Origin of the sequence: Bradyrhizobium sp. CB3481 (assembly GCF_029714305.1) — a bacterium.
GTDB lineage: Bacteria > Pseudomonadota > Alphaproteobacteria > Rhizobiales > Xanthobacteraceae > Bradyrhizobium.
Window position 1 is genome coordinate 341,815 of sequence record NZ_CP121647.1, and the last position, 53,991, is coordinate 395,805.

Annotated in this window: 60 protein-coding genes (2 of these 60 cut by a window edge); 21 read left to right on the top strand and 39 right to left on the bottom strand. The window is 63.9% G+C overall.

Annotated features, from left to right (window positions below):
- The 3 genes in view from sdhA to sdhC are tightly spaced (at most 14 nt apart) and all read right to left on the bottom strand, a layout consistent with a single transcriptional unit that may run on beyond the window.
- On the bottom strand, positions 1-741 hold the start of the coding sequence (sdhA, locus tag QA643_RS01615) for a succinate dehydrogenase flavoprotein subunit (RefSeq protein WP_283031470.1). The gene continues 1,092 nt to the left of window position 1, outside the view; only the first 741 of its 1,833 coding nucleotides appear in the window; the start codon lies at positions 739-741; the stop codon falls past the left edge of the window.
- A 3-nt stretch (positions 742-744) separates the two neighbouring features.
- Positions 745-1,119, bottom strand: a complete 375-nt coding sequence (gene sdhD, locus QA643_RS01620) for a succinate dehydrogenase, hydrophobic membrane anchor protein (protein ID WP_283035082.1) — start codon at positions 1,117-1,119, stop codon at positions 745-747.
- Positions 1,120-1,133: 14 nt separating this feature from the next.
- Complete coding sequence (gene sdhC / locus QA643_RS01625; RefSeq protein WP_283031471.1) at positions 1,134-1,532, bottom strand: succinate dehydrogenase, cytochrome b556 subunit; 399 nt, start codon at positions 1,530-1,532, stop codon at positions 1,134-1,136.
- Between the two features lie 627 nt (positions 1,533-2,159).
- On the opposite strand from sdhC, the gene QA643_RS01630 reads away from it, so the two are divergent.
- On the top strand, positions 2,160-3,020 hold the full coding sequence (locus QA643_RS01630) for a sulfite exporter TauE/SafE family protein (RefSeq protein WP_283031472.1): 861 nt from the start codon (positions 2,160-2,162) through the stop codon (positions 3,018-3,020).
- Between the two features lie 118 nt (positions 3,021-3,138).
- On the opposite strand, the gene QA643_RS01635 is transcribed toward QA643_RS01630, so the two are convergent.
- Entirely contained in the window at positions 3,139-4,665 is a 1,527-nt protein-coding gene (locus QA643_RS01635) for a malonyl-CoA synthase (protein WP_283031473.1), read from the bottom strand.
- A gap of 90 nt (positions 4,666-4,755) precedes the next feature.
- On the opposite strand from QA643_RS01635, the gene QA643_RS01640 reads away from it, so the two are divergent.
- The 4 genes from QA643_RS01640 (at position 4,756) to QA643_RS01655 (ending at position 8,025) form a co-directional block, all read left to right on the top strand.
- Complete coding sequence (locus QA643_RS01640) at positions 4,756-5,517, top strand: SDR family oxidoreductase (RefSeq protein ID WP_283031474.1); 762 nt, start codon at positions 4,756-4,758, stop codon at positions 5,515-5,517.
- 337 nt (positions 5,518-5,854) lie between these two features.
- Entirely contained in the window at positions 5,855-6,409 is a 555-nt protein-coding gene (locus QA643_RS01645) for a fasciclin domain-containing protein (RefSeq protein WP_283031475.1), read from the top strand.
- Positions 6,410-6,592: 183 nt separating this feature from the next.
- Positions 6,593-7,222, top strand: a complete 630-nt coding sequence (locus tag QA643_RS01650) for a cytochrome b/b6 domain-containing protein (RefSeq protein WP_283031476.1) — start codon at positions 6,593-6,595, stop codon at positions 7,220-7,222.
- Between the two features lie 17 nt (positions 7,223-7,239).
- Positions 7,240-8,025: a molybdopterin-dependent oxidoreductase gene (locus QA643_RS01655; protein ID WP_283031477.1), complete on the top strand. Its 786-nt coding sequence runs from the start codon at positions 7,240-7,242 to the stop codon at positions 8,023-8,025.
- A 76-nt stretch (positions 8,026-8,101) separates the two neighbouring features.
- Here QA643_RS01655 and QA643_RS01660 read toward each other — a convergent pair whose 3' ends face one another.
- Positions 8,102-9,310 (bottom strand): ABC transporter substrate-binding protein, encoded by a 1,209-nt coding sequence (locus tag QA643_RS01660; RefSeq protein ID WP_283031478.1) that lies wholly within the window; start codon positions 9,308-9,310, stop codon positions 8,102-8,104.
- Positions 9,311-9,517: 207 nt separating this feature from the next.
- On the opposite strand from QA643_RS01660, the gene QA643_RS01665 reads away from it, so the two are divergent.
- A complete protein-coding gene (locus QA643_RS01665; protein WP_283031479.1) occupies positions 9,518-9,928 on the top strand; it encodes a hypothetical protein in 411 nt (136 codons plus the stop codon).
- Positions 9,929-9,936: 8 nt separating this feature from the next.
- Here the strand turns inward: QA643_RS01665 and QA643_RS01670 are convergent, their stop codons facing one another.
- Positions 9,937-11,595, bottom strand: a complete 1,659-nt coding sequence (locus QA643_RS01670; RefSeq protein WP_283031480.1) for a tetratricopeptide repeat protein — start codon at positions 11,593-11,595, stop codon at positions 9,937-9,939.
- A 295-nt stretch (positions 11,596-11,890) separates the two neighbouring features.
- Here QA643_RS01670 and QA643_RS01675 point away from each other — a divergent pair, with 295 nt between their 5' ends.
- Entirely contained in the window at positions 11,891-12,250 is a 360-nt protein-coding gene (locus QA643_RS01675; protein ID WP_283031481.1) for a hypothetical protein, read from the top strand.
- Positions 12,251-12,343: 93 nt separating this feature from the next.
- Here the strand turns inward: QA643_RS01675 and QA643_RS01680 are convergent, their stop codons facing one another.
- Both QA643_RS01680 and QA643_RS01685 read right to left on the bottom strand, forming a co-directional pair.
- Positions 12,344-13,531 (bottom strand): YbfB/YjiJ family MFS transporter, encoded by a 1,188-nt coding sequence (locus QA643_RS01680; RefSeq protein WP_283031482.1) that lies wholly within the window; start codon positions 13,529-13,531, stop codon positions 12,344-12,346.
- An 87-nt stretch (positions 13,532-13,618) separates the two neighbouring features.
- Complete coding sequence (locus QA643_RS01685) at positions 13,619-14,482, bottom strand: DMT family transporter (RefSeq protein WP_283031483.1); 864 nt, start codon at positions 14,480-14,482, stop codon at positions 13,619-13,621.
- A 224-nt stretch (positions 14,483-14,706) separates the two neighbouring features.
- Between QA643_RS01685 and leuB the strand changes: the two genes are divergently transcribed.
- Positions 14,707-15,819: a 3-isopropylmalate dehydrogenase gene (leuB, locus tag QA643_RS01690; protein ID WP_283031484.1), complete on the top strand. Its 1,113-nt coding sequence runs from the start codon at positions 14,707-14,709 to the stop codon at positions 15,817-15,819.
- 63 nt (positions 15,820-15,882) lie between these two features.
- Positions 15,883-16,524 (top strand): DapH/DapD/GlmU-related protein, encoded by a 642-nt coding sequence (locus tag QA643_RS01695; RefSeq protein WP_283031485.1) that lies wholly within the window; start codon positions 15,883-15,885, stop codon positions 16,522-16,524.
- A 170-nt stretch (positions 16,525-16,694) separates the two neighbouring features.
- Here the strand turns inward: QA643_RS01695 and QA643_RS01700 are convergent, their stop codons facing one another.
- On the bottom strand, positions 16,695-17,078 hold the full coding sequence (locus QA643_RS01700) for a hypothetical protein (RefSeq protein WP_283031486.1): 384 nt from the start codon (positions 17,076-17,078) through the stop codon (positions 16,695-16,697).
- A gap of 221 nt (positions 17,079-17,299) precedes the next feature.
- Positions 17,300-18,043 carry a hypothetical protein gene (locus tag QA643_RS01705; protein WP_349253252.1) on the bottom strand — a complete coding sequence of 248 codons (744 nt, stop codon included), beginning with the start codon at positions 18,041-18,043 and terminating at the stop codon, positions 17,300-17,302.
- A 238-nt stretch (positions 18,044-18,281) separates the two neighbouring features.
- Here QA643_RS01705 and QA643_RS01710 point away from each other — a divergent pair, with 238 nt between their 5' ends.
- Positions 18,282-19,316, top strand: a complete 1,035-nt coding sequence (locus QA643_RS01710; protein WP_283031488.1) for an aspartate-semialdehyde dehydrogenase — start codon at positions 18,282-18,284, stop codon at positions 19,314-19,316.
- A 214-nt stretch (positions 19,317-19,530) separates the two neighbouring features.
- Here QA643_RS01710 and QA643_RS01715 read toward each other — a convergent pair whose 3' ends face one another.
- Complete coding sequence (locus tag QA643_RS01715) at positions 19,531-20,178, bottom strand: carbonic anhydrase (protein WP_283031489.1); 648 nt, start codon at positions 20,176-20,178, stop codon at positions 19,531-19,533.
- A 119-nt stretch (positions 20,179-20,297) separates the two neighbouring features.
- Between QA643_RS01715 and QA643_RS01720 the strand changes: the two genes are divergently transcribed.
- Positions 20,298-21,173: a CoA ester lyase gene (locus QA643_RS01720; protein WP_283031490.1), complete on the top strand. Its 876-nt coding sequence runs from the start codon at positions 20,298-20,300 to the stop codon at positions 21,171-21,173.
- Here QA643_RS01720 and QA643_RS01725 read toward each other — a convergent pair.
- The 5 genes from QA643_RS01725 to QA643_RS01745 all read right to left on the bottom strand — a co-directional run bounded on the left by QA643_RS01725 (position 21,170) and on the right by QA643_RS01745 (position 24,090).
- Positions 21,170-21,523: a cytochrome c gene (locus tag QA643_RS01725; RefSeq protein WP_283031491.1), complete on the bottom strand. Its 354-nt coding sequence runs from the start codon at positions 21,521-21,523 to the stop codon at positions 21,170-21,172. The genes QA643_RS01720 and QA643_RS01725 overlap by 4 nt on opposite strands.
- A gap of 24 nt (positions 21,524-21,547) precedes the next feature.
- Entirely contained in the window at positions 21,548-21,961 is a 414-nt protein-coding gene (locus QA643_RS01730) for a hypothetical protein (protein WP_283031492.1), read from the bottom strand.
- A 126-nt stretch (positions 21,962-22,087) separates the two neighbouring features.
- Positions 22,088-22,876, bottom strand: a complete 789-nt coding sequence (locus tag QA643_RS01735; protein ID WP_283031493.1) for a hypothetical protein — start codon at positions 22,874-22,876, stop codon at positions 22,088-22,090.
- 71 nt (positions 22,877-22,947) lie between these two features.
- Positions 22,948-23,553, bottom strand: a complete 606-nt coding sequence (gene leuD, locus QA643_RS01740; protein ID WP_283031494.1) for a 3-isopropylmalate dehydratase small subunit — start codon at positions 23,551-23,553, stop codon at positions 22,948-22,950.
- A 138-nt stretch (positions 23,554-23,691) separates the two neighbouring features.
- Positions 23,692-24,090: a metallopeptidase family protein gene (locus QA643_RS01745; protein WP_283031495.1), complete on the bottom strand. Its 399-nt coding sequence runs from the start codon at positions 24,088-24,090 to the stop codon at positions 23,692-23,694.
- A gap of 110 nt (positions 24,091-24,200) precedes the next feature.
- Between QA643_RS01745 and QA643_RS01750 the strand changes: the two genes are divergently transcribed.
- A complete protein-coding gene (locus tag QA643_RS01750) occupies positions 24,201-24,527 on the top strand; it encodes a hypothetical protein (protein ID WP_283031496.1) in 327 nt (108 codons plus the stop codon).
- A gap of 245 nt (positions 24,528-24,772) precedes the next feature.
- Here the strand turns inward: QA643_RS01750 and QA643_RS01755 are convergent, their stop codons facing one another.
- Positions 24,773-25,018 (bottom strand): hypothetical protein, encoded by a 246-nt coding sequence (locus tag QA643_RS01755; protein WP_283031497.1) that lies wholly within the window; start codon positions 25,016-25,018, stop codon positions 24,773-24,775.
- A gap of 94 nt (positions 25,019-25,112) precedes the next feature.
- Here QA643_RS01755 and QA643_RS01760 point away from each other — a divergent pair, with 94 nt between their 5' ends.
- A complete protein-coding gene (locus QA643_RS01760; protein WP_283031498.1) occupies positions 25,113-25,421 on the top strand; it encodes a hypothetical protein in 309 nt (102 codons plus the stop codon).
- Positions 25,422-25,672: 251 nt separating this feature from the next.
- On the opposite strand, the gene QA643_RS38665 is transcribed toward QA643_RS01760, so the two are convergent.
- The 9 genes from QA643_RS38665 to ffh all read right to left on the bottom strand — a co-directional run bounded on the left by QA643_RS38665 (position 25,673) and on the right by ffh (position 32,348).
- Positions 25,673-26,056 (bottom strand): hypothetical protein, encoded by a 384-nt coding sequence (locus tag QA643_RS38665; RefSeq protein ID WP_349253253.1) that lies wholly within the window; start codon positions 26,054-26,056, stop codon positions 25,673-25,675.
- Positions 26,057-26,297: 241 nt separating this feature from the next.
- Positions 26,298-26,504 carry a hypothetical protein gene (locus tag QA643_RS01770; protein ID WP_283031500.1) on the bottom strand — a complete coding sequence of 69 codons (207 nt, stop codon included), beginning with the start codon at positions 26,502-26,504 and terminating at the stop codon, positions 26,298-26,300.
- A gap of 102 nt (positions 26,505-26,606) precedes the next feature.
- Positions 26,607-28,013 carry a 3-isopropylmalate dehydratase large subunit gene (gene leuC / locus QA643_RS01775; RefSeq protein ID WP_283031501.1) on the bottom strand — a complete coding sequence of 469 codons (1,407 nt, stop codon included), beginning with the start codon at positions 28,011-28,013 and terminating at the stop codon, positions 26,607-26,609.
- Positions 28,014-28,089: 76 nt separating this feature from the next.
- Positions 28,090-28,212, bottom strand: coding sequence for a hypothetical protein (locus QA643_RS01780; protein ID WP_283031502.1), 123 nt, complete (start codon positions 28,210-28,212; stop codon positions 28,090-28,092).
- A 150-nt stretch (positions 28,213-28,362) separates the two neighbouring features.
- Complete coding sequence (gene rplS / locus QA643_RS01785; protein WP_283031503.1) at positions 28,363-28,743, bottom strand: 50S ribosomal protein L19; 381 nt, start codon at positions 28,741-28,743, stop codon at positions 28,363-28,365.
- A gap of 108 nt (positions 28,744-28,851) precedes the next feature.
- Positions 28,852-29,571, bottom strand: coding sequence for a tRNA (guanosine(37)-N1)-methyltransferase TrmD (trmD, locus tag QA643_RS01790; RefSeq protein ID WP_283031504.1), 720 nt, complete (start codon positions 29,569-29,571; stop codon positions 28,852-28,854).
- A gap of 9 nt (positions 29,572-29,580) precedes the next feature.
- The gene (gene rimM, locus QA643_RS01795; protein WP_283035083.1) at positions 29,581-30,108 is read right to left on the bottom strand and encodes a ribosome maturation factor RimM; all 528 of its coding nucleotides are present in this window, start codon (positions 30,106-30,108) and stop codon (positions 29,581-29,583) included.
- Positions 30,109-30,254: 146 nt separating this feature from the next.
- Positions 30,255-30,584 (bottom strand): 30S ribosomal protein S16, encoded by a 330-nt coding sequence (rpsP, locus tag QA643_RS01800; protein WP_283031505.1) that lies wholly within the window; start codon positions 30,582-30,584, stop codon positions 30,255-30,257.
- Between the two features lie 219 nt (positions 30,585-30,803).
- A complete protein-coding gene (gene ffh, locus QA643_RS01805) occupies positions 30,804-32,348 on the bottom strand; it encodes a signal recognition particle protein (RefSeq protein WP_283031506.1) in 1,545 nt (514 codons plus the stop codon).
- A 732-nt stretch (positions 32,349-33,080) separates the two neighbouring features.
- Between ffh and QA643_RS01810 the strand changes: the two genes are divergently transcribed.
- The gene (locus QA643_RS01810; RefSeq protein WP_283031507.1) at positions 33,081-34,145 is read left to right on the top strand and encodes an MBL fold metallo-hydrolase; all 1,065 of its coding nucleotides are present in this window, start codon (positions 33,081-33,083) and stop codon (positions 34,143-34,145) included.
- Between the two features lie 201 nt (positions 34,146-34,346).
- Here the strand turns inward: QA643_RS01810 and QA643_RS01815 are convergent, their stop codons facing one another.
- Entirely contained in the window at positions 34,347-35,048 is a 702-nt protein-coding gene (locus tag QA643_RS01815) for an SIMPL domain-containing protein (protein ID WP_283031508.1), read from the bottom strand.
- 5 nt (positions 35,049-35,053) lie between these two features.
- Positions 35,054-35,725: a GyrI-like domain-containing protein gene (locus QA643_RS01820; RefSeq protein ID WP_283035084.1), complete on the bottom strand. Its 672-nt coding sequence runs from the start codon at positions 35,723-35,725 to the stop codon at positions 35,054-35,056.
- 239 nt (positions 35,726-35,964) lie between these two features.
- Here QA643_RS01820 and dapF point away from each other — a divergent pair, with 239 nt between their 5' ends.
- Both dapF and mtaB read left to right on the top strand, forming a co-directional pair.
- Positions 35,965-36,849: a diaminopimelate epimerase gene (gene dapF / locus QA643_RS01825; RefSeq protein WP_283031509.1), complete on the top strand. Its 885-nt coding sequence runs from the start codon at positions 35,965-35,967 to the stop codon at positions 36,847-36,849.
- 6 nt (positions 36,850-36,855) lie between these two features.
- Entirely contained in the window at positions 36,856-38,121 is a 1,266-nt protein-coding gene (mtaB, locus tag QA643_RS01830; RefSeq protein ID WP_283031510.1) for a tRNA (N(6)-L-threonylcarbamoyladenosine(37)-C(2))-methylthiotransferase MtaB, read from the top strand.
- A gap of 148 nt (positions 38,122-38,269) precedes the next feature.
- Here the strand turns inward: mtaB and QA643_RS01835 are convergent, their stop codons facing one another.
- Positions 38,270-38,905, bottom strand: coding sequence for an RNA pseudouridine synthase (locus QA643_RS01835; RefSeq protein WP_283031511.1), 636 nt, complete (start codon positions 38,903-38,905; stop codon positions 38,270-38,272).
- Between the two features lie 166 nt (positions 38,906-39,071).
- On the opposite strand from QA643_RS01835, the gene ftsY reads away from it, so the two are divergent.
- On the top strand, positions 39,072-40,019 hold the full coding sequence (gene ftsY, locus QA643_RS01840; protein ID WP_283031512.1) for a signal recognition particle-docking protein FtsY: 948 nt from the start codon (positions 39,072-39,074) through the stop codon (positions 40,017-40,019).
- A gap of 143 nt (positions 40,020-40,162) precedes the next feature.
- On the top strand, positions 40,163-40,765 hold the full coding sequence (locus QA643_RS01845; protein WP_283031513.1) for a septation protein A: 603 nt from the start codon (positions 40,163-40,165) through the stop codon (positions 40,763-40,765).
- 155 nt (positions 40,766-40,920) lie between these two features.
- Here the strand turns inward: QA643_RS01845 and QA643_RS01850 are convergent, their stop codons facing one another.
- The 6 genes from QA643_RS01850 to ccmA form a co-directional block, all read right to left on the bottom strand.
- Positions 40,921-41,280, bottom strand: a complete 360-nt coding sequence (locus tag QA643_RS01850; protein WP_283031514.1) for a helix-hairpin-helix domain-containing protein — start codon at positions 41,278-41,280, stop codon at positions 40,921-40,923.
- Positions 41,281-41,493: 213 nt separating this feature from the next.
- A complete protein-coding gene (locus QA643_RS01855) occupies positions 41,494-42,087 on the bottom strand; it encodes a DsbE family thiol:disulfide interchange protein (protein WP_283031515.1) in 594 nt (197 codons plus the stop codon).
- Positions 42,087-42,263, bottom strand: a complete 177-nt coding sequence (gene ccmD / locus QA643_RS01860; RefSeq protein WP_283031516.1) for a heme exporter protein CcmD — start codon at positions 42,261-42,263, stop codon at positions 42,087-42,089. The genes QA643_RS01855 and ccmD overlap by 1 nt, the downstream gene beginning before the upstream one ends.
- Before the next feature lie 4 nt (positions 42,264-42,267).
- Positions 42,268-42,999 (bottom strand): heme ABC transporter permease, encoded by a 732-nt coding sequence (locus tag QA643_RS01865; RefSeq protein ID WP_283031517.1) that lies wholly within the window; start codon positions 42,997-42,999, stop codon positions 42,268-42,270.
- Between the two features lie 90 nt (positions 43,000-43,089).
- A complete protein-coding gene (ccmB, locus tag QA643_RS01870) occupies positions 43,090-43,758 on the bottom strand; it encodes a heme exporter protein CcmB (protein WP_283031518.1) in 669 nt (222 codons plus the stop codon).
- Positions 43,759-44,003: 245 nt separating this feature from the next.
- The gene (gene ccmA, locus QA643_RS01875) at positions 44,004-44,606 is read right to left on the bottom strand and encodes a heme ABC exporter ATP-binding protein CcmA (protein WP_283031519.1); all 603 of its coding nucleotides are present in this window, start codon (positions 44,604-44,606) and stop codon (positions 44,004-44,006) included.
- A 226-nt stretch (positions 44,607-44,832) separates the two neighbouring features.
- Here ccmA and acnA point away from each other — a divergent pair, with 226 nt between their 5' ends.
- From acnA to QA643_RS01890, 3 genes are all read left to right on the top strand, one after another.
- Positions 44,833-47,553 (top strand): aconitate hydratase AcnA, encoded by a 2,721-nt coding sequence (gene acnA / locus QA643_RS01880; protein WP_283031520.1) that lies wholly within the window; start codon positions 44,833-44,835, stop codon positions 47,551-47,553.
- 221 nt (positions 47,554-47,774) lie between these two features.
- Positions 47,775-48,536, top strand: coding sequence for a DUF1223 domain-containing protein (locus QA643_RS01885; protein ID WP_283031521.1), 762 nt, complete (start codon positions 47,775-47,777; stop codon positions 48,534-48,536).
- 473 nt (positions 48,537-49,009) lie between these two features.
- Positions 49,010-49,381 (top strand): DUF2794 domain-containing protein, encoded by a 372-nt coding sequence (locus QA643_RS01890; RefSeq protein WP_283031522.1) that lies wholly within the window; start codon positions 49,010-49,012, stop codon positions 49,379-49,381.
- A 106-nt stretch (positions 49,382-49,487) separates the two neighbouring features.
- Here the strand turns inward: QA643_RS01890 and QA643_RS01895 are convergent, their stop codons facing one another.
- The 4 genes from QA643_RS01895 to QA643_RS01910 form a co-directional block, all read right to left on the bottom strand.
- Entirely contained in the window at positions 49,488-50,018 is a 531-nt protein-coding gene (locus tag QA643_RS01895) for a GNAT family N-acetyltransferase (RefSeq protein WP_283031523.1), read from the bottom strand.
- Between the two features lie 145 nt (positions 50,019-50,163).
- Positions 50,164-50,955 carry a Bax inhibitor-1/YccA family protein gene (locus QA643_RS01900; RefSeq protein WP_283031524.1) on the bottom strand — a complete coding sequence of 264 codons (792 nt, stop codon included), beginning with the start codon at positions 50,953-50,955 and terminating at the stop codon, positions 50,164-50,166.
- Positions 50,956-51,197: 242 nt separating this feature from the next.
- Entirely contained in the window at positions 51,198-53,768 is a 2,571-nt protein-coding gene (locus tag QA643_RS01905) for an ABC transporter permease (protein WP_283031525.1), read from the bottom strand.
- Positions 53,765-53,991, bottom strand: partial view of an ABC transporter ATP-binding protein gene (locus QA643_RS01910; RefSeq protein WP_283031526.1) — the final stretch only. It continues 487 nt past the right edge of the window; the window shows 227 of its 714 coding nt (coding positions 488-714); its start codon lies off the right edge, out of view; its stop codon occupies positions 53,765-53,767. Before QA643_RS01910 ends, QA643_RS01905 begins: the two co-directional genes overlap by 4 nt.

Consider the following 53,991-nt stretch of genomic DNA (forward strand, 5'->3'; position numbering starts at 1 on the left):
GGCACGCAGCACCATGCCGCCGCCGTCGCCGGTGCAGGTATGCGCCGAGGTGCAGGAGGCGTAGGCGCGGCCGTAGCCGCCGGTGGCGAGGATCGTGGTCTGGGCGCGGAAGCGGTGCAGCGTGCCGTCGTCGAGCTTGAGCGCGACCACGCCACGGCAGGCGCCTTGGTCGTCCATGATCAGGTCGATGGCGAAGAATTCGATGTAGAATTCGGCCGCGTGGCGCAGCGCCTGGCCGTACATCGTGTGCAGCATGGCATGGCCGGTGCGGTCGGCGGCGGCGCAGGTGCGCTGCGCCTGGCCTTTGCCGTAGTCCATGGTCATGCCGCCAAACGGACGCTGATAGATCTTGCCGTCCTCGGTGCGCGAAAACGGCACGCCCCAATGCTCGAGTTCGTAAACGGCTTCCGGCGCGTTGCGCACCATGTATTCGATCGCGTCCTGGTCGCCGAGCCAATCCGACCCCTTGACGGTGTCGTACATGTGCCAGCGCCAGTCGTCCGGATGCATGTTGCCGAGCGAGGCCGAAATGCCGCCCTGCGCCGCCACCGTGTGCGAGCGGGTCGGAAACACTTTGGTGATGCAGGCGGTGCGCAGCCCGGCCTCGGAGCAGCCGACCACGGCGCGCAGGCCGGCACCGCCGGCGCCGACGACCACGACGTCGTAGGTGTGGTCTTCGATCGGATAGGCTTTTCCGTTGGCGCCCGGCCCAGTGGCCTTGCCGTTACCTTCGCCGGCCATGGGCTATACTCCCGATGACAATTTGAGGATCGCGTAGATCGATGACAGCGCCACCGCGATACAGAAGAAATTATTGGCCATGACGCTGACGAGCTTCAGCGTCTCGCTGTGCACATAGTCCTCGATCACGATCTGCATGCCGATCTTCATGTGCCAGGCGCTGGCAATGATGAAGAGCACCAGGATGATCGCGATCGGGATCGAGCCGAGGATTTGTGCGGCGCCGGCATGGTTGCGGCCGATCAGCATCAGCACGATCACGATCACCGGCACGATCAAGAGCGTCATCGCCACCGCCGTGAGGCGCTGGCGCCAGAAATCGCTGGTGCCGGAATGCGAGGAACCGAGGTTGCGGACACGGCCGAGCGGCGTGCGCATCGAGGACGGGCGGCTCATCGTCCGGCTCCCACCGTGTAGGCAATGATCCAGATCAGGACGGTCAGCGAAATGCCCGCGACCAGCGCGCCCCAGGTCAGGGCCTCGCGCTCATTGGCCTTGAAGCCGTAGCCGAGGTCCCAGAAGAAGTAGCGGATACCGCTGCACAGATGGTGCACCAGCGACCACGTGTAGCCGAACAGGATCAGCTTGCCGATGATGCTCCCGGTGAAGGCCTGGACGTTGGCGTAAGCCCCGGGGCCGGAAGCGGCGGCGATCAGCCACCAGGCCAGCAGCAATGTGCCGAAATAGAGCGCAATTCCCGTGGCGCGATGGATAATGGAAAGCGCCATCGTCAGGGTTACGCGGTAGGTCTGCAAATGGGGCGATAGCGGTCGTTCGATCCTGGCGGTCATTCGGCAGCTTCATGTTGTGTGGGACCGCGGCCGGCCCGGTGGGCAACGCGGTAGACGAATTCTATTTACGGAGTCGAAACAGTCCGTGCAACGTCCAAATGGCTTTGAATCGAACCATCGTTCACTGCTACGGGCCTATGAAATGAGATCGATTCAGCGGCTTGGTATACCAGGACAGGTTGTCACGGTCGAAGAATTGAACTCAAATTACAGTTCATGATTGACGTCCGCCGCGGCTGAATGGGCGGGTTCCGTTTCACCGCTCAACTGGATAATCATCGCAGATCACCACGGCAGAAACATCAGATGCGGTCGCGTGGGGCGGGCTCGTGTCCGACGGACCAAAGCCCACCAAGTCCGCGGCCTGATCCGCGCTCGGCCTGTAATGACTACAGGTTCATGATGCGGGCGCCTTCCTTCGCGGCTGCCCTGAACGCATCAGGGCCATTCATCCAGAGCCGACCGGATATGCGGATTCTGCGGCCCGCTTCGCTACCGTCGGCGAGGGGTGTCAGCAAGAAAAGTGGATACTCACGCATCCGAAGCGGCTAAGTCTCCCGCGGTCGCCATGGCGGCCTGCCAGCGGCCTCGCGGATGCGCGCCGCACTCTGCATGCGGAAGCAAGACATGATCGCCGGCCTCGATCTCAGGGAAGTCATCGAACTCGCGTTGCTGCTGATCGCGGTCGGAGCGCTGTCGGGCTTTCTGGCCGGTCTGTTCGGCATTGGCGGCGGCGCCATCCTGGTGCCGGTGTTCTACGAATGCTTCCGCCTCGTCGGCGTGCCGCTGGAAGTGCGGATGCCACTCTGCATCGGCACCTCGCTTGCGATCATCATTCCGACCTCGCTGTCGTCGTTTCGCGCCCATTACAAGAGGGGCGCCGTCGACATGGGAATTCTCAGGCTCTGGTGGCTCCCCATTCTGTTTGGCGTTCTCGCCGGCAGCGTCACCGCGCGCCACGCGCCGGAACGGCTGTTTAAGATCGTGTTCGTGATGGTGGCCTGGTCGGCCGCGGCGCGGCTGTTGCTGGCGCGGGAAGCCTGGAAGTTCGGCGACGATCTGCCGAAGGGTTTTCTGATGCGCGTCTACGGCTTCTTCGTTGGACTGCTATCGACCCTGATGGGCATCGGCGGTGGCCTGTTCGCGAACTTGTTGATGACGTTCTATGGTCGGCCGATCCATCAGGCCGTCGCCACCTCTTCGGCGCTGGCGGTGTTGATCTCGATTCCCGGCGCAATCGGCTATGTCTACGCCGGCTGGCCCGCCGCGGCGCGCTTTCCCGATGTCGCCGCGCTGCAGCTTCCGTTCTCGCTCGGCTATGTCTCGCTGATCGGCGCGTTGTTGGTGATGCCGACCACGCTGGTCACGGCGCCGCTCGGGGTGAAGGTCGCGCACGCGCTGTCGAAGCGCGCACTGGAGATGGCGTTCGGGGCGTATCTTTTCATCGTCGGCGGCAGGTTTGTGATCAGCCTGGTGTCAGGCGCGTAGCCGAGTCGCAACCTCGCTCTTGTCATTGCGAGCGAAGCGAAGCAATCCATCTCGCCGCTTGCAGAGGCATGGATTGCTTCGTCGCTTCGCTCCTCGCAATGACGGCGGCGGCAATGCGCTACTTCGAATAGATGTCCTTATACGTATCCCGCAATATATTCTTCTGCACCTTGCCCATGGCGTTGCGCGGCAGTTCGTCGACGACGAACACGCGCTTCGGCATCTTGAATTTTGCCAAGCGGCCATCGAGCGCCTTCAGTACGCCCGCTTCGGTGACCTCGGCGCCCTTGTTGCACACGAGCACTGCGGTGACGCCCTCGCCGAAATCGGCGTGCGGCACGCCGATCACGGCGGACTCGATCACACCAGGCATGGCGTCGATCTCGCTCTCGATTTCCTTGGGGTAGACGTTGAAGCCGCCGGAGATGACAAGATCCTTGCCGCGGCCAAGAATGTGGACATAGCCCTTGGCGTCGATCTTGCCGAGGTCGCCGGTGATGAAGAAGCCGTCGTCGCGGAATTCGGCCTTTGTCTTTTCTGGCATCCGCCAATAGCCCTTGAACACGTTGGGCCCCTTCACCTCGATCATACCGATCTCGTCGCGCGCCATCTCCTTACCGGTTTCGGGATCGGTGACGCGCACGGAGACGCCGGGCAGGGGATGGCCGACGGCGCCGGGGACGCGCTCGCCGTCATAGGGATTGGAGGTGTTCATGTTGGTTTCGGTCATGCCGTAGCGCTCCAGCACGGCATGGCCGGTGCGCGCCGACCATTCGCGGTGGGTATCGGCGAGCAGCGGCGCCGAGCCCGAAATGAACAGCCGCATATGGCTGGTCGATTCCTTCGACAGCGCCGGGCTCTGCAGCAGCCGTGTGTAGAAGGTCGGCACGCCCATCAACACGGTCGCACGCGCCATCAGTTTGATGATCAGCTCAGGGTCGAACTTTGGCAGGAAGATCATCGAGGCGCGGGCGAACAGTGTGACGTTGCTGGCCACGAACAGGCCGTGGGTGTGATAGATCGGCAGCGCGTGGATCAGCACGTCCTTGTCGGTGAAGCGCCAGTAGTCGACCAGGCTGTAGGAGTTCGACGCGAGATTGTCGTGCGTCAGCATCGCGCCCTTGGAACGGCCGGTGGTGCCCGAGGTGTAGAGGATGGCGGCGAGGTCATCATTGGCGCGGGCGACGGTCGCGAAAGCGCTATCTGCCTGGGCGGCGGCCTCGGTCAGCGATCCCTTGCCGTCAGCACCGAGCGTTTCCACCTTGGCCTTCACCTTGGCGGCGATCGCACCGATGCCTTCCGCCTTCGAGGGGTCGCAGACGACAAGCGCCGGCTCGGCATCGGAGATGAAGTAGTCGAGCTCGTTGAGCGTATAGGCGGTGTTGAGCGGCAGGTAGACGCCGCCGGCGCGCACCGTCGCGAGATACAGCACGAGCGCCGGCACCGATTTCTCGGTTTGCGCCGCGACGCGGTCCCCTCGCTTGACGCCGCGCGACACCAGCACATTCGCCATCCGGCCGGCGCGGGCGATCAGGTCGCCATAGCTGATGCGCGTGCCGTCGAGCATTTCGATCGCGAGCCGGTTCGGATCATCGAGCGTATCGAACAGGCGGGAAAACAGGTTGGCGTTGGCGGTCGTGTTCATGCAACATTCCCTTAAGGGGGCGCTGGCGAGCAGAATTTCGCCGGCTGGAATAGCAAGAACGCCCTTCAAAAAGCAACGGAGACAGTTTGCATGACAAATAGCGGGAAACGCGTGGCCTGGGTGACCGGCGGCGGCAGCGGCATTGGCGCGTCAGGGGCGGAATTTCTGGCGGCGGACGGCTGGACCGTGGTGGTTTCGGGGCGGCGCAAGGACGCCCTCGACCAGGTCGTGGCTGAAATCACCAAAAAGGGCGGCAAGGCCGAGGCCATCGCGCTCGACGTCAGCAACAAGGAAGACGTCAACAAGGCGGCCGAGCAGATTCTGGCCAAGCACGGCCGGATCGACCTTCTGGTCAACAGCGCCGGCATCAACGTGCCGAACAGAAGCTGGGCCGAAATGGAACTGGAGGGTTGGGACAAAGTCGTCGATATCAACCTCAACGGCGTGCTCTACTGCATGCGCGCGGTGCTGCCGGCGATGCGCAAGCAGCAGGACGGCTGCATCATCAATGTCGCGTCCTGGGCCGGCCGCCACGTCTCGAAGATGCCGGGCCCGGCCTACACAACGACCAAGCACGCGGTGCTGGCGCTGACCCATTCCTTCAACATGGACGAATGCGTCAACGGCCTGCGCGCCTGCTGCCTGTCGCCGGGCGAGGTCGCAACGCCGATCCTGAAGCTGCGCCCGGTGGTGCCGTCTGAGGAAGAGCAGGCAAAGATGCTGCAGCCGGAAGATTGCGGCCGTACCATCGCCTTCGTTGCCAGCCTGCCGCCGCGCGTATGCGTGAACGAAATCCTGATTAGCCCGACGCATAATCGCGGCTTCATCCAGACGCCGGCGAACAGGGATTAGGACGAACTCTCTCCACGGTCGTCCCCGCGAACGCGGGGACCCATAGCCACCGGCGTCAGTTTTTGCGAAAGGTATTAGCTACTCTGCCCTATCGATAAATCACGTGGTATGGGCCCCTGCGTTCGCAGGGGCGACGGGTGGAGGGCTGCGTCGTGCCACGATCCGCCCCCGCGAAAGTTTCAACCATCACGATAAATTATTCCCCGAAACCGGCCCGAAAACCTCCCGTAGCTCGGGCCAACGACGACGCAAACATCAGGGTCTACCGACCAGCGCCGTTGTTTTCATCCCGGCGGATCACCCGCCGGTACAATCGCAATCCTCGGGAGAAGATTCCATGTCCAAACGTATTGCACTTCTGTCGGCCGCAATGTTCAGCGCACTGGCTTTCACCGCCACCATCACCGCGCCCGCAAGCGCGGAAGAGAAGACCGTGATGGTCGGCGGCGCCGCGATGTTCCCTTCCAAGAACATCATCCAGAACGCCGTCAACTCCAAGGACCACACCACGCTGGTTGCCGCCGTCAAGGCTGCCGGCCTGGTCGAGACGCTGGAAGGCAAGGGTCCGTTCACGGTGTTCGCGCCGACCAACACCGCCTTCGGCAAGCTGCCGGCCGGCACGGTCGACACGCTGGTCAAGCCTGAGAACAAGGCGACCCTGACCAAGATCCTCACCTACCATGTCGTGCCCGGCAAGCTCGCGGCGGCCGACCTGAAGGACGGCATGAAGCTCAAGACCGCCGAGGGCGAGCAGCTTTCGGTCAAGCATCAGGACGGCAAGGTCTGGATCGTCGACGCCAAGGGTGGAACCTCGATGGTCACAATCTCGAACGTCAATCAGTCGAACGGCGTGATCCATGTGGTCGACACCGTGCTGATGCCGGCGTCCTGAGTTCCCGCGCGCCTCTGATCTGGTCCCAACAGGGCGTGTGGATTGGCGAGCCGGGGCAACAACCCGGCTCGCTTTTTTGTGAAATCCGATACATGCCGGGCATCGATTTGATAGCCTGACGGCAGTAACGGAATGCCGGTTCCCGGCGTATAACCAAGAGCGAATTAGAAGCGGGGAAGAGCCATGTCGGCCGTCACAGTCTCAGGCGAGCAAGCGACCTCAACCAAGGCCAAGGTCATTCAGCCGGCCTGGGTGCGGGCGCTGCACTGGGCCAATGCCTTCGCGATGGTCCTGATGATCATGTCGGGGTGGCAGATCTATAACGCCTCCCCGCTATTCAATTTCAGCTTTTCCCCGAGCATCACTCTGGGCGGCTGGCTCGCCGGCGCGCTGCTCTGGCATTTCGCCGCGATGTGGCTGTTGATGGTCAACGGCCTGATCTATCTCGTGCTGGGCTTTATCACTGGCCGCTTTCGCAGGAAGCTGCTGCCGATCACGCCGGAGGGTGTGATCTCGGACACCAAGGCGGCGCTGACCGGCAAGCTGTCGCATGCGGATCTCACCAAATATAACCAGGTGCAGAAGCTGCTCTATGCCGGAATCATCGTCATCGGCATCCTCATCGTGCTGTCGGGTCTGGCGATCTGGAAGCCGGTGCAGCTGCAATATCTGACCGCGTTGTTCGGCGGCTACGATGCCGCCCGTTATGTCCATTTCTTCTGCATGGCGGGTATCGTCGCCTTCATGGTGGTCCACGTCGCGCTCGCCCTTCTGGTGCCGAAGAGCCTGCGCGCGATGATCATCGGACGCTAATTCAAGGGAGTATGACCATGGGCCGCATGCGCAAGCTCTTCATTCCCGGCGTCGACAAGATGCTCCTGGTCCGGGACGCGGTGAAGACCATGCCGGACCTGACGCGCCGGCGCTTCATCTCCGGCGGCGCCAGCCTCGGCGCGCTGACGCTGCTGACGGGCTGCGACGTCACCGACAGCTTTTCCGCCGAGGAAATGCTGAAGCAGGTCTCGAAATTCAATGACGGCGTGCAGTCGTGGATCTTCAACCCCAATGCGATGGCGCCGACATTCCCGGAAAGCGCGATCACCAAGCCGTTCCCGTTCAACGGCTATTACGATCTCGACGAGGCGCCCGAGGTCGACGGCAAGAGCTGGAAGCTCGAGGTGCGCGGCCTCGTCGACAATAAGAAGTCCTGGACGCTGGACGAGCTTTATCAGTTACCGCAGGTCAAGCAGGTCACGCGTCACATCTGCGTCGAGGGCTGGAGCGCGATCGGAAGCTGGACCGGCACGCCATTGCGCGATTTCCTGAAGCTCATCGGCGCCGATACCCGCGCCAAATACGTCTGGTTCCAGTGCGCCGACAAGGATGGCTACAACTCGCCGCTCGACATGCAGTCGGCGCTGCATGCGCAGACCCAGATGACCTTCAAGTTCGGCGACGAGATTTTGCCGCGTGCCTATGGTTTCCCGATGAAAATCCGGGTGCCGACAAAACTCGGCTTCAAGAACCCGAAATACGTGATCTCGATGGAAGTCACCAACGAATACAAGGGCGGCTTCTGGGAAGACCAGGGATATAATTCGTTCAGCGGGAGTTAGGCGGCGTTCGGACAGGCGTGTTCGCGCTGAAGCCAGCGCGAACATGAACAGGTCGATATGGTTGCCACGACCGATCTCAGTGCTTCACCATCGGACAGGCGCTCTCGCTGAGCGGCCGTGCGGCTTGCTCCGCCGGCACCGTGGCAAGAAGCTTGAGATAATCGAACGGGTATTTGGATTCCGAGGGCTTCTTTACCTGCAGCAGATAATAGGGGCGCATCACGCGTCCATCCTCGCGCACCGTGCCCTTGGTGTAGAAGTCGTCGATCGGCAGTTCCTTCATCTTGGCGACGACCTTGGTCGCGTCGGTCGTGCCGGCTGCCGCCACCGCCTTGAGGTAATGCAACGTCGCCCCATAGGTCCCGGCATGGATCATGCTCGGCGGCTTTCCGCCGTTGCGGGCGAGTAAGCGCTTGGTCCAGGCGCGGGTCGCGTCGTCGAGGTCCCAGAAGAAGGTCTCGCTCGCGGTCAGGCCCTGCGCCGCTTCGAGGCCAAGGGCGTGGGTGTCGGGAAACTGCAGCAGGAGCGCTGCCACGCGCTGGTCGCCTTTGCGGCCGAGACCGAATTCCCCGGCCTGTTTGATCGCGTTGATGGTGTCGCCGCCGGCGTTCGAGAGCGCGACGATCTTCGCCTTCGAGGCCTGCGCCTGCAGCAGGAACGACGAGAAATCGGCGGTGTTGAGCGGATGTCGCACGGCTCCCACCACCTTGCCGCCGGCGGCCGTGACGAACGACGAGGTGTCCTTCTCGAGGGCATGCCCGAAGGCGTAATCGGCGGTGATGAAGAACCAGCTATCGCCACCTTGTTTCACCAGCGCTTGGCCGATCGTCGCCGCAAGGCCGTAGGTATCGAAGCTCCAATGCACGCCGTGCGGCGAGCAGGCTTTGCCGGTGAGGTCCGACGTGGCGGCGCCGGTGTTGATGTCGACGGCGTCGCGCGTGCGCGTCACCTCGCGCACGGCGAGTCCCACGGCTGAATTGGGAACGTCGAGGATGAGGCTGACGCCCTCGGTCTCGATCCACTGCCGCGCGATGTTGGCGCCGATGTCGGGCTTGTTCTGGTGGTCGGCAAAGATGACTTCGATCGGCCGGCCCAGCACCTTGCCGCCGAAATCCTCGACCGCCATGCGCGCGGCGTGGACCGAACCCATGCCGCTCAGATCCGCGTACAGTCCCGTCTGGTCGTTGAGAACGCCAAGCTTGACCGGCTGCTGCGCGACCGCGGAGGCGGTCAGACCCCCGCCCCACGTCAGGAGCGCGAGCGCGGCGAGAATGGTGCGACGCATGAAAAGCCTCCCCTTGCCGTAGCGACCGCTGAGCCGGTCGTCTTTGGCATGATGGTACAGGGCATCGCTGGAAAGCGGAGGGCCGGTTTTTGCTTCCGAGCTATGCATCAGCGCCGCATGAGCTGGACGATATTTAATGAAACCTCCGCGGAATGGCGGCGGTTGCCCCCGTGGGCGACGCCGGTTTCACGACCGCGGAGACATGTCATGAGCAGAGAACTTATCGCCCACAATAGGCCGGTGTTCGGCCAGCTTCATCCCAGAATCTGGGGCACGGCGGCCGGCCTGATCGCATGGTTCGCGCTAATGGCCTGGATCTTGTTCGATCGCTCGAGCGACGTCACCCTGTCGTTGATGTTCGTGACCGTGTTGTTCGCCGTCGCAATCGCTCTGCCGTGGACGCTATCCCTTGTGTGGAAGAAGTTTCAAATGCCCCATGAGGGGCATCCGACGCCAGCCTCGTTCCACGACTGGACCGACGGCGATCTTGCGGTTTGGGGTGCGCGGCTCCGCGCCAGGGATGCGGCCATCGACGTGTTATTGCCGCTGGCGGCGGTTTCGCTTGGCCTCACCGCGATCGGAATAGTCTTCGTCATCGTGCGGGCCTTTGCCGCGTAGTTCCGAGGCTACGCGGCCGCCATGTCCATCCGCCGGCAGAAGCAGGATGCCTTGATCGGAACCTCCGCGCGTGCCTGCGCCAGATCCAGCCGCTGCTTGATCATGCCGGCCTCGGCCTTTTCGCCACGGCGGACCAGGCATTCGTGCAGCCCGTGCAGCGACCACAGATTATCGGGATGCTGACAGGCGCGGCTGAGCTTGCCGTCGAGGCCGAGGTCGGAGCGGTAGACCGCCTCGGCTTCCTCGATCCGGCCCTGCTCGAGCAGCAGCGCGCCAAGCGCGTGGCGGGTCGGCTGCATCCATCCCCAGGGCTCGTCATAGGGCAGGCTGTCGCTGAGCTCGACCGACTTGCGCAGATGCGCGAACGCCGCGTCGTGATGGCCTTTGCGATACTCCAGTTCGCCATCCAGCATCGCTTCAGCAACGTCGAGTAGATTGACGATCCTGTTGTTGTGGACCCGGCGGCTCTCGGGCACTTGCATCTTCGCCGCCATGAACAGGACTTTCTCGATCTCGGCCTCGGCGACATTGCCGAGCGCCGAATGCGCCACTGCCTTGGCGTAGTGGATCATCGCGACGTTCGAGCAATAGAGCTCTCTGTCCTTTGGCAGCTCCTGCGCGATGATCTCGCGCCATTTGCCGAAGCGCACGAGGACGTGCTGCTTCATGGTCAGATAGCCTTCCAGAAAATCCGCCATCGGCGGCGACTGAATGCGCAGCACCGCCTCGGGGATCGTCGCGATCAGTTCTTCGGCCAATGCGATCGCGGGCGTGTACTGGCCGAGGAACATGGCGCCGTAGATTGCGAAGTGGAAATTGTGAATGACGTAGACGAGATAGACGCCTGGATCGTCCGAATAGGCGAGGAACCTGCGGTCCGTCGCCAGCGCCTTCTGGTTATAGACAAGCACGTCCCTGTAGTGCCCGCACAGCACGTCGAGATGCGTCGGCATGTGGATGAGGTGGCCGGAGTCCGGAACGATGTCGCGCAACCGGTCGCCGGCGCGCAGTGCGGCTTGCGGGAACGGCGACATCTCCATCAGGTGCACATAGAGATGCAGCAATCCCGGGTGATCCCACGCTGCGGGAATCCGCTCCAGCGCATATTCCAGCACCGCCCTGCATTCCTCGGTGCCCGCGCCCTCGGCCGGCTTGCCGAAGGGCAGGTCCCACATCAGCCAGGGCGTCTCGTTCATCAGCGATTCCGCAAATACCGCGCGGACCTCGAGATCATCGGGATACGCAGCGAAGATCTTGCGCATTTCGCCGCTGTAGGCCTTGTCCCAGGGCGACATGTCCTCGATCGCCAGGCGCTGCGGATAGCGCGCGGTGAGGGCCTGGATCATCGCCTGCTCGACCGGACTTGCCTTTCCGGCATGCGCCAGCGCTGCCTGCATGGCGTCATAGGATGCCGACAGCGCCGTCTGCCGCCCCAGCGGGTCGTAGCGGACCCATGGCAGATTGTAGTTGGGCCCCGAAGCGTAGCTGATGCCCCAATGCGCCATCGCGCAGTCGGGATCGTGGCTCAGCGCCTTCTGAAAGCACTTGATCGCTTCGGCGTGGTTGAACCCGAACAGCCAGTTGAGGCCGCGGTCGAACCAGATTTGCGCATCCTGTGACGACGTGGTGATTTTGCGGCTGTACGGCCCCAGATCGAAATAGGTCATGCCCCATCATCTCCCTGATCGTTTTGCGTTTCTGTGCCGCTTGCCTGCCGACAGAGTACCTTAACACAAGGTCGTGTCACGTGAGACCGCAAACTGCCGCAGGCGATTGTGATCGTGGCGCTTGAAATTCAGCGCGTAGGGCAGGCAAAGCGAAGCGTGTCTGCCATCAAGAACCGCACAAGACCATGGCCGCACGGCGCAAAGACGCGGGCATCGTCAACCCTGCGAAGCTGGACATAATCTGTAATGGTATTATTTTATTGTGCGACGTGAGGTTGGAATTCAGCGAACAATAATGAACAGAGAAAAGTGGCTGATCGTCTCACTCATCGGCATTTCGGTGATTTCCGCTTTGCTTGATGGCTTTTTCTATCTGAACAGCGCGTCCTCGATGCCAGCATCGTCCGTCGGTGCAGGCGCTTTGTCGGTATTTCTGCTCGTGCTTTGGATCGACGCCGATAGCAAAGTTCATCCGCAGGTCGCCCGATGTTTCGACTATGGTTTTCTCGTGCTGATGTTTTGGTTGCCGTTTCTCCCTTACTATCTGTGGCGTACAAGAGGTGCGGTAGGATTATTGATGTCTGCCGGTTTCCTTGGCTTGCTCTCGATGGGGTTTCTCGTTCAGTTGCTGATCTATATTTTGTATTATTTGTAGGCAGCGCCGTAGGGTGAGCTGAGCGAAGCGAGCCCACCGTTAATGGCGAGCAAGCTTGTGGTGGGCACGCTTCGCTTCGCCCACCCTACGATGCTACGCCTTCTTCACCTTCCGCTGAAACGCCGAGAGCATTGCGCCGAGCGCCAGCATTGCGGCCGACACGTTCAGCGCAAATGACAGGCTTCCGACCGCGTCGGTGATCGCGCCGATCACGATCGGTCCCAGCGTCTGGCCGATGCCGAAGGAGATCGTCATCGCGGCAATCGCCGTGGGCCAGGCCTGCGGCGGATAGTTGAAGCGGACAAAGGCGGTGGTGGAGCCGACCACCGCGAAGAACGCGACGCCGAACACCAGTGCCGATGTCGCCAGCAGCCACACCGACTGACCGAAGATTGGCAGCGCGGCGCCGACCGCATTGACGCCGAGGATGATCGTGGTGGCGAGGCCGCCGCGATCGAGCGCGAGCACGCGCCGCCACACCCAGGGTGTCACGAAGGCGCTTAGTCCGATCAGGCTCCAGAACGCGCTTTGCGCCGCCGCGCCGCCGCCGGCATCGCGGACATAGGCGATCATGAAGGTCATGTAGGCGATGTAGCCGGCGCCGAACAGGAAGTAGCCGGCGAGATAGATCACGACCGGCAGGATGACGAATTTCGCTGATGTCGTCGCTGTCGCCGTCGCGCCGTCATGCAGCGGCGCGAGCAGCACCGGAATCGTCATGACGGCGCCAAGCAGCGTCATCGCCCACCAGACGATCCACCACGAGCCCGGTCCGAATCCTTGCAGCACGAACGGCGCCACCAGTCCCGATGCAAGGATGCCGATGCCGGGCCCGGCATAGAACAGGCTGAGCAGAAAATTCGCCCGTTCCGGCCGCGACTGGGCGATCGTCGCCGCCAGCGTGCCGCCGCCGACAAAGCCCGCCGCGGCACCGACGCCGGCCAGCAGCCGGGCAAAGGTCAGGACGTAGAAATTACCCGACAGCGCGCAGAGCGCCAGCGATGCGACGCAGGCCAGCGTGCCCCATCGCACCGACGCCACCATGCCGAATTGCCGGATCATCCGCGAGGCGAAGAGCGCGCCGGCGAGATAGCCGGCCGCGTTGACGGTATTCATGAAGCCGGCCGCGGAATAGGACCAGTGCAGCGTGTCGCGCATATCGGGCAGCACCAGTGCATAGGCGAAGCGGCCGATGCCGAGACCGACGGTCGGCGCCAGCGACAGGATCAGAATCAGCCGTGCAGGATGGGCGTAGGTCTGGTGAATGTCTGGGGATCGCACGTAGGACTCCGGCAATCCGCTACTGTGGCAGCCGTCCGCGGGCTTGCACAGGTGCGGCTTGCGCAACGGTGTCTTGCCAATCCTGCATCAGCCGATCAGCACCAGCACGACGCCGAGCACGGTCAGCGCGGTGCCCGCCACGATGCGCGTGGTGATCGCGACGTGACGGAGCACGACGGCGCTCAGCGCCACCGTGACCAGCGGATAGACCGCGGCGAGCGGCGCCACCAGCGTGATCGGGCCATTGCGGACGGCGGCAAACAGCGTGAGTGCGCTGAGGCCATTGCTAATCCCGGTCATGGCGAACCAGAAAATGCCGACCCGCGGTGCGTCCACGACGAAGCTGCCTTTGCGGAAGCGCTGTACCGTCAACACCACGAGCGACGACATGATGTAACCGATCAGGCAGGCCCAGAGCGGGCTTGGCCAGACGGCGAGCCCAAGCTTGACCACCGGCGGTACCACGCCGCGGATCAGGGCGCTGCAGAGCGGCAGCAGCAGCGCCCAGCTTCGCCAGTGGCCGAGGTCGCGCGGGCGCGTCACCGAAATGATCGCCGCACCGGCTACCGCCACCACAAGGCCCAGCAGTTGCGGGAGATGCAGCGGCTCGTGCAGCAGGATCACCGCCATGGCCACTGCGAACAGCGGCGCGAGGTTGCCGAGCGTTGAAGTGATGACCGGGCCGAGCGCCCGGTTCGAGGCGAAGGTCAGCAATGTCAGCGAGGCCGGGAAGAACAGGCCAATGGCGATGAAAATCGGCAAGGCCTCCCACACCACCGGCTCGCCCTGCAGGATCAGCGGCGACAGCAGCAGGAACAGGATGGTGAAGGAGGGGACGCTGATCGCGGCTCCCGAGAGCGGCTCGACGGTCCGCAGGCCGAGTTGCGCCAGAACCACCCCGGCGCCGAGAAAACCCGCCGAAGCAAAGGCGTAGATAATGGCTGATGTCATGAGGCCGTCTTGGTGCCTTCTCGGGGGCTGCGGATTGCTCGTTCCCGGCCTTTTTGGCCTGTCTGCGATGCCTTGCCAATCCGTCTCGGGGGCTTTAGCACTCCGCCCGGATTTCACATTTTTCCGTCATGGCCGGGCTTGTCCCGGCCATCCACGTCTTGTTTGCGAGGAAGACGTGGATGCCCGGCACAAGGCCGGGCATGACGAGCAGGAGGTAAACGACCATGGCGACCCATAAACTGCTGCTTCTCCCCGGCGACGGTATCGGCCCCGAAGTGATGGGCGAGGTGCAGCGCCTGATCGACTGGCTGAACAAGCAGGGCATCGCGTCATTCGAGACTGAGCAGGGCCTGGTCGGCGGTTCCGCCTATGATGCGCACAAGGTCTCGATCTCTGAAGGCGACATGGCCAAGGCCCTGGCCGCGGACGCCATCATCTTCGGCGCGGTCGGCGGTCCGAAGTGGGACAGCGTTCCCTATGAGGTGCGCCCCGAGGCCGGTCTGCTCCGGCTGCGCAAGGACCTCGGCCTGTTCGCCAATTTGCGGCCCGCGGTGTGCTATCCGGCGCTGGCGGATGCTTCGAGCCTGAAGCGCGAGGCGGTCGAAGGCCTCGACATCATGATCGTGCGCGAGCTCACCGGCGGCGTCTATTTCGGCGAGCCGAAGACGATCACCGATCTCGGCAACGGCCAGAAGCGCGCCATCGATACCCAAGTCTACGACACCTATGAGATCGAGCGCATCGGCCGCGTCGCCTTTGACCTGGCGCGCAAGCGCCGCAACAAGGTGACCTCGATGGAAAAGCGCAACGTCATGAAGTCGGGCGTGCTCTGGAACGAGGTGATGACATCAGTCCATGCGCGCGAATACAAGGACGTGACGCTGGAGCACCAGCTCGCCGATTCCGGCGGCATGATGCTGGTAAAGGCGCCGAAGCAGTTCGACGTCATCGTGACAGACAATCTGTTCGGCGACATGCTGTCCGACATCGCCGCGATGCTGACCGGCTCGCTCGGCATGTTGCCCTCGGCCTCGCTCGGCGAAATCGACGCCAAGACCAAAAAGCGCCGCTCGCTGTTCGAGCCGGTGCACGGCTCGGCGCCCGATATCGCCGGCAAGGGCCTCGCCAATCCGATCGCGATGATCTCCTCGTTCGGCATGGCGCTGCGCTATTCCTTCGACATGGGCGGTCTCGCCGACAAGGTCGATGCCGCGATCGCGGCCGTGCTGGCCAGCGGCCTTCGCACCGCCGATATCAAGTCAGAGGGCACGACGGCGGCTTCGACCACGCAGATGGGCGAGGCGATTATCAAGGAGCTGCAGAAGCTGCACGCCTGAGGACGTCACCCGGATTGCGCTCCGCGTCATCCGGGCGTCACGCGAAGCTACTAGAGCCGTTTCATGGATGGATCTCATCTGCCGAAGATCGGGGAAACTGCCGTTCATGAAACGGTGCGGCTGCGCGAGGCTGAGATCGGCCGGCGCTGTGAGGTCTTGAGCAATACGCGCATCGAATATGCGTCGCTGGGCGACTACTCCTATCTCGGCGAGAATTGCGAGGTCGCCGACGCGGCGATCGGAAAATTCACGGCCATCGCCAATTCGGTGCGGATCGGCGCGCCGAACCATCCGATGGGCCGTCCGTCGCAGCATCGCTTCACCTATTGCCCGGAATATTATGAGGCGACGGCAACGCGGGATCGCGATTTCTTCGCGGAGCGCCGCAGCGACCGGGTAACGATCGGCAATGATTGCTGGATCGGTCATGCCGCCATCCTCCTGCCGGGCGTGACCGTCGGCGATGGCGCCGTCATTGCCGCCGGCGCGGTCGTCAGCCGCGACGTGCCGCCCTATACGGTTGTTGGCGGCGTGCCAGCCCGCCTGATCCGCAAGCGCTTTTCCGACGACATCGCTGAAAGCCTGCGCCGCATCGCCTGGTGGGATTGGCCGGACGAGATCATCTTTGAACGCCTAAGCGATTTTCGCTCCGAGGCGATCGAAGCGTTTTGCAGGCGTTACGATCCGGCGTTTGCGAGCCGGTAAAGGCCGACGTGGCAATTCACTCGCTGTCGTCCCGGCCTTGAGCCGGGACCCATAACCACCATCGTTCGTGGTGGACCAAAAACGTCGAATAGCTTTTCTAAATCGTGAGGCCGCGGCGTATGGGTCCCTGCTTTCGCAAGGACGACGGCGGCGGTGTTACTCGATCGCGCTCAGTACAGCGGGAAGCGCTGCGGATAGCCACCCATGTCGGACGGCGGGTTGAGCGGCTGGCGGTCGATCGGGCGGTTGAGGTTTTCGCGCGCGAACGTCGGATAACCATGCTCCGGCGGGAAGGCGTAGTCCTGAAACTTGCGGTCGCCGGGCAGCACTTCGGTGCCGGCATCGAGCCAGGAGCGCGTGGTGACGTAGACGCGGGTCCGCGGGCCCTGCTGATACACCCGGTTCGGCCCACTCGGCCCGTAATAAGGACGGCCGTCCCGGTCATAGCGCTGCGGCTTGGACTGGGCGCTGGCGGCGGTCGCGCCGACCGCAACGAGGGCGGCCGCGGCAAGCAGCGTCGCGAGCTTGCTCGCAGCGGGGAATTTTCGGGTCATTGCTTCCTCGTCATTAGCTACCCCTGAAGGGGCCTGGCGCATCGCCAAATCGGTCTGTCGCCATTGTAGTCACGGCCAGACCATCGTCGCTAGGTCAATTGCGCCACACCGCGGCGGAATAATGCGGGGCGAAGCCAAAAAGTTTCATGAAAACCAGTGTCTTGGCCGCTTGTTGCCACAATTATAGGGGGCGGCCGAAGCCGTCGCCGCCAAGGGTGGAGTTAGAGGGCGCCGCGCAGCCGCGGATTATCGGCGCCCATCACCCAGTCGGCCGACAGCAGCGGAGCGCCCGAGCTTCCGCAATCGCTGCGCCGAAGCTCGGCATGGGCGAACAGCTGCGCCAGTTTCGCATCATGGCCGGCCGAAAGCAGGATGAGCCGGTTCAGCATGCAGGTGATCGCAGACCGGCGGGCGGGCAGATCCTCGCCTTGGCACGACCAGCCGGACAGACGGAATTTCGGCTCGTCGACATGCCGGTAGAATCGCAGGCAGGCGTGGGCGGCCTCCGGGCCGCCGACCCGGCGAAACAGCGTCACTGCGCCGAACTTGCTGTCGATGATTCCAGCCGCCTCCAGCTCGCGTGTGCCGGCCGGGTCCATCCGCGCGGCAAGATAGCCGGCGGCCGAGCCGACCTGATCGATTTCGGTGCCGGGGCGATAGATTTCGAGCTCGGCGACTAGCGCGCCGCCGGCACCGCTCCAGTGAAAGATGTCTTTGCGGCCGCCCTCGGGGTGCCGGAAAATCTCGTAAGTCTCTGTCTTGCCTGGAAAAATAAAATGGCTGACGGCGAATGCCGGCGCGCTGCGCTCGGCCTGGCTCCAGGTTTTCGGCGAGGGCTCAGCGATAACGATATCGGGCAAATGGTTCCATAGCGCGATACCGCAGATGGCCATCAGCGCCAATACCATCAGGTAGGCGCAGAGCCGCGCCAGCGTGCCGCAGATCTCGTCTGCAAAGGCGGCCAACGCCGGGTGGATTCTCGCCCTATATGGGAAATTGGCCGTTCTGGCCGGAAACGAATGCATCAAACGCCCAAACGCAACCGTCACACGTTGTCTAGATTCTTGTTTTGACGCGTTTTCTTCACGCGAACCGGTATCCACTTCGCTCGAAAACGCTATAAGGACGTTTCTCGCATAGAAGCGCTGCCTTCTCCCTTTCGCCTGAGGCGGCGGGGCGGCATTTTTCCTCGGAGAGTGAACGATGGGTTACAAAGTCGCTGTCGTCGGTGCGACCGGCAATGTCGGGCGCGAAATGCTCAACATCCTCGACGAGCGCAAATTCCCCGCCGACGAGGTCGTGGTGCTGGCCTCGCGCCGCAGCGTCGGCGTCGAGGTCTCCTATGGCGACCGCACGCTGAAGGTCAAGGCGCTCGAGCATTACGACTTCTCCGACATCGACATCTGCCTGATGTCGGCCGGCGGATCGGTCTCGAAGGAATGGTCGCCGAAGATCGGTGCCGCCGGTGCCGTCGTGATCGACAATTCGTCGGCCTGGCGCATGGACCCGGATGTGCCGCTGATCGTGCCGGAAGTGAACGCGGACGCGGCGAAGGGTTTTGCCAAGAAGAACATCATCGCCAACCCGAACTGCTCGACCGCGCAGCTCGTCGTGGCGCTGAAGCCGCTGCACGACAAGGCCACCATCAAGCGCGTCGTGGTCTCGACCTACCAGTCGGTGTCGGGCGCCGGCAAGGATGCGATGGACGAACTGTTCTCGCAGACCAAGGCCGTCTACACCAATGACGAGCTGGTCAACAAGAAATTCCCCAAGCGCATCGCCTTCAACGTCATCCCCCACATCGACGTCTTCATGGAGGACGGCTACACCAAGGAAGAGTGGAAGATGATGGCGGAGACCAAGAAGATTCTTGATCCCAAGATCAAGCTCTCCGCCACCTGCGTGCGCGTGCCGGTGTTCGTCGGCCATTCGGAGGCCGTCAACATCGAGTTCGAGAACCCGATCACCGCCGATGAGGCGCGCAACATCCTGCGCAACGCGCCGGGCTGCCTCGTGATCGACAAGCAGGAGCCCGGCGGCTACGTCACGCCGTATGAAGCGGCCGGCGAGGACGCCACCTATATCAGCCGCATCCGCGAGGACGCGACGGTGGAGAACGGCCTCGTGCTGTGGTGCGTCTCCGACAACCTCCGCAAGGGTGCCGCGCTGAACGCGGTGCAGATCGCCGAATGCCTGATCAACCGCAAGCTGATCAGCGCGAAGAAGAAGGCGGCGTAAGCTTCCCTCACTTCTCTTGTCGTCCCGGACAAGCGCGCCAAAGGCGCGCGCCGATCCGGGATCCATAGCCACAGGACGTGGTTTGGCGAAGGTTCGTGGTTGTCGGCGCGCGCGACAACGCAAGCTTGGGATTATGGGTCCCGGATCTGCGCTCCGCTTCGCTGCGCTCGTCCGGGACGACGATCTCATTTGATGCCGCAGTCTACGAAATCCCTTACGCCACCTCGCGCGCGTTCTTGAATTCCTTGCTCGCCCGGTCGAGCACGAACAGCGAGCCTTCGGCCACACCAAAGTAGGCGCCGTGCAATTCCATCTCGCCGCGCTCGACGCGGCTGCGCACGAACGGGAACGTCATCAGGTTTTCCAGCGAGCGGAAGATCGCGGCCTTCTCGATCCTGACCGTAAAATCCTGCATCGTCTCGCGCTCGCGCTGCTCGACGACCTCGCCCGGCTTGATGAACAACGCCATCCAGCGGCCGATGAAATCGCCCGGCGACAGCGGGTCGATCTTGTCGATGAAGGCGCGGATGCCGCCGCATTGGGCGTGGCCGAGCACGACGATATGCCTGATGCGGAGCACGTTGACGGCATATTCCAGCGCCGCCGAGACGCCGTGGGCGCCGCCGTCAGGCTCGTAGACCGGCACCAGATTGGCGACGTTGCGCACCACGAAGAGTTCACCCGGGCCGGCGTCGAAAATCACTTCAGGCGAGACGCGGGAGTCGCAGCAGCCGATCACCATCACGGCGGGCGATTGGCCGCGCTCGGAAAGTTCCCGGTAGCGCGTCTGTTCAGTCGGCAGGCGCTGCGAGGCGAAGGCGCGGTAGCCGTCGAGCAGATGCTGCGGAAATGACGATGCCATGATCTCTCTGCCTGTGTTGGGCGCATGCCTAACCATAGACCGGTGACCGGAACAAGGCTTTCGGACCCCGGTTTGAAATGTTAGGGCGTGGGGCCCAAGCCCCTAGAGGAAGCCAGCCCATGATCCGTCCGCGCCGCAGCCTGTTGTTCATGCCGGGGTCTAACGCGCGGGCGCTGGAAAAGGCGCGCACGCTGCCGGCCGACGGCATCATTCTCGACCTCGAGGATTCGGTGGCGCCGGATGCCAAGGCGGCGGCGCGCGACCAGATTGCCAAGGCCGTCATGGCCGGCGGGTTCGGCAAGCGCGAGGTGCTGATCCGGGTCAACAGCCTCGATACGCCCTGGTGGGTCGAGGACGTCACCATGGCCGGCAAGGTCAAGCCCGATGGCATCCTGGTTCCCAAGATTTCTACCGTGGCTGACCTCAACGCCATCGCCAACCGCCTCAGCGACATCAACGCCGACATGTCGATCAGGGTCTGGGCCATGATCGAAACCGCCCGCGCCGTGCTCGATGCCGACAAGCTGGCCGCCGCGTCTCGCGATTCCGAGACACGCCTGGCGGGCTTCGTATTCGGTCCCAATGACATTTCGCGGGAGACGCGGATCCGCATGCAGCCGGGCCGCGCGGCGATGATCCCGATGATCACCCACTGCATCCTGGCGACGCGTGCGCACGGGCTGGAAATTCTCGACGGCCCCTACAGCGACATCAGCAATATCGACGGTTTTGCCACCGAATGCGCGCAGGGCCGCGATCTCGGCTTCGACGGCAAGACGCTGATCCATCCGAGCCATATCGAGGCCTGCAACGCGATCTTCACGCCGCCGGCCGAGGAGGTCGAGCAGGCGCGCAAGATCATCGCGGCGTTCGAGAAGCCGGAAAACGTCTCGCGTGGCGCGATCCAGCTCGACGGGCGGATGGTGGAGCGGCTGCATGCCGACATGGCGCGGCGGACGATTGCGATTGCGGATGCCATCGCGGCGATGGCCTAGTTCCGCCTCAGGCTCAGGATGTAGCTTGCGAGGTCGTCGGCCTGTTCAGGGGTGATGATCAGATTGGGCATCCTGTGGTGGCTGGTCTTGAAGAACACTTTCAGCGACAGCGCCGTTGTCGACGGCCGGTTGGCGAGGGCGACGAAATCTGGCGGCCCGCCGCGGGTGCCGGCGGTATCGGCCTCGATCGCATGACAATCCCTGCACCACGCCTCGGCAAGACGGTGTCCAGCCGCAATGCCTTCTGACGGCAGCGGGGCGCCGCTTGCATGATGCAGCCGGACGAACAGCAGCACCGCGAGTGCGCCGAGAAGTTCGATCAAGATCTGCAGCCAGGTGGAACGGGCCATCGTCGGCATCCCCCGGCGCGGGTCTTACTTCGCTGGCTGCTGGCTCAGGCCGTCGATGGTCGGCGCGTTGGCGCAGTATTCTTCATAGTGCGCAGCGGCGGTGCCGCCGGCGAGATCTTTGTCGCACTGCCGCTTGTTGATGCACATCGAGCAGACGCGCTCCATGTCGCGCAGCACCAGCGGCTCGGTGCGCGCCAGATCGTCCTGATCGATGCCAAGCGCGGTCAGCATCTTCGGCAGCTCATCGGCGGCATGCGGCCCTTGGCGGACCAGCGCCTCGAGATCGGCGGAAGACATCCGCAGGTCGCTTGCGATCTGGCCGAAATTGGCGGCGTCCATCTCGCGCATTTCCCGCAGCTCGCGCCGGTGCTTCAGCCATTCGGCGAAGATGTCGACCATGCGGCTGACGGTGGGATAGGGCGTTTCCTGAACGGTCATGGCACGGCTCCCTTGGGGTGCTTTGATGGTCCAAGGTGCGCGCCAATCGGCCGCCGGTCGTTGCGCTGGATCAAATTTGGGGGCGGTCCGCTCTTACCCTCCCCTCCAGGGGAGGGTAAGCCACGGCTATCCGCCAAACTTCTCCGTCGCCCAGGCATAGAGACTTCCCGCAATCGGCTTCTCGCCGCCGCGGCCTTTGGGCGAGATGTGCAGCCCGATAATTTCGGGATCGGCCAGCAACCCCGCAAACTCCGTCGGCTCAAAAAACAATTTCGGCTCGGCATGCACCGCGTAAAACGACCGCTTCGGCAGCGCGTGCTGCAATTCGTTCGAACGGCGCGCGAGTGCGGTGAGGGCGGCCGGGCCGTAGATGGCGATGCGGATGTCCGAGAGGCGGCTCGAGCGGCGGCGCATCTGGCGCAGCATGAAGGTGAGGCGATGGCGCAGCGCCAGCCAGTCCGGCACCAGATCCTCCTGCTCCATCAGATCGGCGAACGCGCGCACGATCGGATCGTCTGCGGGCAGGTACAGGACGGAGTTGCCGAGCTGGCGGCGGCGCTCCCAGGCGAAGTACGGTTTTGCCGGATCGATCTCGATCGGCTTCAGCAGGAGAACGTCGGCGTCGAGCCACAAGCCGGCGCGCTCGGCCATCAGCCGCATGCGGAAGAAGTCGCTGAACTGCAAAATCGTCCAGTCGCGCCAGCTGCCATCCGGCTCGGGCGGGCGCAGCCGCTCGGCAAAGGAATGCGGCAGGATCGCCTCGGCCTCGGCATTGCCGACGCCGTCGGGCAGGCCGGGTACGGGATCGAAACTATAGACGGTGACCTTGTGACCGGCGGCGACCTGCGACCTGAGGCAGGTGAGCCGCAGCCCGTCGAGCGGGCCGTGCCAGAAGGTGACGACGTCAGGCCGCATCCGCGCCATCTCCGCTTAACGAAAGAGCCCCGAGGTGATCGGGGCTCTGGTAACACGATCGGGCGGCACGATCAGGCCCAGGTGCGCTCTTTCTTCAGCTTCGCCTCGTAATTGTCGATCGACGACTTCTTTTCCATGGTCAGGCCGATGTCGTCGAGGCCGTTCATCAGGCAGTGCTTGCGGAACGGGTCGATCTCGAACTTCACCTTGCCGCCGTCGGGACCGCGGATCTCCTGGTTGGGCAGATCGATGGTCAGCGTCGCGTTGGCGCCGCGCTCGGCGTCGTCGAACAGCTTGTCGAGGTCTTCCTGCGCCACGCGGATCGGCAGAATGCCGTTCTTGAAGCAGTTGTTGTAGAAGATGTCGCCGAACGAGGTCGAGATCACGCAGCGGATGCCGAAATCGAGCAGCGCCCACGGCGCGTGCTCGCGGCTCGAGCCGCAGCCGAAATTGTCGCCGGCGACCAGCACCTTGGCGCTCCGATAGGCCGGCTGGTTGAGCACGAAGTCCGGGTTCTCGCTGCCGTCATCCTTGTAGCGCTGTTCGGAGAAAAGCCCCTTGCCAAGGCCGGTGCGCTTGATGGTCTTCAGGTACTGCTTCGGAATGATCATGTCGGTGTCGACATTGATGATCTTCAGGGGGGCAGCAACGCCTTCCAGTATGGTGAACTTATCCATCGATCGCTTCCCGGTTGAAAGGGGGGGACGGGCCGCTGATTTATCGCGAATATGGCCCCGGCAAAAGGCCGATTTACGCATAGGCCGCCTGTTCTGGCGCGTTTCGGACGAACCGGCGGTTCGCCGGGGGTAGGCGGCCTAGCCTGCCGCCGCCTCGATCGCCTCCATGTCGGCGTCCGAGAGGCCGAAATGGTGCCCGATCTCGTGGATCAGGACGTGGCGGACGATATGGCCGAGCGTTTCCTCGTGCTCGGCCCAGTAGTCCAGGATCGGGCGGCGGTAGAGCCAGATCATGTTGGGCAGGCGGGCGACATCGCCGTGGCTCTGCTGCGGCAGGCCGATGCCCTGAAACAGGCCGAGCAGGTCAAACTCGGTCTGTGCCTGCATCTCGTCCAGCACCTCGTCGGTCGGGAAATCGTCGACGCGGATGATCACGCCCTCGCACAGGGTTCGAAACGTCTTGGGCAGGCGCTCGAACACCTCATGGGCCATGGCTTCCATTTCGGCGAGCGAGGGGGCTTTTGCTTCGGTCCACATCAGGACGTATTTAGCGTGTGTTATGCCCGTGCGCATTATGGTTTTGCGAGTTGACCTCAGCGCGCCAATCGGAGACCGTGCGGGCGCTATCAGGCGTGGGTGGGCTTAAGATGAAACGGATTGTGATGGTTGCAATGTGGGCTGCTCTTGCCGGGCTCGTGCTGCCGGGTGCGGCCGCTCAGGCCCAGACGGCGGTGCCGGAACTTGCGCTCGCGCCGGCGACCAATTTGTCGGTCACCGATCTGTCCGCCCAGCGCCGTCGTCCGCTCCGGCGCGTTCCAATCTATCGGCAGCAGGAATGGGCGCCCGACGTCTACCCGCGCTACAACCCCGGTCCCAATGCCGTGCGCGACTGCACCGCGCATTACGTGCAGGAGTATCGGCCGAGCGGCACGGTGATCACCCCGCGCATGAATTGCTATTGGCGGCCGGGCTAGTTTCTTCCACTCATTGTTAGCTTGTTAGCGTGTCGTGCGCGATGGCCGTGAAGGCGGTTCGCGCGTCATTGCGCGTGCGTCGATCTCGGCGAAGGCCGCAGCCTGCATTCATCTTCGTGGCGCGTTCATTCAGGACGCATTCAAGTCGCGGACGCCAGATTGCATGCAGCGTCGCGACGAGCCGTTCGGCGCAGGCGTGACACACGAAGGAGAGATTCATGCAGCTCACAAAAGTTCTGGGACTGTCAGCGATAGGCGTCTTGCTTGCGCTCGCTGCGCCGGCCAATGCGCTCCCGCTCAGCGATCCCGGCGCCGCCGCGGCCATTCAGGAAGATGCAAAGCTGGCGACGACGGAAGTTCACTGGCGGCATCATCACCACCATCGGTGGCACCGCTGGCATCATCGCCACCATCACCACCATCATCATCACCGCCACTGGCATCGCTGGTGATGCGACAGTAAGGCGCAGCCATCGAACAGGCCCGTTCATCGCGGGCCTGTTTTGATTTTAAAGCCGCCGCCTTGAAACCGGCGAGATCGCTGTCCGTTATCTCTCACCTCAGGATCGGTAGTGGGAGTACATCATGAGGAGTTTGATTTCTGCAGCCCTTGTCGCAGGCGCGCTCGCGATCGGCGCGCAGGGAGCGATCGGCAGCGCGGCCGCGGCGCCGCAGGCCAAGCCGCAAACCGCCGGCACGTCCGGCGCCACAGATTTCAGCGCGCACCGCTATCACCGGCGTCACTATCGCCATTACGGCTATTATCGTCCGTATCATCGCTCCTATTACTACGGGCCCGGTTACTACGCCCGGCCGGTCTACTATCGTCCTTATCCGTATTACGAGCCGGCGCCGTTCACCTTCGGCATCGGCTTCGGTCCGTTCTGGTGGTGAGACACCAGATAAGTCTTTCAACGCGTTCATCGCTGACGTCAGTCGTATTCATGGCGCGTTCACGTGCCTGTCATTAACGTCACGTCGGGAGCGACACCGCAAATGAAAGCGACGGGGATCAACCGCGGAGCGGTTGAGGGCGCGCCGTCGCGGTGAGGGAGGATACATCCATGTCGATCTCCGATCCCGGACGCGGTCTTGTCCGCCGTCTGGGCGTTACGGCTGCGGCGCTGCTGGCGTTCGCAGCGGCATCACAACAGCGCGCCGAGGCGCTTACGCTCGCAAGTCCCGGCGCGGCTCCATCCATCAAATTTGCAACCGATGGCCTTGCGACCGAAGTGCGTCATGGCGGCGGCGGCGGTGGTGGCGGCTTCCGCGGTGGTGGCGGAGGCTTCCACGGTGGCGGTGGTTTTCGTGGCGGTGGCGGCGGATTTCACGGCGGTGGATTCAGAGGCGGCGGCGCCGCATTCCATGGCGGCGGGTTCCGAGGCGGCGGGTTTGCGATTCACCGCGGCGGCGGCTTTCGCGCCGCGCCGATCTATCGTGGCGGCGGTTATCGCATAGGTCGGCCTTTTTATGGCTATCGTCATGCCTACCACCGGCCCTATTTCCATCACCACCGACGTCACTTCCATCGGCGCTTCTACTACGCGCCGTCCTATTACTATCCGCGTTACTATGGCTACTATCCGCGATACTGCCGCATCGTCTGGACCTATTACGGGCCGCGGAAGATCTGCCGACATCGTCCGTGGTGGCGGCATCACTGGCGATACCGCTATTACGGATATCCGTACCGGTACTGGTAAGACCGCGTGAAACGAAACAGGCGCCCGACGGGCGCCTGTTGTTCGAGCGGGGATCATTCCGGCCAGCTCACCAATCCTTGCCTTCCCAGGGCTTGACCTTCCATGGCGTGAGCTTCTCCATCCGCCACTGGTACCAGTGGTCGGGCGGCCAGTGGCTGAGGCGCGAGACTTCCTTGGTGGCGGTGGTTTGGAGGTCGACGATGCGCGGCGTGCGACGACGCACCTGCTTCGTCGCCTCGCTGATCATATCGACATATTCGTACTTGTCGGTCACGGCCAAGGTCCCTCGCGAAATGTCTTCGCAAGGGACCAGTGTGCGCTTTGCCTGTTAACGCAGCGTTGCCGAAACGGCTCGCAATCTAGGCATAAGAAAGCGTTAACGCCATTCCCGGACGTCGACAAAATGCCCGGCGATCGCCGCCGCCGCTGCCATCGCGGGCGACACCAGGTGGGTGCGGCCCTTAAAGCCCTGGCGGCCCTCGAAGTTGCGGTTCGAGGTCGAGGCACAGCGCTCTTCCGGCTTCAGCTTGTCCGGGTTCATGGCAAGGCACATCGAGCAGCCCGGCTCGCGCCATTCGAAGCCGGCCTTGATGAAGATCTTGTCGAGGCCTTCGGCTTCCGCCTGCTCCTTCACGATGCCGGAGCCCGGCACGATCATGGCGTTGACGTTGGCATTGACCGTCTTGCCCTCGGCGATCTTTGCCGCTGCGCGCAAATCCTCGATGCGGCCGTTAGTGCAGGAGCCGATGAAGACGCGGTCGAGCTTGATGTCGGTGATCTTGGTGCCGGCGGTCAGGCCCATATATTTCAGCGCGCGGTGCTTCGACAGCCGCTTGGCCTCGTCCTCGATCTTGTCGGGATCGGGCACGAAACCTGATATCGACACCACGTCCTCGGGCGAGGTGCCCCAGGTCACGATCGGCGGCAGTTTTGCCGCATCGAGCCGGATCTCGTGGTCGAAATACGCGCCTTCGTCGGAGCGCAGCTTCTCCCAGTAGCGCATCGCGGCGTCCCAGTCGGCGCCCTTCGGCGACTTCGGGCGGCCCTTCAGGAATTCGAATGCCTTCTCGTCCGGCGCGACCAGGCCGGCGCGGGCGCCGCCCTCGATCGACATGTTGCAGACCGTCATGCGGCCTTCCATGGTCAGCGCGCGGATCGCATCGCCGGCATATTCCAGCACGTAGCCGGTGCCGCCGGCGGTGCCGATCTCGCCGATGATGGCGAGGATGATGTCCTTGCCGGTGACGCCGTCCGGCAATTTGCCGTCGACCACCGCACGCATGTTCTTGGCCTTTTTCTGGATCAGCGTCTGCGTCGCCAGCACGTGCTCGACCTCGGAGGTGCCGATGCCGTGCGCCAGCGCGCCGAACGCGCCGTGGGTCGAGGTGTGGCTGTCACCGCAGACGATGGTGGTGCCGGGGAGGGTAAAGCCCTGCTCGGGGCCGATCACGTGGACGATGCCCTGGCGCTTGTCGAACTCATTGTAATATTCGATGCCGAATTCCCTGGCGTTCTCCGCCAGCGCCTTGATCTGCTCGGCGCTTTCAGGGTCGGGATTCGGTTTGGTGCGGTCGGTGGTCGGAACATTGTGGTCGACGACGGCCAGCGTCTTCTCCGGCGCGTGCACCTTGCGCCCCGTGGCGCGCAGACCTTCGAACGCCTGCGGCGAGGTCACCTCGTGCACCAGATGGCGGTCGATATAGAGCAGACAGGTGCCGTCCTCGGCTTCGTGCACCAGATGGTCGTTCCAGATCTTGTCGTACAGCGTGGTCGGTTTGGACATGAGCGTAAGCTCCAAGGGAAATTCTGTGGGATCGGTCAAGCGCAATCGCGCGCGAGCAGCGAATGTCAGCGCAGCGTCAAGCTGCGGCAGTAAGCTCTGATGTGGCCGACGTCGCGAACCGTCCGAAGAAGCGGCCGGGCAGCCGCGAGCGATCGTCCATGACGATGCGCTGGGCGGTGCTGGTGCGATCTAGAACCATTCCAGTCTCATAACACAGGGCGAATGTAAGTGCGATATGCGTTTGTTGCCACCGTCATTGCGAGCGAAGCGAAGCAATGACGAGGAAGCACAACAAAAAAGCGCGGGGCAAAACCCCGCGCTTTTGTCGCATCCCTTGTGGGGACGAAAATTATTCGCCGACGGCGGCGGCGCGGTCCTGCTTCTCGACGATGCGGGCCGACTTGCCGCGCAGCTGGCGCAGGTAATACAGCTTGGCGCGACGCACCTTGCCGCGGCGTACCACCTTGATCGAGTCGATCATCGGCGACATCACCGGGAACACGCGCTCGACGCCTTCGCCGTAGGAAATCTTGCGGACGGTGAAGCTCTCATTGAGCCCGCCGCCGGAACGGCCGATGCAGACGCCTTCATAGGCCTGCACGCGGGTGCGCTCGCCTTCGACCACCTTGACGTTGACGATCACGGTGTCGCCGGGGCCGAATTCCGGGATCGACTTGGTGGCCGACAGTTTGTCGAATTGCTCTTTTTCGAGCTGCTGAATGAGGTTCATTGAAATCTCCATCGGCGGCGCGCCCAGCCTTTCGGGGGCTGCGCAAACGTCCATCTATCCTGCGCGTGTGCGGATTTGGCGCCCGTATAAGGCATCAAGCCGCGCTTGTCACCCGTCTGTCGTGCTTTTTGTGGCTTTTTGGCCGGCCCGCGCCGCCCATAGATCCGGCCGGCGCGCCCGGGTCAGGGCCTCGGCCGCGGCCCGCCGCCAGGCCGCCACCTTGGCATGGTCGCCGGAGATCAGGATTTCCGGGATCGTCCGGCCCTCGAACTCCTGCGGGCGAGTGTATTGGGGGTATTCCAGTAGTCCTTCGGAAAAACTTTCGTCCTCGCCCGAGGCCTGCTTGCCCATCACCCCCGGCAGCAGCCGCACGCACGCGTCGATCAGCGCCATCGCGGCAATTTCGCCGCCGGACAGCACATAATCGCCGATCGAGACCTCCTGCAGGTTCCGCGCCTCGATCACCCGCTGGTCGACTCCCTCGAACCGGCCGCAGACGATCAACGGCCCGGGCCCGGCGGCAAGTTCCGCCGCCAGCGACTGGGTCAATGGCCGACCCCGCGGGCTCATCAAAAGACGCGGGCGATCTTGAGCGATATCAGCGGCATCGATCGCAGCGGCCAGAATGTCGGCCCGCAGCACCATGCCCGGCCCGCCGCCGGCCGGCGTGTCGTCGACGCTGCGATGCTGGTCGGTAGCGGACGCCCGGATGTCGCGCGCCTCCAAGGCCCACAGGCCGGACGCCAGCGCCTTGCCCGCCAGGCTGACGCCAAGCGGCCCGGGAAACATCTCGGGGAAGAGCGTGAGGACGGTGGCGCGCCAGGTCATGTCAAACCATCACGTGAGTGTCGGGGCTTCGTCGCCTTCGACTTCCTGCGGCAGCTCGATCACGACGCGGCCGCCTGCCAGATCGACCGTCGGCACCACGGCGTTGGTGAACGGTAGCAGTATCGTAGCGCCCTTGTCCGGCGCGATCTCGATGATGTCGCCGGCGCCGAAATTATGGATCGCGACGACGCGGCCGAGCGGCTCATCGGCGGCGTCGACGGCGGCGAGCCCGATCAGGTCGGCGTGGTAATATTCGTCCGCGTCGGTCTCGGGCAGGCGGTCGCGCGGGACATAGAGCTCGAGGCCGTTGAGCCGTTCGGCGTCATCGCGGGTCGTGATGCCCTTCAGCGTCGCCACGAGGTGATCTTTCGCCTCGCGGAGATGCGTCACCTCGAACTGGCGCGCGCCGTCCTTGGTCATCAGCGGGCCGTAATCTCTGACGGCCAGCGGGTCTTCGGTGAAGGTCCACAGTTTTACGGCGCCGCGCACGCCATGCGCCGCGCCGATCCGTGCGACGCAAATCTGCGCGGTCATCAGCGGGCCTCACCCTTCGAGACGCGGCGAAGACGCCGCTCCTCCAGCGATAACGGCGAAGCCGTTACGCCGGGACGAGGAGATAGACCCTCATGCTGAGGAGCACGGCGATGGCCGTGCGTCTCGAAGCACGAGGCCCGGATCATCGCTTACGCCTTGGCGGCGGCTTCGGCGGCCTTGCGCTCCTTGCGCGGCACGGCCTTTTCCGGATTGTTGCGTGGCGCACGCTTGACGACGCCGGCCGCATCGAGGAAGCGCGTCACGCGGTCCGACGGCTGCGCGCCCTTGGCGAGCCAGGACTTCACCTTGTCCATGTCGAGCTTCAGGCGGGCCTCATTGTCCTTCGGCAGCAGCGGATTGAAATGGCCGAGACGCTCGATGAAGCGGCCATCGCGGGGAAAGCGCGAGTCGGCGACGACAACGTGATAGACCGGGCGCTTCTTGGTGCCTGCGCGAGCGAGGCGGATAACGACTGACATTTAGTTCTCCTGTTGAAATTTAAAACTCGATGATCTGAACGGTGTGAATTGGCGTCATTGCGAGCGAACCGCGCCTCGCTCGTCATGCCCCGCGAAGGCGGGGCATCCAGTAATCGCAGGCATTTGCGATTGAACTGATGGAGCGCGGCGTACTGGATCGTCCGCCCCAGTGCGCAATTGCGCACAAGGCGGACGATGACGGCGCGTGTTGGTGAAACGTCATTTCTTCTTCCCCGGAAAGCCGCCGAGGCCCGGCAGCGTCGGCTTGCCGCTGAGGCCGGTGAGGCCCGGCACGTTCGGCAGGCCCTGGCGCAGGCCGACCGGAAGATCCTTCGGCAGATTCGGCAGGCCGCCGGCGCCGCCCTGCATCTTTTCGGCCAGCGCCTTCATCTCTTCCGGCGAGGGCGGCTTCATGCCGCCGCCAAAGCCCATCGCCTGTGCGATGCCGGCGAGCGGGCCGCGCTTGCCCGAACCCATCGCCTTCATCATGTCGGACATGTTCCGGTGCATCTTCAGGAGCTTGTTGACCTGCTCGACATTCTGGCCGGCGCCGGCGGCGATACGCTTCTTGCGACTGGCCTTGAGGATATCAGGGTTCTTGCGCTCTGCCCGCGTCATCGAATCGATGATCGCGACCTGACGCTTCAAGATCTTGTCGTCGATCCCGGCGGCGGCGATCTGGTTCTTCATTTTCGCAATGCCGGGCATCATGCCCATCAACCCGCTGATGCCGCCCATATTCGCCATCTGCAGCAGCTGCTCGCGCATGTCGTTGAGGTCGAACTGGCCCTTGCGCATGCGCTCGGCGGTGCGCGCGGCCTTTTCGGCATCGATATTCGCCGCGGCGCGCTCGACCAGCGACACCACGTCGCCCATGCCAAGGATGCGGCCGGCGATGCGGGAGGGGTGGAAATCTTCCAGCGCGTCGGTCTTTTCGCCGGTGCCGATCAGCTTGATCGGTTTTCCCGTGACCGCGCGCATCGACAGCGCGGCGCCGCCGCGGCCGTCGCCGTCGACGCGCGTCAGCACGATGCCGGTGAGGCCGACGCGCTGGTCGAACGCGCGCGCGAGATTGACCGCGTCCTGGCCGGTCAGGGAGTCCGCGACCAGCAGCACTTCGTGCGGATTGGCGGCTTGCTTGATCTCGGCCGCCTCGCTCATCATCTCTTCGTCGAGCGTGGTACGGCCGGCGGTGTCGAGCAGCACGACGTCGTAGCCGCCGAGCTTGCCGGCCTCCAACGCGCGCTTTGCGATCTGCGCCGGCTTCTGGCCGGCGACAATCGGCAGCGTCGGGATGTCGAGGTCGCGCCCGAGCACGGCCAGCTGCTCCATCGCCGCCGGGCGGTAGATGTCCAGCGAGGCCATCAGCACCTTGCGCTTGTCGCGCTGGACCATACGGCGGGCGAGTTTTGCTGTCGTGGTGGTTTTACCGGAGCCCTGCAAACCGACCATCATGATCGGAACCGGCGGCACTGCATTGATGTCGATGGTCTGGCCGTCGGCGCCGAGGGTCGCGACCAGCTCATCATGGACGATCTTGACCACCATCTGGCCCGGCGTGACCGACTTGACGACGGTGGCACCGACTGCCTGCTCGCGGACGCGCTCGGTAAAGCTCCTGACGACCTCGAGCGCAACGTCGGCCTCGAGCAGCGCGCGGCGCACCTCGCGCATCGCGGCATCGACGTCCTTTTCGGTCAGCGCACCGCGCCCCGTCAGACGATCGAGAATGCCACCAAGCCGTTCCGACAGATTGTCGAACAATGCCGTTGTCCTTTGTCCTGCCTTTGCAGGCGCTGCGTCAGATCACCACCGTCATACCCCGCGAAGGCGGGGTATCCAGTACGCCGCGGCTTCTCGGTTCCAGCCGAGCGAGCTCTGGGATACTGGATCACCCGCCTTCGCGGGTGATGACGACCTAGATATGTCTCGGCAGAACCCGCCAAAACGATATTCCAAACACTTTCGCGCCCGAGGGCGCATCGCGCTGTCGGGCGTTGGCCTCCGGTCTCGAGGGGCCGGGCGGCGGGTCGAAAAGAAAGCCTTTCCGAGAAAGTGCGGGGGTTAAACGCCGGGAAGGGGCGAAAGTCAAGGAAACTTGTCGAAAACAACACTTTCGCGAGCTTTGGTAAGTAGTTAACCGCTGCACGAAAACTCAGCGTTGGTCCAACGCCGGCGACTGATGGATATGGTATAAGGACACCATGAGATTTTTTCCATGGTATCTGACGCGCGGGGACGTGCTTGGCGGCTTGTTCGTTCTGGCGGAGCTCGGCTTGCTGCTCTTCACCTACATTCGATTTCCGGGCTTCCCAGCCCAGACGACCGGCTTCGGCCCGGATTGGGACTGCAGAAGTGTCCCGCAGGGCGACCCTGTTTGCGTGAAAAAAATCGCGAGATAATCGAGAGCGCGAGTTCCGCTGCAGGTTCCATGTTGCGGCCGCCGACGCCATATAACGCCCCATGTCGTTCAGCTCTCTCCCTTTCGTGACATCAGTGCCCATCACCCGCCGTCGTATTCTCGGAGTACTCGCCGGAGCGGCTGTGGCCGTCGGCGTGCCCTCGATCTGGATCAGCAATATGAAAACCTATGACGGTCCCGTCTCCGATCATTTCGACGGCACGCGCTTCTTCGATCCCGATGGGGTGCCACCGAAATCGCTGGCCGAGGTGCTGCGCTGGCAGTTCGGCGGCGACCGCAAGCGGGCGGAATGGCCGGACTGGGTGCCCAATACCCATAGCGATACGCCGCCGCCGCGGGTTTCCGGCGACAAGGTGCGGCTGTCCTTTGTCGGCCACGTCTCCTGGCTGATCCAGACCCGCGATCTCAATATCCTCGTCGATCCCGTCTGGTCGCTGCGGGCCTCGCCGTTTTCCCTCGTCGGGCCGAAGCGGCACAACGATCCCGGCATCGCCTTCGACGCGCTGCCCAAGATCGACGTCGTGCTGGTCTCGCATGGGCACTATGACCATCTCGACATCGCAACGCTGTCGAAGCTTGCGGAAAAATTCTCGCCGCGTGTGATCACGCCGCTCGGCAACGACGTCACCATGCGCGACTCCGATTCGGCGATCAAAGCCGAAGGCTTCGATTGGCAGGACCGCGTCGAGCTCGGCAACGGCATCGCAGTCACGTTGGTGCCGACGCGACACTGGTCGGCGCGCGGCCTGTTCGATCGCAACAAGGCGCTGTGGGCGAGCTTTGTATTGGAGACGCCGGCGGGCAAACTCTGCATCGTCTGCGATTCCGGCTATGGCGAGGGCAAGCATTTCCGCCGTGTCGCCGAAAAGCACGGTCCGCTGCGGCTGGCGATCCTCCCGATCGGCGCCTATGAGCCGCGCTGGTTCATGAAGGACCAGCACATGAATCCGTCTGACGCCGTGAAGGCCTTTGCTGACTGCGGGGCGGAGCAGGCTCTGGCGCATCATCACGGCACCTTCCAGCTCACCGATGAAGCGATCGATGCGCCGGTCAATGCGCTGGCGGATGCGTTGAAGGAAGCGAAGATTCCACCGGAGCGGTTCGCGGCGCTGAAGCCAGGGCAGGTGATCGAGATTTAGCTCCCTCCACACAGACACTCGTCGCCCCGGACAAGCGCCGTGCAGCGGCGCGCCGATCCGGGGCCCATAACCACAGGATCATGTTTTGCGAAGATTCGTGGTCACATGCCTCGCGCCATAACCAGCCACTTGGGTTATGGATCCCGGATCTGCGCTTGCGCTTGTCCGGGACGACAGCTGAACGCGTTGCGCCAGCGTGCCCTATTGCGCTGGCTTGATCGCCCAGGAAACGCTCACCGTTACCGATAGCGTCTCTTCGCCCGGCGCAACCTGCGCGCCGGCGGCCATCGGCGCTGCCACCTTGCTGCGGAAGACCGGCGTGGGCCCACCTTCCTCGGCAATGCTAATGGGTTCGCCGAGCGTCACGCCCGCGGCCTTGGCATAAATCTCGGCCTTGCGGCGGGCGTCGGCGATCGCCTTCTCACGGGCCTCGTCGAGATGTTTCGAGGCCTGCGTCACGCTGAAATGGATGCCGCCGATGTCGTTGGCGCCGGCGCCGACCAGCACGTCGATCACGTTCGCGACCTTCGTGACATCGCGCATCTTGACCGTGACGCGGTTGCTGGCACGGAAGCTGACGATGCCCGGCGTGCGCTCGTTGGCCTTGGAGGACGTGGCAAATTGCGGCTGCAGCACCAGCCGCGAGGTCTGGTAGTCCTTTTCCTCGATGCCGGCGCCCTTGAGCGCCAGCAGCACCTTGCCCATCGCGGCGTTGATGGCATCGGAAGCTTCGCGCGCGGTCTTGGCATCCGAAGTCACGCCGGCGTCGATCTGGGCCTGGTCGGGCGCCACGGAGACGTTCGCTTCGCCGGTCACCGAAATCGCCGGCGGCGGCATCGTCTGCGCCAGCGCGGGCGCGGCCAGAAGCGCCGCGGCAACCGCGAGGCTAAACGAACGCTTCATACCGGTCACCTCAAGGGCACGTAGACATTGATCACCAGCTTGTCCTCCGCCGTCTTCAGCGGGTCGGTGATGTATTCCTCGATGAAGGTGTCCTTAGCTTCCAGCTTCTTGTCGTCGAGGTGATTGGTGATCGCCTCATAGGTGTTGTCCATGTTGTCGTAGGAGCCGCGATGGACGAACTTCAGCGCCTTGCCCTCCGGCGATTTGCCCATGCTCATGTCCTTGGTCAGGTTCTTGACGTCCTGATCGACCGGGATCTGGGCGAGGAACGTGAAGCCGGTGTCGTCGGTCGAGGTGTAGACAATCATCGAATTGCCCGTGGCCTTGATACCCTGCTTGTCGAGCAGGGCGGTCAGCGTCTTGAACGAATCGATCAGCGTGTCGAACGCGGCATCCCAATTGGCGGTGCCCTTCATGATCACCACCTTCTTGGGCTCGAGCGTGAACTCCTCGCCGAAGGGGTCGGCGGTCTGGACGTTGGGGGCGGGCGGAGGCGGCGCGGGCGGCGGGGCTTTCTCGGCCGTGGGGGTATCAGCCGGGGACTTGGTTTCGGCCGGTGGTGGGACCGGCACCGGCGATGGGGCGGGGCTCGGGGACGCCGACGGGCTCGCGGTGGGGGAAGCGGAGGGCGCCGGCGACTGCGCCAGCACGGTGTTACCGGGCCCGATCACAACCATGGGGAGCGCGACCAGAGCCGCGCGGAATGTGCTGACAAGGTTCATTTTCAGGTATTCTCCATCCCACCCACGGCGGCCGCGGCATTGTCCCGCTCCACGCCCGCCAGGACGCTGCTATTCCTAACACGCAAGGCGCGCTTTCGTCCCATGACAGATGCGTCATAGGCCCCTGCCGCCCCGACGTACTAGGCAATCGGCCATCATTCGCCATATAAGGCAGGCATAAATTGGGAAATTCCATGAGCGCGCTGGCCAACCATACGTTTGCCAAGATGAACGGCATCGGCAACGAGATCGTCGTGGTGGACCTGCGTGATTCCTTGCGCGACCCCAAGGCCGCCGTGACGCCGGAAGACGCGCGTGCCGTGGCCTCTCCCGCGGGTGCTCCCTATGACCAGTTGATGGTATTACTGCCGCCGCGGCTGGAGGGCACCGAGGCCTTCATCCGCATCTACAACAATGACGGCTCGGAAGCCGGCGCCTGCGGCAACGGCATGCGCTGCGTGGTGCGCCGCCTGTTCGAAAAGACCGGGCAGACCGCCGTGACCTTCGAGACCCGCGCCGGTCTGTTGAACTGCTGGCAGGGCCCGGCCCCCGATCTCTACACGGTTGATATGGGCGCGCCAAAGTTTGGCTGGCAGGATATTCCGCTGGCGGAAGAGTTTCGCGACACCCGCTATATCGAGCTGCAGGTCGGACCGATCGACGCGCCGGTGCTGCATTCGCCATCGGTGGTCTCGATGGGCAATCCGCACGCGATCTTCTGGGTCGACGATGTCAACGCCTACGATCTCGAACGCTTCGGGCCGCTGTTGGAAAACCATCCCATCTTCCCCGATCGCGCCAACATCACGCTCGCCCATATCGTCGATCGCGACCACATCACGATCCGAACCTGGGAGCGGGGCGTCGGCTTGACCAAGGCCTGTGGCTCCGCGGCCTGCGCGACCGCGGTCGCCGCGGCGCGGCTGAAGCGCGCCAACCGCAAGGTCGAAATCACGCTGCCGGGCGGCAAGCTCGGAATCGAGTGGCGCGAGCGCGACGATCATGTGCTGATGACCGGGACCGCCGATTTCGAATATGAGGGCCGCTTCGATCCTGCGCTATTCGCCAGCGTCGCCTGAAGAATTATGAGCGTCGACGTCATCACGTTCGGCTGCCGCCTCAACGCCTTCGAGTCCGAGGTGATCGCCCGCGAGGCGGAGCGCGCCGGCCTCTCCGATACCGTCGTCATCAATAGCTGCGCCGTTACCAACGAGGCGGTGGCGCAGGCGCGGCAATCGATCCGTAAGCTGAAGCGCGAGCGGCCGGGTGCGCGCATCGTCGTCACCGGCTGTGCGGCACAGACGCAAGCACAAATGTTTGCCGAAATGGCCGAGGTCGATCGCGTCGTCGGCAATGACGAGAAGATGCGCGGTGATGCCTGGCGCGAGGCGCGCGCCGCGTTTGACGGCGGTTTCGGCATCGAGACCAGCGAGAAGATCGCGGTTGCCGACATCATGGCGGTCAAGGAGATGGCGCCGCATCTGCTCGACGGCTTCAAGGCCGGCCTGCCGCGCGTCTTCGTGCAGGTGCAGAACGGCTGCGACCACCGCTGCACCTTCTGCATCATCCCCTACGGCCGCGGCAATTCCCGCTCGGTGCCGATGGGCGCGGTGGTCGAACAGGTGCGCGCCCTGACCGAGCGCGGCCATGCCGAGATCGTGCTGACCGGCATCGATCTGACGAGCTACGGCACGGATCTGCCGGGGGCGCCGAAGCTTGGGCAACTGACAAAGCAGATCTTGCGGCATGTGCCGGGACTGAAGCGCCTGCGGATTTCCTCGATCGATTCGATCGAGGCCGATCGCGACCTGCTCGACGTCATCGCGAGTGATGAGCGCCTGATGCCGCATCTGCATTTGTCGCTGCAGTCCGGCGACGACCTGATCCTGAAGCGGATGAAGCGGCGGCATTCCCGGCAGGACGCGATCGATTTTTGCGCCCAGGTACGGCGGCTGCGCCCGGACATCAGCTTCGGCGCCGATATCATCGCGGGCTTTCCGACCGAGACCGAGGAAATGTTCGCGCGGTCGCAGGACCTGGTCGACGAATGTGATCTCACTTTCCTGCACGTATTTCCCTATTCGAAACGCCCGGGCACACCGGCCGCGCGGATGCCGCAGGTGGCGGGTCAGGCGATCAAGAGCCGCGCGAAGCGGCTGCGGACTGCGGGCGAGGCGGCGTTGCAAAGGCGGCTGGCGGCGGAAGTGGGCGCGACGCGTCAGGTGCTGATCGAAAGCGCGACGCAGGGGCGCACCGAACATTTCCTGCCGGTGGCGGTATCAGGCGAAACGCCAGGTGTGGTAATGGCTCTGCCGATCAAGGGCCACGATGGTGCGCGGCTGACGGTGTGAGCCACGAACTCCGCTGTCATCGCCCGGCTTGACCGGGCGACCCAGTACGCCGCGGCTTCACGATTGATCACAGGCGTCTCTGGAATACTGGATCATCCGCCTTCGCGGATGATGACAGCGGGAGTTGAGGCGGCGCTGATGCTCAGCGCTACTCCCCATTCCACCCGCACTTCCTGAGCCGCTCCCGCATATGCTCCGGCGCCGGTGCCACCACGCGCACCGGCTCCTTGTTCTTGGAAATCGGAATCACGATCTCGCGGGAATGCAGGTGCAGGATCGGTTCGCCGAAACGCGGGCCGTTGCCATAGATGTTATCGCCGACGATCGGCCAACCCATCGCCGACGTGTGCACGCGGAGTTGATGGGTGCGTCCGGTGACGGGCTCCAGCGTCAGCCAGGCGAGGCCGTCGCCGCGGCCACAGACCTTCCATGTCGTGACGGCTTTCTGGCCCTCCGGATCCGGCTTCTGCCACCAGCCGCGCTCAGCGTTGAGCCGTCCCAGCGGCATATCGATGGTGCCTTCGTCCTCGGCGGGGCCGCCCTCGACCACGGCCCAATAGGTCTTGCCGACCTTGCCATGCTTGAACAACAGGCCGAGCGAGGCGGTGGCCTTGCGATGGCGCCCCAGCACCAGGCAGCCGGAGGTATCCTTGTCGAGCCGGTGGGCCAGCACCGGCGGCCGCGGCAGGCCAAACCGCAGGGCGTCGAAAGACGCCTCCAGATTGGCGCCGCCCTTGGGACCGCGATGCACGGGAAGGCCGGCCGGCTTGTCGATGACAAGCATCAAGCCGTCGCGATGGAGCACGCGGGCCTGGATTTCATCCGCCGTTAAACCCGGGACATCAAAAGCTCCCGTGGACACTCCGGGAACATCGAAGGACAATCCGGGAACGCTGATAGGTTTGTTGTGACTTCCGCTCATGGCGCGAAACCGCTAACACGTCCCCGACATGAGCGATACCACTCCCGGAACTCCAAAACAGAGCTGGTGGCGGCGGCTTTCGAGCGGCCTGAAGCGTACGTCCAGCGCGCTCGGAACGGCCGTTGCCGATCTCGTCATCAAGCGCAAGCTCGACCGTGCCATGCTCGACGATATCGAGGATGTGCTGCTGCGCGCCGATCTCGGCACCACGGTCGCGGTCCGGATCGCGGACGCGGTCGGCGCCGGCCGTTACGACAAAGCCATTTCGGCCGATGAAGTGAAGACCGTCGTCGCCAGCGAGGTCGAGAAGGTGCTGGCACCGGTGGCGCAGCCGCTTGCGATCGACGCGGCCCAGAAGCCGTTCGTGGTTCTCGTGGTCGGCGTCAACGGCTCCGGCAAGACCACGACCATCGGCAAGCTGGCCGCGAAATTTTCCGCCGAGGGCCGCAAGGTGATGCTGGCGGCCGGCGATACCTTTCGTGCCGCCGCGATCGAACAGCTCAAGGTCTGGGGCGAGCGCACCAGATCGCCGGTTGTCGCGGGCGCGCAAGGTTCTGACGCGGCGAGCCTTGCCTTCAACGCGCTGAGCGCCGCGAAGGAGCAGAAGCTCGACGTGCTGCTGGTCGATACCGCCGGCCGCCTGCAGAACAAGGCCGAGCTGATGAACGAGCTGGAGAAGGTGGTTCGCGTCATCAAGAAGGTCGATGCGTCAGCCCCGCATGCGGTGCTGCTCGTGCTCGACGCCACGGTGGGACAAAATGCGCTGTCGCAGGTCGAGGCGTTTCATCGTACCGCTGGCGTCACGGGCCTCGTGATGACAAAGCTCGACGGCACCGCGCGTGGCGGCATCCTGGTGGCGCTGGCGGAGAAGTTCAAGCTGCCGGTCCACTTCATCGGGGTCGGCGAAGGCGTCGACGATCTCGCGCCGTTCACCGCGCGGGATTTTGCCAACGCGATCGCGGGAATTGAAACATAGGGTTTTCTTGTCATGCCCCGCGAAAGCGGGGCATCCAGTACGCCGGATCGCTGATTAGATCGAGGCGTCTCGGAGTACTGGATCACCCGCCCCAGTGCGCAATTGCGCACAAGGCGGGTGATGACGGCAACACAGGAAGTGCAATGGACAAGAACCAGCCGCATCCGCTGTTCAAGCTCGCGACCGAGCTGGGCCCGCTCATGGTGTTCTTTTTTGCCAACGCCAAGTTCAACCTGTTTGTTGCGACCGGCGCCTTCATGGTGGCGATCGTGGTTGCGATGATCGCCTCTTATGTCGTGGTGCGGCACGTGCCCATGATGGCGATCGTCACCGCCGTGATCGTGCTGGTATTCGGCACGCTGACGTTGGTTTTGCACGACGAGACCTTCATCAAGGTCAAGCCGACGATGGTTTACGGCCTGTTTGCGGCGATCCTCGGCGGCGGCCTGTTGTTCGGGCGCTCCTTCATCGCGATCCTGTTCAATCAGATGTTCAATCTGACCCCGAAGGGTTGGCGCATCCTGACCGCGCGCTGGGCGCTGTTCTTTTTGGTAATGGCCGTCCTGAACGAAATCATCTGGCGCACGCAGTCGACCGATTTCTGGGTCAACTTCAAGGTTTTCGGAGCCGTCCCGATCACGATGGTGTTTGCGATTGCCCAGATGCCGCTGATGAAGCGCTACCATCTGGAGCCGGCCACGCTCGAAGCGAGCGAGGCGGAAGCGGGCGATGTGAGCAAGGGGTAGGTGGCGTGTCCCGGACGCGGTGCAGCGCGTAGCGCTGCTCCGCAGAGCCGGGACCCATGTCTCCGTTCGATGTAGGCTCCGGCTCTGCAGCGCATCACCGGAGTCGCGCGAAGCGCGATCCCGGACGTGCTGCGCTGCGTCCGGGGCAAGAGAGTTCAGCTCTTCTGCTTGGCGATGATCTTGTCCTTGATCTTGTCGTAGGTCGCCTGCGGGACGATGCTCTTCTGCACCAGCTCGTCCTTGCCCTTGTACGGGCGGCCCGCGATGATCTTTGCCGAATAGGCCTTGCCGACGCCCGGCAGCGCATCGAGCTGCTCGGCGGTCGCCGAGTTGATGTCCAGCAACTCGGCCTTCGGCGCGGGCGCCATCTTCGACTCCGACCCCTTCGGCGCGGGGGCCATCTTGCTGTCGGACTTTGCCGCGGGCTGCGCCGTCTGGGCGATCGACGGCGTCGCCGTCATGAGGCCGAGCGTGAGCGCGGTGGCGAGAAGAGAAGCGAGCGTGAAATAACGCATGGGTGTCCCTCCAAGGACGGTTCTAGTAACGCCATAAAACTAGCTGCGAATTCATGGCGGCGCCATGGCTGTAAAATGAACGGCAGATAAAAGCCGACGAATATTTGAATCTCATTCTACGTCGTCATTCCGGAGCGATGCGCAGCATCGAATCCGGAATCTCGAGATTCCGGGTCTGGTCCTTCGGACCATCCCGGAATGACGACTATGTCGTCACTTCAACGCCTTCTCGATCTCGACCTTGAGCACGCTGTCGAGATTGGCCGGCGTCACCGGCCCGACCAGCTTGTAGCGGATGGTGCCGTCGCGGCCGACCACGAAGGTCTCGGGCACGCCGTAGACGCCCCATTCGATCGAAGCCCGGCCATTGCCGTCGACGCCGACCGCCGCAAACGGGTTGCCGTAGCGGCCGAGGAAGCGGCGGGCGTTGTCGGGCGAATCCTTGTAGTTGATGCCGACGATCTGCAGCCGCGTATCCCTCGCGAGCGTGGTCAATAGTGGCGCCTCGTCGTGGCACGGCACGCACCAGGACGCCCAGACATTGACGACAGAGACCTTGCCCTTGAACACGCCGGGGTCGAGCCCGGGAACTTTTGCCCCGTTCTGGACGAGGCCGTCCAGCGCCGGCAGCGTGGTCTGCGGCACCGGGCGCCCGATCAGGGCAGAGGGAATCCTCGAGGGATCGCCGCCGTAAAGCCTCAGCAGGAACAGCGCGGCGACGGCGAGGAAACCGAACAGCGGCAGCGCCACCAGCCAGCGCCGGCTGCGCGGCGGGCCGTCCGATGTTGTGGGGGCGGGCGCGGTCATCAGATTTCCGTCGCCTGGCGGCCGGAACGCCTGACGGCGCCGGAGGCCTCGAGATCGCGCAGACGCTCCTTCTGGTTGCGATAATCGATCGCGATCCAGGCGATGAGAATTACTACGATCGCTGCGACCAGCGCGTAGGACGTCACGATAAAGGAGGCATAGGGCCCGAGCGACATCGTCTCACGCCGCCTGCTGGCTGGCTTGCATCATCTGCAAGCTGCGCACCCGCCGGCGCAGGATCTCGTTGCGCATCGCCGCGATATGCAGCGTCACGAACAAGAGTGAGAAGCCGACCGCCATCACAAGGAGCGGAATCAGGAACGCCTTGTCGAGCGAGGTGCCGCCCATGCGCATCACCGATGCCGGCTGATGCAGCGTGTTCCACCAGTCGACGGAGAACTTGATGATCGGCAAATTGAGCGCACCGACCAGCGTCAGCACCGCGGCGGCCCGTGCCGCCCGCGACGGATCGTCGACCGCGCGCCACAGCGCCATCAGGCCGAGATACATCAGGAACAGGATCAGCACCGAGGTCAGCCGCGCGTCCCATTCCCAATAAGTGCCCCACATCGGCCGGCCCCACAGCGCGCCGGTGACCAGCGCGAGAAAGGTGAAGGCCGCGCCGATCGGCGCCGCCGCCTTGGCCGCGACATCGGCGAGCGGATGCCGCCACACCAGCGTGCCCAGCGCCGCAATGCTCATCACGCCCCAGACGAACATCGAAAGCCACGCGTTCGGCACGTGGATGAACATGATCTTGACGGTGGCGCCCTGCTGATAATCGTCGGGCGCCGTTGCCGCCTGGTACAGGCCGATCAGCAGCAGGATCGCGGTCGCGCCCGCCAGCCACGGCAGCACGCGCGCCGTCAGCGACAGGAATTTGGTGGGATTGGCGAGGTCGATCAGCGTCATGGCATCCTGATAGTCGTCAAGCGTGGGGCAGGCAATGCGACATGGTTTGTTTCATATTGCCTCCGCGAGAGTTGATCGGCGTCAAGTTTGTCAGTCCAGGCCGTGCCGCAGGCTGGCCGCGGCGGCGAACGGCCCGACCACGAGACTGACCAGGGACAGTGCGCACAGAATCGAAAACGGTGTTCCAAACGACAAAGGCCCTGATATTGCGGCCTGCGACGCGGCAACCCCGAAGATCAGCACCGGGATCGAAAGCGGCAGCACCAGGACCGCCAGCAAGAGGCCGCCGCGGTGCAGCGTTACGGCAAGCGCCGCGCCGATCATCCCGGTAAACGTCAGCGCCGGCGTCCCCACCAGCAGCGTCAGCGCCACGGCTGACGTCGCGGTAACATCGAGATTGAGCAAGAGGCCGAGCGCCGGCGTCGCCACGATCAACGGAACGCCGGCGGCGAGCCAGTGCGCCAGCGCTTTTGCCGCGCAGGCGAGTTCCAGCGGCGTTCGCCCCATCACGATCAGATCCAGCGAGCCGTCCTCATGGTCGGCGGTGAAGAGACGGTCGAGCGTCAGCAGGCTGGCGAGCAGGGCGCCGAGCCAGAGGATCGCGGGTCCGAGCCGCGCCAGCAGCGGCAGGTCCGGCCCGATCGCGAACGGCATCAGCACGGTGACGGTAAGGAAGAACAGCACACCGATCAGCGCCCCGCCGCCGACGCGGAGCGCGATCCTGATGTCCCGGCGAATCAGCGCGGCGAGGGCGGTCATGCGGGGCGCTCTTCCGAACGGTTGTTTGGAGCGAAGACCCGTTGCCGCGCAAACGGTGCGCTCCCTCCCCTTGCGGGGGAGGGCGGGGGAGAGGGGTGACCCAGCAAATGGTGTTCGAGTGATGCGCTTGTTGCGAGAGGCCAAACCGAGAGAGCACGTCGTGTGGCACCCCTCTCCCTGACCCTCCCCCGCAAGGGGGGAGGGAACGGAGAGGCATGTGCTCACGGCTACGGAAGTCAACGCCATCACTTCGTACCTCCCATCCGCAGTTCCCGTGCTTCGATCCCGAGCGGGGTATGCGTCGCGGCGATAATGATCCCGCCGCCTGCAAGGTGCTCGCGCATGACGCCGACGAACAAATCCTGGCCGGCGGTATCAAGCGCCGAGGTCGGCTCATCCAGCAGCCAGACCGGCCGGCGCACCACGAGCAGGCGGGCGATCGAAAGCCGCCGTCGCTGGCCGGCCGAGAGGTAGGCTGCCGGCAGGTTCGTGGCGTGGGCAAGCCCGACCGCCGTGAGGCATTGGCCGACATCCCCGGCCTTGCCGCCGAGAAAATCCCGCCAGAACGACAGGTTTTCGTGCACGCTCAGCGCCGGTTTCAGCGCGTCGCGGTGGCCGAGATAGTGCGCCTGCTCCGGCAAGGTCAGCTCGGCCTCGCCGCCTTCCAGTTCGACCGATCCGCCCGCCGGTACCAGCAGGCCGGCCAAGAGGCGCAGCAGCGAGGTCTTGCCCGAGCCGTTCGGCCCGATCACCGCCAGCACCTCGCCGGATGAGGCTTCGAAATGGAGGCCGGAGAACACCCCGCGGCCGCCCCTGATACAGTCGATTTGGCGTCCCGAGAGCCGCATTTTACGTCGTCACAGCCCTCTGAAATTGATGGGTACCGCGTCAGAATTTGTGGGTACCGCATTGCTGCAGCACGTTTGTCGGTGTGGCGGCGCTTCTAGAAAGATTCTATAAGCCCGGAACTTGATGCAGCACACAATCGGCGGCTGCAAGCCATCAGGCCAAGCCTCACGCTGAAGGTGTTTAAATACCCTTGCCGGGTATAACTAGAATTTGGGATTCCTGACAATGACCTCGCTCGACAGCTTCAAATGCCGCAAGACCCTCAAGGTCGGCAGCAAGACCTACGTGTATTACAGCCTGCCCACTGCGGAGAAGAACGGTCTGAAGGGGATTTCCAAGCTGCCCTATTCGATGAAGGTGCTGCTGGAAAATTTGCTGCGCAACGAGGATGGCCGCACGGTTAAGAAAGAGGACATCGTCGCGGTCTCGAAGTGGCTTCGCAAGCGCAAGCTCGAGCATGAAATCGCTTTCCGTCCGGCGCGCGTCCTGATGCAGGATTTCACTGGCGTGCCGGCGGTGGTCGATCTCGCCGCAATGCGTAATGCGATGCAGGCGCTCGGCGGCGATGCCGAGAAGATCAACCCGCTGGTGCCGGTCGATCTCGTCATCGACCATTCCGTCATCGTCAACTTCTTCGGTGACAACAAGGCGTTCGGCAAGAACGTCGTCGAAGAATACAAGCAGAACCAGGAACGCTACGAATTCCTCAAGTGGGGCCAGAAGGCGTTTTCGAACTTCTCGGTGGTGCCGCCCGGCACCGGCATCTGCCACCAGGTCAACCTCGAATATCTCGCGCAGACGGTGTGGACCAAAAAGGAGAAGATGACGGTCGGCAAGAAGACCGGCACCTTCGAGGTCGCCTATCCGGATTCGCTCGTCGGCACCGACTCGCACACCACCATGGTCAACGGCCTCGCCGTGCTCGGCTGGGGCGTCGGCGGCATCGAGGCGGAAGCCTGCATGCTCGGCCAGCCGCTGTCGATGCTGCTGCCGGAAGTGGTCGGCTTCAAGCTCAAGGGCCAACTCAAGGAAGGCGTCACCGCGACCGACCTCGTGCTGACGGTCACCCAGATGCTGCGCAAGCAGGGCGTGGTCGGCAAGTTCGTCGAATTCTTCGGCCCCGGCCTCGATTATCTCTCGGTCGCGGACAAGGCGACGATCGGCAACATGGCGCCGGAATACGGTGCGACCTGCGGCTTCTTCCCGGTCGATGCCGCGACTATCGATTACCTCAAGACCTCGGGCCGCAAGAATGATCGCGTCGCGCTGGTCGCTTCCTACGCCAAGGCGCAGGGCCTGTTCCGCACGGCGAAATCAACTGACCCCGTGTTCACGGAGACGCTGGTTCTCGACCTCAAGAATGTCGTGCCGTCGATGGCCGGCCCGAAGCGTCCCGAGGGCCGCATCGCGCTGCCCGGCGTTTCCACCGGCTTTGCGGCCGCGCTGACCGGCGAGTACAAGAAGCCCGATGCCGCCGCGAACCGCTATGCGGTCGAGGGCCGCGACTTCGATCTCGGCCATGGCGACGTCGTGATCGCCGCCATCACCTCGTGCACCAACACGTCCAACCCGAGCGTCCTGATCGGCGCGGGCCTTTTGGCGCGCAACGCCGCCGCCAAGGGCCTGACCGCCAAGCCGTGGGTGAAGACCTCGCTGGCGCCCGGCAGCCAGGTGGTCGCCGAATATCTTGCCAATTCCGGCCTGCAGAAGGATCTCGACAAGGTCGGCTTCAACCTCGTCGGCTTCGGCTGCACCACCTGCATCGGCAATTCGGGCCCGCTGCCGGAAGAGATTTCGAAGTCGATCAACGACAACGGCATCGTGGCCGCGGCCGTGCTGTCGGGTAACCGCAACTTCGAAGGCCGCGTCTCGCCTGACGTGCAGGCGAACTATCTGGCGTCGCCGCCGCTGGTCGTGGCCTATGCGCTGGCCGGCACCGTGACCAAGGATCTCGCCGTCGAGCCGATCGGCACCGGCAAGGACGGCAAGCCGGTCTACCTGAAGGACATCTGGCCGACCACAAAGGAGATCAACGCCTTCATGAAGAAGTACGTCACCGCGACGATCTTCAAGAAGCGCTACGCCGATGTGTTCAAGGGCGACACCAACTGGCGCAAGATCAAGACCACCGACAGCGAGACCTATCGCTGGAACATGTCGTCGACCTATGTGCAGAACCCGCCTTATTTCGAAGGCATGAAGAAGCAGCCAGATCCCGTCGTCGACGTGGTCGATGCGCGGATTTTGGCGATGTTCGGCGACAAGATCACCACCGACCACATCTCGCCGGCCGGCTCGATCAAGCTGACGTCGCCGGCAGGAAAATTCCTTAGTGAGCACCAGGTGCGCCCCGCCGACTTCAACCAGTACGGGACGCGGCGCGGCAACCATGAGATCATGATGCGCGGCACCTTCGCCAATATCCGCATCAAGAACTTCATGCTGAAGGGCGCCGACGGCAATATTCCGGAAGGCGGCCTCACCAAGCACTGGCCCGACGGCGAGGAGATGTCGATCTACGATGCCGCGATGAAGTATCAGGCCGAAGGCGTGCCGCTCGTCGTGTTCGCCGGCGCCGAATACGGCAATGGTTCGTCGCGCGACTGGGCCGCGAAGGGCACCCGCCTGCTCGGCGTTCGCGCCGTGATCTGCCAGAGCTTCGAGCGCATCCACCGCTCCAACCTGGTCGGCATGGGTGTGTTGCCGCTCACCTTCGAGGACGGCACATCGTGGTCGTCACTGGGGCTGAAGGGCGACGAGAAGGTGACGATCCGCGGCCTGCAGGGCGACCTGAAGCCGCGCCAGACCCTGACCGCCGAGATCGTCTCGAACGACGGCTCGCTGCAGCGCGTGCCGCTCTTGTGCCGCATCGATACCCTCGACGAGCTTGACTACTACCGCAACGGCGGCATCCTGCATTATGTGCTGCGCAAACTCGCGGCGTAGAGTTCTCTTTTTGACGCGTTTTCTTCACGCGAACCGGTAACCACTTCGCTTGAAAACGCTTTGAAACGCGGATTTGTGATCAGTGCCTCACTTCGAAGTGAGTGGCGACCAAAGAGAAGGCGGCCTATGACAAGGCCGCTTTCGCGTGTCTGGGGCACGCTTGTCAGGAGATCAACCATGCCCCGTACAACTACGGATGGATGCTACCACCGGTTCGCACGATGACACCGACGGCCTTTAATTCCATATCGCGATGGTCCGGTGCGCTCGGTGTCTGCGCGATCATCGCGGTCATTCGCCCGGCCCATGCCGATCCGCGCGCCGTGGTCGAATTGTTCACCTCGCAAGGCTGCTCGTCCTGTCCGCCGGCTGACCGCCTCGTCGGCGAACTGGCGAAAGATCCGTCGGTGATCGCGCTGAGCATGCCTGTCGATTACTGGGACTATCTTGGCTGGAAGGACACGCTCGCGGACTCGCGCTTCAGTGCGCGCCAGAAGGCCTATTCGCGTGCACGCGGCGATCGCAATCTCTACACGCCGCAGATGATCGTCAACGGCTCGGCGCAGGTGATCGGCAGCGATCGCACCGCGATCGACGGCGCCATCAAGACGACCGGTAAGGCCGACGGCGTGATGTCGCTGCCGGTGACGATGACTTTGTCGGGCAAGCTGCTCAACGTCTCGGTCGACGCAAGCAAGGTGTCGACCGCGATGGGCCATGGCGAAGTGTGGCTCTGCTCGGTGTCGCGCGCGGTGCCGATTTCGATCGGGCGCGGCGAGAACCGCGGCCGCGAGATCACCTACTACAACGTGGTGCGCAGTCTCGTGAAGGTCGGCGACTGGAACGGCGGTTCAGGAAGCTGGACCATTCCGCTGGAGAGCATCTCGCACGATGGCGTCGATGCCGCCGTCGTCTATGTCCAGGACGGCAATCGCGACAAGCCGGGCGCGATGCTCGGCGCAGCCATGACCGAGCTGCGCTAGCGCGGCTTCGAGTTTTCTGAACGGGTGCCGTCTGAGCGGGTGCCGGTTGGGCAGCCGTGGTTTGACGCGGGCGAACGCGGTCGCGTGCAATCGGCCCACAAACGAAAAAGGACCAACTTTCGTTGGCCCAGTATCGGGATTAACTCCCTCTGCGAACAGGCCCGATCCCGACGGCCCCGGGGGGCTGGGGGCTGAGGAATCCGGAACCGAAAGGACCGGGCCAACGCAGGATTTTCTTTTCGCAACCTAGCGGGGCAGGCGGTTGGCGGAAGTGGGGCAGCAATAAGATTCCGCTAACGATCCCGTGAATCCACGGATTCGGCGATGTCGCGTGTCGGACGCGATTTCTTTCGCATTTACACCCCCTTGCGGCATCCTGCGGTTAGCGCGATCATGTAAATCTCAGCATGCTCCCGAAAAGTGGGGTCCGGTTTTCGGAACGAGAGCATGCCCGAGATGACAGGAGGCGCTCGATGAATTTGATATCGGAGGACACCGATCCGAGCGAGAGCCGCGCAGTGGCGCGCCCCGCCACTGCAGTTCCCCCGCCGAATCGGGTCACCTTCAACCGTCTCGAACTCAACCGCATCCTCAATCTGTATGGTCGCATGGTCGCCGACGGCGAATGGCGCGACTACGCCATCGATTTCATGAAGGAGCGTGCGGTGTTTTCGGTATTCCGCCGCGCTTCGGAAGTTCCCATCTACCGCATCGAGAAGGACCCGCGCCTGGCGCGCAAACAGGGCATGTACAGCGTGATCTCGGCGACCGGGCTGATCCTGCGCCGCGGCCACGAGCTCGAGCGGGTGCTGCTGGTGATCGATCGCAAGCTGGCGGTGGTCTAGCGAAGGTGCGGTAGGGTGGGCAAAGGCGCGCAGCGGCGTGCCCACCATTTCTCCCCAAGGCACGGTTTTGATGGTGGGCACGCTTCGCTTTGCCCACCCTACAACATTAATCCTTCGGCACCGTCGTCGCGCCCTCGCCCAAGGCGCGCTGCATCATCACGGTGTCGAGCCAGCGGCCGAACTTCAGGCCGACATTGACGTGCGTCCCGATCATCTGGAACCCGCATTTGGTGTGAACGCCGATCGAGCCGGCATTGGCGGAATCGCCGATGACGGCGATCATCTGCCGGAAGCCGCGTGCCTCGCATTCGGCGATCAGCCGCTGCATTAGCTGAAAGCCGACGCCGCGGCGGTGAGTGGCGGGGCTCAGATAGACTGAGTTCTCAACCGTGAAGCGGTAGGCCGGGCGCGGCCGGTAGGGTCCGGCATAGGCGTAGCCGATCACTTGGCCTTCGACGACGGCAACGAAATAGGGGAAGCCGCCGTCGGACAGCGCCCTGAACCGCCGGGTCATCTCGGCGAGATCGGGCGGAACCAGTTCGAACGTCGCGGTGCCGTGGCGGACCGCATGCTCGTAGATTTCGGTGATGGCGGGAAGGTCGGCCTCGGCGGCGGGCCGGATTTCGGGCGTGGACATGAGGAAAAAGATACCAGCGGAGCCGCCGGGATCAACGCTGTTTCTGTCATGGCCAGCTCAAGCCCAGGCATGACGAGCACGGAGGCAAACAAAAACCCCGGCCGCGAGGCCGGGGTCTTCAACTCTTGAACCTGTCCGTTGTCGGCTAGTCGCGCTGGCCGAGGAGCTGCAGCAGCAGCGTGAACAGGTTGATGAAGTTCAGGTACAGCGACAGGGCGCCCGAAATCGCCGCCCGTTCTGCAACCTCGCCGCCGGCCTGGGCGTAGCCGTAGATGTACTCGTTCTTCAGCCGCTGGGTATCCCAGGCGGTGAGGCCCGCGAACACCAGCACGCCAACCACCGAGACGATGAACTGCAGCATCGAGCTCGCCAGGAACAGGTTGACCAGGCTTGCGATGATCACGCCGATCAGGCCCATGAACAGGAACGATCCCATTCCGCTCATGTCACGCTTGGTGGTGTAGCCATAGAGGCTCAGCGCACCGAAGGTCGCCGCCGTGATGAAGAACACCCGCACGATCGAGGTGTGGGTATACACCAGGAAGATCGACGACAGCGAAACGCCCATCAGTGCCGAGAACACCCAGAACAGCATCTGGGCGGTCGCCGGCCGCAGCCGGTCGATGCCGGCCGAGATCGCAAAGACCATCACGAGCGGCGCGAGGATGAACACCCACTTCAGCGGGCTGACGAACATCGCATAGCCGAACGGGGTCAGGAACTGGCTGCCGATCCGCACGGCGCCGGCCGCCGGGTCGGTGGTCACCGCCGCCATGTAGATGCCGAGCGCCGCAAGGCCGGTGATGGCCAAGCCGATGCTCATGTAGTTGTAGATGCGCAGCATGTAGGCGCGCAGACCGGCATCGACGGCCGCAGCGTCAACGCGTCCGGCGGCCCGGCCGAAAGGAGATACGTAGTTACGGTCTAGGTCCGACATGGTCGAATTCCCGTTGGTTGCCCGGCGGGACGCAAGGGTTTGCGGCGCCGGTTAGATTTCTTAGCTCAGATGTCCCGATCTGCCGACGTTAATTTTACGTCATGAACCCGGCCACTGATCTTGGCTGGTATGTGGGAAACTAACACATTCGCCGCAAGCTTCCACGCGCGGCTGAATGTCGCTTCTGCGGCCGATTTGCCGGTAAAAGCAGCATTAACCCTGCTTTCCGCCGCTACAAATTGTCACAAATTCCGTAACACGCTGGCCGGCTTCTGGTTCAGCGCCAGCAACGTGCCGGCGAGCCCGAGCCCGACCGTGACGAGGAGGGCGGCGGCAACCACGCCCGCGGCGCTGCCGGCCTGCCAGATGAAACTCAGCGTCATCAGGCGGGTGACGATCAGCCAGGCCGCAACCGAGCCTGCGATCACGCCGAACACCGCCGTGGCGAGGCCGATCAGCAGGTATTCCAGCGCGTAGGCACCGAGCAATCGCGCGCGGGTTGCACCGAGCGTCTTGAGGATGACGGCGTCATAGACCCGGTGGCGATGGCCGGCCGCCAGCGCACCGCCAAGCACCAGCATTGCCGAGATCAGCGTCACGGCGCTGGCGCCGCGGATCGCGAGCACGAGGTTGGTGACGACGGTGCCGACGGTCTCCAGCGCCTCGCGCACCCGCACGCTGGTCACCATCGGAAAGGCGTCCGCCACCTGCTTGATGATGCGGGCGTCGCCGGCGGCATCGGGGTGGACCTCGGACAGCGTCGCGACATGGGTGTGCGGCGCGCCTTTGAAGGCGTTCGGCGAGAATACCAGCACGAAATTGATGCCGAGCCCCTGCCAGTCGATGTTGCGCAGATTGCTGATCTTTGCCGGAATGTCGCGGCCGAGCACGTTGACCACGATCTCGTCGCCGATTTTGAGCTTGAGGCCGTCGGCGATCTTCTTTTCCATCGAGACCAGCGGCGGGCCGCTATAGTCCGCGCTCCACCATTCGCCTTCGACGATCTTCGAGCCCTTCGGTATTTCGCCGGTATAGGTCAGGCCGCGGTCGCTCTGCAGCACCCATTCGCTGTCCTGCGACGCCTTGAGCTGGTCGGCCTTGAGGCCGCGGGCGGCGACGATGCGTCCGCGCAGCATTGGCACGTCCTCGACGGTCGATTGCGGCGCGACCTCTTTGAGGAAGGCGCCGAAACGGTCCGCATCGGCGGTCGGAATGTCGATGAAGTAGAAGGAGGGGGCGCGCTCCGGCAGCGCGGCGAGGAACTGCCGGCGCAGATTGCCGTCGATCTGGGTGATGGTGACGAGCACCGCGAGCCCTAGCCCTAACGACATCACGACCGAGGGCGTCAGCGCGCCCGGTCGGTAAATGTTGGCGATCGCCAGCCGCAGCATGGTGATGCGGCTGCGCGGCATTTGGCGCGCCAGCGCCATAAGGCCGGCGGCAACGCCGCGGAGCAGCGCGAACACCGCGACCGAGGAGGCGACGAACACGGCCGCGACCCGCTTGTCATAGGCAAGGCCGATCGCGACGGCGATCAGGGCTGCGATCACGATCGCCATCAGCGCGAGATAGGCCCAGCGTGGCCGGTGCCATTCGCGCGCGACCTCCTCGCGAAACAGCGCCGCGACCGGCACATCGTGGACCCGGCCGAGCGGCCACAGACCGAACGCGAGGGCGGTCAGCAGGCCATAAATGAACGACAGCGCCAGTTCGTCCGGATGCAGCGCCGGGATCACCGGCAGCGGCAGCAGCTTGCCGAACGCGCCGACGATGATGAAGGGCAGCGCCGCGCCGGCGGCGAGCCCGATCACCGAGCCGATGCCGGCCAGCACGATCACCTGCGTCAGGTAGATCGTGAAGACGTCGCGTCCAGTGGCGCCGAGCGCCTTGAACGAGGCGATGACGTCACGGCGGCGGTCGATGTGGCTCTTCACCGCATTGGCGACGCCAACGCCGCCGACTAGGAGGGCGGCGAGGCCGACCAGCGTCAGGAACTGAGTGAAACGGTTGATGCTGCGTTCGAGCTGCGGCGAGGCGTTGCCGCGGCTGCGGATTTCCCAGCCGGCCTCGGGGAGGGCACTGCGCGCGGCATCGATCAGCTGCGTGGCGGCCCGCTCGTCGGCCGCGTTATCAGGCAGCTTGAGCCGATAGATCCAGCGCACCAGGCTGCCGGGCTGCAGCAGGCCGGTGGCGCGCAAAGCGGGTTCGCTGACCAGAACCCGCGGCCCGAGGCCGACATTGCCGGCGAGCTTGTCCGGCTCTGTAACGACCACACTGCGGATCTGCAGCGTGGCATTGCCGATCGTGATGCGGTCGCCGATCTTGAGATCGAGCCGCGCCAGCAGCGTGGAATCAACCGCCGCGCCGAACGCGCCGTCACGTTCGGCCAGCACGTCCGCCATCGGCATCCTGGGCTCGAGCGTGACGTCGCCGAGCATCGGATAATTGCCGTCCACCGCCTTGAGTTCAACCAGCGCCAGCCTGCCGTCGCTGCTGCGGGCCATGACGCGCAGCGTCGCCGCCACCGAGACCTGGCCGCGGGCGCGCAGGAAGGCGATTTCCTCCGGCTTGGCCTCGCGCTGGATCAGCGAGAAGGCGACATCGCCGCCGAGCAGCGTGCGGCCCTCGCGCTCCAGGCCTTCGCTGAGGCTCGCGGCAACCGAGCCGACGCCGGCAATCGCCATGACGCCGAGCGCGATGCAGGCGATGAAGACGTAAAAGCCGCGCAGGCCGCCGCGCAATTCGCGCAGCGCATAACGGAGGGCGAGCGACGACGCGCGGCTGTGATAGGTCGGTTCGGAAACGGTGGTCATGAATGTCCGTCGATGCGGCCCGAGCGCAGCCGCACCACGCGGTCGCAGCGCTGTGCGAGTGAACTGTCGTGCGTCACCAGCACCAGCGTCATGCCGCGCTCGGCGTGCTTGGTGAAGAGCATGTCGACGATCTGCTTGCCGGTGGTCTCGTCGAGATTGCCGGTCGGCTCGTCCGCGACGAGGATGGCGGGATCGGGCGCCAGCGCGCGGGCCAACGCCACGC

Excerpts from the sequence above, each read along its gene's own strand:
- QA643_RS01700 (WP_283031486.1), bottom strand. The coding sequence starts at position 17,078 with ATGACCCGAAAATTCCCCGCTGCGAGCAAGCTCGCGACGCTGCTTGCC.
- QA643_RS38665 (WP_349253253.1), bottom strand. The coding sequence starts at position 26,056 with ATGGAAGTGACGTCGGTGGTGATGGAAATAGGGCCGGTGGTAGGCATG.
- rpsP (WP_283031505.1), bottom strand. The coding sequence starts at position 30,584 with ATGTCAGTCGTTATCCGCCTCGCTCGCGCAGGCACCAAGAAGCGCCCG.
- QA643_RS01890 (WP_283031522.1), top strand. The coding sequence starts at position 49,010 with ATGAATTTGATATCGGAGGACACCGATCCGAGCGAGAGCCGCGCAGTG.
- QA643_RS01660 (WP_283031478.1), bottom strand. The coding sequence starts at position 9,310 with ATGCGTCGCACCATTCTCGCCGCGCTCGCGCTCCTGACGTGGGGCGGG.
- sdhC (WP_283031471.1), bottom strand. The coding sequence starts at position 1,532 with ATGACCGCCAGGATCGAACGACCGCTATCGCCCCATTTGCAGACCTAC.
- ccmD (WP_283031516.1), bottom strand. The coding sequence starts at position 42,263 with ATGTCGCTCGGGCCCTATGCCTCCTTTATCGTGACGTCCTACGCGCTG.
- QA643_RS01885 (WP_283031521.1), top strand. The coding sequence starts at position 47,775 with ATGACACCGACGGCCTTTAATTCCATATCGCGATGGTCCGGTGCGCTC.
- trmD (WP_283031504.1), bottom strand. The coding sequence starts at position 29,571 with ATGACCTGGCGCGCCACCGTCCTCACGCTCTTCCCCGAGATGTTTCCC.
- QA643_RS01905 (WP_283031525.1), bottom strand. The coding sequence starts at position 53,768 with ATGACCACCGTTTCCGAACCGACCTATCACAGCCGCGCGTCGTCGCTC.
- QA643_RS01780 (WP_283031502.1), bottom strand. The coding sequence starts at position 28,212 with ATGGTTCTAGATCGCACCAGCACCGCCCAGCGCATCGTCATGGACGAT.
- QA643_RS01635 (WP_283031473.1), bottom strand. The coding sequence starts at position 4,665 with ATGAACACGACCGCCAACGCCAACCTGTTTTCCCGCCTGTTCGATACG.
- QA643_RS01695 (WP_283031485.1), top strand. The coding sequence starts at position 15,883 with ATGGATGGATCTCATCTGCCGAAGATCGGGGAAACTGCCGTTCATGAA.
- ccmA (WP_283031519.1), bottom strand. The coding sequence starts at position 44,606 with ATGCGGCTCTCGGGACGCCAAATCGACTGTATCAGGGGCGGCCGCGGG.
- ccmB (WP_283031518.1), bottom strand. The coding sequence starts at position 43,758 with ATGACCGCCCTCGCCGCGCTGATTCGCCGGGACATCAGGATCGCGCTC.
- QA643_RS01685 (WP_283031483.1), bottom strand. The coding sequence starts at position 14,482 with ATGACATCAGCCATTATCTACGCCTTTGCTTCGGCGGGTTTTCTCGGC.
- QA643_RS01750 (WP_283031496.1), top strand. The coding sequence starts at position 24,201 with ATGAAACGGATTGTGATGGTTGCAATGTGGGCTGCTCTTGCCGGGCTC.
- rplS (WP_283031503.1), bottom strand. The coding sequence starts at position 28,743 with ATGAACCTCATTCAGCAGCTCGAAAAAGAGCAATTCGACAAACTGTCG.
- QA643_RS01865 (WP_283031517.1), bottom strand. The coding sequence starts at position 42,999 with ATGACGCTGATCGACCTCGCCAATCCCACCAAATTCCTGTCGCTGACG.
- QA643_RS01855 (WP_283031515.1), bottom strand. The coding sequence starts at position 42,087 with ATGACCGCGCCCGCCCCCACAACATCGGACGGCCCGCCGCGCAGCCGG.
- QA643_RS01735 (WP_283031493.1), bottom strand. The coding sequence starts at position 22,876 with ATGCGGCCTGACGTCGTCACCTTCTGGCACGGCCCGCTCGACGGGCTG.
- dapF (WP_283031509.1), top strand. The coding sequence starts at position 35,965 with ATGAGCGCGCTGGCCAACCATACGTTTGCCAAGATGAACGGCATCGGC.
- QA643_RS01630 (WP_283031472.1), top strand. The coding sequence starts at position 2,160 with ATGATCGCCGGCCTCGATCTCAGGGAAGTCATCGAACTCGCGTTGCTG.
- QA643_RS01760 (WP_283031498.1), top strand. The coding sequence starts at position 25,113 with ATGAGGAGTTTGATTTCTGCAGCCCTTGTCGCAGGCGCGCTCGCGATC.
- acnA (WP_283031520.1), top strand. The coding sequence starts at position 44,833 with ATGACCTCGCTCGACAGCTTCAAATGCCGCAAGACCCTCAAGGTCGGC.
- QA643_RS01650 (WP_283031476.1), top strand. The coding sequence starts at position 6,593 with ATGTCGGCCGTCACAGTCTCAGGCGAGCAAGCGACCTCAACCAAGGCC.
- QA643_RS01815 (WP_283031508.1), bottom strand. The coding sequence starts at position 35,048 with ATGAAGCGTTCGTTTAGCCTCGCGGTTGCCGCGGCGCTTCTGGCCGCG.
- QA643_RS01850 (WP_283031514.1), bottom strand. The coding sequence starts at position 41,280 with ATGCGTTATTTCACGCTCGCTTCTCTTCTCGCCACCGCGCTCACGCTC.
- QA643_RS01670 (WP_283031480.1), bottom strand. The coding sequence starts at position 11,595 with ATGACCTATTTCGATCTGGGGCCGTACAGCCGCAAAATCACCACGTCG.
- ftsY (WP_283031512.1), top strand. The coding sequence starts at position 39,072 with ATGAGCGATACCACTCCCGGAACTCCAAAACAGAGCTGGTGGCGGCGG.
- QA643_RS01720 (WP_283031490.1), top strand. The coding sequence starts at position 20,298 with ATGATCCGTCCGCGCCGCAGCCTGTTGTTCATGCCGGGGTCTAACGCG.
- QA643_RS01640 (WP_283031474.1), top strand. The coding sequence starts at position 4,756 with ATGACAAATAGCGGGAAACGCGTGGCCTGGGTGACCGGCGGCGGCAGC.
- QA643_RS01895 (WP_283031523.1), bottom strand. The coding sequence starts at position 50,018 with ATGTCCACGCCCGAAATCCGGCCCGCCGCCGAGGCCGACCTTCCCGCC.
- sdhD (WP_283035082.1), bottom strand. The coding sequence starts at position 1,119 with ATGCGCACGCCGCTCGGCCGTGTCCGCAACCTCGGTTCCTCGCATTCC.
- QA643_RS01845 (WP_283031513.1), top strand. The coding sequence starts at position 40,163 with ATGGACAAGAACCAGCCGCATCCGCTGTTCAAGCTCGCGACCGAGCTG.
- leuB (WP_283031484.1), top strand. The coding sequence starts at position 14,707 with ATGGCGACCCATAAACTGCTGCTTCTCCCCGGCGACGGTATCGGCCCC.
- QA643_RS01725 (WP_283031491.1), bottom strand. The coding sequence starts at position 21,523 with ATGGCCCGTTCCACCTGGCTGCAGATCTTGATCGAACTTCTCGGCGCA.
- QA643_RS01755 (WP_283031497.1), bottom strand. The coding sequence starts at position 25,018 with ATGAACGGGCCTGTTCGATGGCTGCGCCTTACTGTCGCATCACCAGCG.
- QA643_RS01645 (WP_283031475.1), top strand. The coding sequence starts at position 5,855 with ATGTCCAAACGTATTGCACTTCTGTCGGCCGCAATGTTCAGCGCACTG.
- mtaB (WP_283031510.1), top strand. The coding sequence starts at position 36,856 with ATGAGCGTCGACGTCATCACGTTCGGCTGCCGCCTCAACGCCTTCGAG.
- QA643_RS01900 (WP_283031524.1), bottom strand. The coding sequence starts at position 50,955 with ATGTCGGACCTAGACCGTAACTACGTATCTCCTTTCGGCCGGGCCGCC.
- QA643_RS01710 (WP_283031488.1), top strand. The coding sequence starts at position 18,282 with ATGGGTTACAAAGTCGCTGTCGTCGGTGCGACCGGCAATGTCGGGCGC.
- leuC (WP_283031501.1), bottom strand. The coding sequence starts at position 28,013 with ATGTCCAAACCGACCACGCTGTACGACAAGATCTGGAACGACCATCTG.
- QA643_RS01715 (WP_283031489.1), bottom strand. The coding sequence starts at position 20,178 with ATGGCATCGTCATTTCCGCAGCATCTGCTCGACGGCTACCGCGCCTTC.
- QA643_RS01665 (WP_283031479.1), top strand. The coding sequence starts at position 9,518 with ATGAGCAGAGAACTTATCGCCCACAATAGGCCGGTGTTCGGCCAGCTT.
- QA643_RS01730 (WP_283031492.1), bottom strand. The coding sequence starts at position 21,961 with ATGACCGTTCAGGAAACGCCCTATCCCACCGTCAGCCGCATGGTCGAC.
- QA643_RS01675 (WP_283031481.1), top strand. The coding sequence starts at position 11,891 with ATGAACAGAGAAAAGTGGCTGATCGTCTCACTCATCGGCATTTCGGTG.
- QA643_RS01835 (WP_283031511.1), bottom strand. The coding sequence starts at position 38,905 with ATGCTTGTCATCGACAAGCCGGCCGGCCTTCCCGTGCATCGCGGTCCC.
- leuD (WP_283031494.1), bottom strand. The coding sequence starts at position 23,553 with ATGGATAAGTTCACCATACTGGAAGGCGTTGCTGCCCCCCTGAAGATC.
- QA643_RS01745 (WP_283031495.1), bottom strand. The coding sequence starts at position 24,090 with ATGTGGACCGAAGCAAAAGCCCCCTCGCTCGCCGAAATGGAAGCCATG.
- QA643_RS01655 (WP_283031477.1), top strand. The coding sequence starts at position 7,240 with ATGGGCCGCATGCGCAAGCTCTTCATTCCCGGCGTCGACAAGATGCTC.
- QA643_RS01820 (WP_283035084.1), bottom strand. The coding sequence starts at position 35,725 with ATGGTTGTGATCGGGCCCGGTAACACCGTGCTGGCGCAGTCGCCGGCG.